This is a genomic window from Falcatimonas sp. MSJ-15 (assembly GCF_018918265.1).
Lineage (GTDB): Bacteria > Bacillota > Clostridia > Lachnospirales > Lachnospiraceae > Falcatimonas.
The window spans coordinates 1-57,671 of sequence record NZ_JAHLQC010000006.1 but is presented as its reverse complement, the minus strand read 5'-3'; the positions used below and the strand labels follow the sequence as shown (position 1 = coordinate 57,671).

Here is a 57,671-nt window from a genome sequence, read left to right as displayed (position 1 = left end):
CATATATGTATATACTTTCTTTTCTTTTCCAACTGTTGCTATCTCTACTCCTGTACCACCTTGTGTCATATCAACCATCATCTGTTTAAGATTATCAGAGAATGAATCAACCATCGCTTTATCTTCTTCATTCTCCGGATTAACCCAGTTTTGTGCAAGTATAACACTTTCATCAGGATATGCTGATACTGTACCATCCTTATTTAGCATGAATGTATAACTATTATCTGTCATCTTGTGATCTCCAAGTATCTCTGATATATACTCAAGCTTAACATAACCTGCAAGAACTCCTACTTTCTTTTCACCATCATATACAGGTGTTGAAATACCAACTATTTTGTTACCTGTACTTTTTGAGAAACTTGGCTGTCTTATTGTTGTCTCTCCTGTTGACCATGGTTCTGTAAAAGTTGGCGAATCAGCTATTGATGTTCCATAATACTGTGAACCACCTGTATGTGCAATCTCTATTCCTTTGTCATCTGCAATCAGAAAATGTGACCATACACCTTCATCTTCTGCCATTAGTTCTTTTAATAATGTTTCTGCTTCTTCTACATTAAGTGTTGTTACTCTAGTATCTTTTGCTGCTGTTATTACTACTGCCTTATATTTTTCGATTTTTTCTTCTATATTGTCACTTAACATAGATACTGCCATTGCACTGTCTTTTTCACTGTTTTCTTTAACTCTTTTACTAACTACGGTTCTTATATTTAACAACACTATTATTGTCGGTAAAACAATACATATAAGTACGCTTACAATAATTACCACAGACAGTTCTTTTTTCTTTTTCTCCATATTAACCTCCTATATCTTTGCACAATATGATTATCGTATCATATCTTGTTATAACAGCTATATCACATAGTATAACTAGTTCATGTCATACTATAGTTTTGCTATTTTTCTATACCAACTTTATAAGAAGTTAATCGGATAAATCTTTGTTTTTTTTTACGGTCTTATTATAGCTATATACATCCTTTGTTTTATATATGATAACATTTTTTAATTCAATATAATTCCTGTCTTTAAGGCGAATGCATATATCACTTTTTCTTTCACTTTATTCTCGCTTGTCTTATTAACTGCTTTTTCATAAAAATCAAGCTGTACTTGGTATCTGTCTATAAGCTCTTTTGCATCCTTTGCTCTGTCTGTCTTATAATCAACAATAACTATCCTGCCATCTTCTACAAAATATGCATCAATAATTCCCTGCACAAGTATCTCTTCATCACCATTATATTCTTTTTCTATCTCACTATATGGCACGCTCATTACAAATTGCTGTTCTCTTACAAGTGTTCCTCTCTCGTATGCAGCTTTCATTCTCTGCCCTATATCGCTCTTTACAAAATAGAGAATGTCAAATGGATTAATCATCTCTACATATTCCTGTGGCATCTTGCCACTCGTTGCAAACTCTATTGCCATCTCTTTTATCATATCAGTATTTTTGCATCTTTCATAATCAAGAAGTTCAAGGAATTTATGATATGCTGTACCTCTTGTCGTTGCTTTTATCTCTTCCTTAGGTGCTAAGAATTCCGGCATCATAAGTTCTTCTTCTCCTAAGAACATGAATTCACTCTCTTCTTCGTCTACATTCTGTCCTATCTTCTTAATCTCTGATACAGACATCTTCGAGTGTATCTTAGTTGCAATAATATCATGATATACATAATTAAGCCTGTCATTAATCTTATCATATAGCATACTCTTATCATTACCATATTCTTCTATTACATCTCTTATCGCCATATCAGATACTTCCTTATCAACAGTATTCTTGATAAGATCCTGTATTGTATAATATTCTATTGCGAATTCTGCATCTGAATTAGCTTCTTCATCACCATATCTTACTTCAAGTTCTTCTTCTATTCCAAATGCTCTTACAGTCGGCTTAATATTCTTATCTGTAAGCACTGCCGGCATAATAAAATCAAGATAATTTTTCGCTTTAATAAGTGTAGTATAACTAAGTCTGTCCGGATTCTCCTGTGCACTTTCGCACCAGCCTTTTAATGCTTTTGCCATTCCTTTTACACAACCTGTTATATATAGCTTTTCTCTTGCTCTTGTAAGTGCAACATATAGAACTCTTAATTCTTCTCCAAGAACTTCCTCTTTAAGTCTTGATGCAATAGCTTTCTTATAAAGTGTTGCTGTCTTAACTCTTTCTTCATAATCTATATAGTCTGTTCCTATTCCAAGATCCGGATGTATTACAAGTGAACCTCTTGTATCGCTTGAGTTAAACTGCTTGCCACATCCACTTAAGAATACTACTGGGAATTCGAGTCCTTTACTCTTATGTATTGTCATAAGTCTTACTATATTATCACTCTCACCTGATTCTGAAGCTTCTCCATAATCTACATTATATTTTTTTAACTGCTCTATATATCTTACAAAGTTAAAAAGTCCTCTAAAGCTTGTACTCTCATACGCTTTTGCTTTTTCTACAAGCATATCAAGATTGCCTTTTCTCTTTATACCTGATGGCATAGCTGTAACGTAATTATAGTATCCTGTTTCAACCATAATCTCTTTAATAAGTATATGAATATCTGTATATACTGCTCTTTTTGAATATTCATTAATATAGTTGACTAGTTTACCTAGTTTTCTCTTTATATCTTTGTTCTTACCATTATCCTTATACCACATCATACAGTTATACATATTACCGTCTTTGCACTCTGTACGCATTATTGCAAGTTCATTAACTGTAATTCCTATAATCTGTGATTTCATAACTGCTGTAAGTGGTATATCCTGAACCGGATTGTCTATGACCCTTATAAAATTAAGTATTGTTGCTACTTCAATCGCATCAAAATATCCACTTTTTTGCTCACTGAATGCTGGTATACCTGCATCTGTAAGTACCTTAACAAATGTCTCTGCATATCCTCTTTGTGAACGAAGCAAGATTACTATATCTGAATATCTGACATCTCTTAATTGTCCTGTCGCTTTATCAGTTACCTGTGCTTTTATTTTGCCTGACATCATAGCTATAATCTCATTAGCTACAAGTCTTGCTTCTTTTTCAGCCTTTGTAAGTTCTTCATCTTCGTTATCACTGCCACTTTCTGTAATATCTGCATCTTCTTTTTTATTTAATTTTACTTTTATTTCTCTGTTATCATCATTATTAAGTATCTCTTCATCTGTATCAAGAAGAAGTATCTTAGTCTTTGCCCACTCTTTATCTTCAAATTCCGGATATGATGCACCTGTATATAATGCTACAGATTCTGTATAGTCAACACTTCCTACTTCATTTTTCATTATTTTATAAAAAATATAATTAATTGAACTTAATACATTGCTTCGACTTCTGAAATTCTTCCTAAGTTCTATCTTCTGGTTGTCACTCTCTGTATCTGTATATGTGTCATATTTCTCCATAAAAAGTTCTGGTCTTGCAAGTCTGAACTTATAGATACTCTGCTTAACATCTCCTACCATGAATATATTATTAGGCATATCAAATCTTTCTCTTGAGATACTTTTCATTATATAATCCTGAACAAGATTACTGTCCTGATATTCATCAATTAGTATCTCACTGAAGTTCTTACTCATCTCATCTGCTACTGCAGTATATGTAAACTCTTCAGTATTTTTATTATCATTCTTATGTTGTATAAGTACATTAAGTGCCATATGCTCAATATCTGCAAAATCTGCGATATTCTTCTCTTTTTTCTTCTTCTCAAATCTGTCTGTAAAATCAAGTACAAGATCTATAAGCATATTTACCGCAGATGCTGAATTCTTAATATCTTCAATTGATGTACTTAATGGCTGTGCAAAATAATCACTTCTTATAGATTCTACAAGTGCTTTTGCACTATCTCTAAGAGTCTTTGCCCTGTCTTTTAGATATTCATCATATACATTACTATTCTTAGTCACAACTCTCTTTAGTTTACCAAAGCTAAGTTGTGAGAATATATCTGAAAGTTCTGCGACTGTTTTTGCTTTTTCAAGAATATCTATATTATCAATATCTGATAGCAGTGTCTCTTCATACGGAAGTGGACCCATAGCTTCTTTTGATATTCTAAGTGCTGTATTAAGCATTCTTCTTGCATCTTTGAGTATACTTTTTACAGATGTCTTAATATCTTTTGCAAATGCTGTATTTTCAAATTCTTCATCATTCTTAATCTCATAGAGTTCTCTGCATTTATTAAGCCATATCTTAGGCCATGGATGACTTGTTGAGAATGTATACAGGTTGTCAATTATATCTTCAAGTCCACTTACTTTATTACCGCTTGAATATGTCTCAACGAAATCTATGAATTCCGGTTTTCCTTCTTCATAATAGTCTTCTAGCATATTTTCCATGACATCTGCTTTTACAAGCCCGGCTTCATCCGGATCTGCTATTCGAAATGATGGATCTATGTCTATTGAATTAAAATTATTACGTACTATATCAAGACAAAAACTATCTATTGTAGTTATCTTAGCTGTATGTACAAGTGATATCTGTTTTTTTAGATGTTCATTATCACTGTCTTCATCAAGTGCATTGTTAAGTGCTAAAAGTATTCTCTCTTTCATCTCTGCTGCTGCTGCATTAGTGAATGTAACAACACATAGTTTGTCTATATCTACCGGATTCTTAGTATCTGTGACCATCTTAATTATTCTCTCAACAAGTACTGCTGTCTTACCTGAACCTGCTGCTGCCGATATAAGAAGATTACGATTTCTAAGGTCTATTACTGACTGCTGCTCCTTAGTCCATGATGTTGCCATATCTATTTATCCTCACTTTCCTGTATATTTGTATTGTCTATTTTGCCTATATTATCTGTATTCTGTGTCTGACTTACATTATCCTGCTTTTCTGTATCCTGCTCTGTGTCTGTACTATTTTGTTCTTCATTTGCTATGATGCATTTGAAGAATTCATCATCTTTAAAACTTCTAAGTTCTCTATATTTAAAGCCCGGTATATTACGGTCAAATCCACATATTCCTTTGTAATCGCAGTAATCACAAGCTGTTTTACTGTCTTTTCTATATGGATTAACATCTGCTTTTCCATCAAGAATATCTTTTCCGAATTCTTTTATCTTATCTTTTGCGAACTTACACATCATATCAAACTTAGCTTCATCAGTAGCTTTAGAGTAACTGCTTAATCTGCCATCTTTATTAATCGCAACTGGAACTACATCCGACTTGACGCCTGCTGTAAGATTCTTATCAAACATCTTTAATACTTCAATATCTGAATTAATAAGTCCTTCTGGTTTTAGTTCTTTTAGAATAGCTGTATCTATATCACCATCCGATACTTTGTCACGCTCAATAAGTGGATTCTTGATATTGTAATATAACATTCCTCCTGTTTTTACTTCTTTGCCTTTTTTTGCTTCCTCAAGTTCCTTCGCCGCATCAAGATATAATATTAACTGAAGCTGAAGTCCATAATATATCTGTGCAAAATCAAGTGTTGTCTTACCTGTCTTGTAATCTATTATCTTGATATATATCTTATCTTCTCTCTCGCACAGATCCAGTCTGTCAATTCTTCCTATTAACTTCATCTTTGCCTGTTTTTCTTCTATATCCATAATCATTGCTTTTGAATCTGCACGTCCAAAGTCAATCTCATATTCTCCCGGCTTAAATTCTCCGGCTTCTATCTGCTTAGTAAGTGCCCATACAGTTCTCCTTACAACTTTCTCAATTCTGCTTATAAGATATTCATTCTGATGTGAGCTTCTAAGTATCGTATTACCATAATCGTCTGTTACTTCTTTAACACTATCTGCTATAAGTTCGTTTCTCTTTTCTTCACTAATCTGTGTCCAATCTGCCCCAAGTGATTTTACTTTAATACTATACCTTAAAAGCGACTCATGATACAAAGTTCCCATGTCTGCTGCCACAAGTTCATATATCTTTCTTTTTTCAAGAAAGAGTCCGTATGACATAAAATGTGCAAATGCACAGGCTGCATACTTTTCAATTCTTGTTACAGAGCTTGTTATCTGCTTACCATATAATACAGCTGCAATAGCTTCTGATATCATATCATTACTATTATGTATAAATCTACAGTCACGTATCTTCCTAATCTCTTCACCATATTCTTCATTATCTCTATACCACTTATAAAGTTCACGAAACATCGAATTATTAATTATCACATCATTATCATTAAGTCCTTCTATCACATATTTAAGTGTCGCTTCTTTTGTTGTGACTATGTTCATATTCCATTCTTTTATATCTGTATCTGTACATATAATATCAGGAAACATTCTTCGTACCATATTAATAAGATATGATGGTCTTATTGCTTTACCGTCACTTGATGCTCTCGCATAACTAAGATATAGCATAGCATCTGCCTTAGTAAGATTAAGATACAGATAAAATTTGTCTATAAAAGAACTTTCTCTCTGTGTTGGTGCAAGCTCTACTCCTAATGTCTCAAGAACTCGTCTGTCATATTCTGTAAGGATTCCACCACCTGATGAATTCTTTGGAACAATGCCTTCGTTAACACCAATGAAGAATAGTACTTTTATATGATTAAGTCTTGTTCTCTCGATATCACCTGCAACAACAGAATCAATTGATGGTGGAATTACACCGACTCTTATCTCTTCAAAGCCAGCATCAAGAATTGCCGCATATTCTGTAAGCTCCATCTTCTCATCACCGAGCAGACTTACTATCTTATCATATAATGATATAACTTCCTTAAAACATAATTTGTATTCTTTTGCTCTCGCCATGTCTTTGTTATCTGTAAAATAGTTAATATACTCCTGCATCTTTGTCTGTATATTCGCTTTAGTCATAATATTAAAAAGTGCTGTTGTTATATCTCTCACATTACTATTTTTGTTACATATTATTGATACAAAATCGTCTGTGAATTCTATAACCTGTGCTCTTATTCCATTTATCTTATCAAGATCTACAGCTTTTTCTTTTCTGGTCTTATAATTACGCTTCCATACTCTTTTCCAGCTCTTTCTTCCTCTTATTCCTGTTGCAAGTATATAATTCTCAAGCATATATATATCATCATAACTAACTGGTGTAAGTCCTGTCTTTAAGAATCTGAATACACTCTCATAACTGTAATCCTGACTTGCCATAAGTATCGCACTTCTTATGAATTCTACAAGTGGATTGCTCATTATTCCTCTTTTATTATCTATAAAACATGGTATATCATATTCCTTAAAAGTGTCTTCAATATAATCTGCATATCTCTCCATATCGCCTGTTACCACTGCAATATCTTTGTATCTTACTCCACTGTCTGCAATCATCTTCTTAATCTCGCCGGCAACATATCTTACTTCTTCTGAAGGATTTATACTTGTAAGTAACTTAATTGATTGAGGTTTTTCCTTAGTCTTACCATTATATACACGCTTGCCATATCTGAATATATTCTTCTCAAGGAAATCAAGTTCTTCATTATCTGCAAATCTGCCTGTTTTTCCATTACATATTATTGGTTTACAGACTGTAACATCACTTTCTTTTGCAAGTTCTGTAAGCTTATTTATCGTCTTCATACTCATATAGAAAAGATCATGTTCCCTAAGGCTCTTAAATCCGGTTGAATCGGTTGTTACAGTTATCCACACATCTTTTGCATATATCATAAGCTTTTGCACAATCTTATTCTGCACCGGTGTAAAACCTGTGAATCCATCAAATACAATTACACTTTTCTTAATAACCTCTGATCTATCAAGAAGCTCTAATAATATCTCAAGAATCTCTTCTGCTGTAATATATTTTTCATTAATATATTCTTTAAATTTATTATATATAAGTCTGATATCTTTTAATTTTGAACTTAAAAGCTCCCTACCGGTCTGTTTGTCCATAATCATATCAAGTTCTGATACTGATATACCATATTGAAGAAGTTCTGATATCATTGACTTCATCTCACTTGTAAATCCCGGTTTTTTAACGTTTTTCTTATATATAATAAGCGCATCCTTGTTCTCTTCTATCACTTTGCGAAGTACAAGATTCTTACCTGTATCTTCAAGCACAAGTTTCTCACCATATCCGACTTCATCCATTATTCTATATGCAAGTCTTTGGAAACTTAGAATATCTATATTCATTACACCATGATTTTCACTCATACTTACAATATCTCTCTGTGTCTCCATTGTAAACTGTTCCGGAACTACTACTATATAGTTAGTGTCCTTATCTGTTTTGGCACTCTCATTAATCGTCTTATACATATAATGTGATTTACCTGCACCTGAACTACCTGTTATCATTCTTAAAGCCATATTCATTCGCCACTGAAAATTCCTAATATTATATTACAGTGACTTACCCCTTTCTATTTTTTATCATACATCATTACACTACATATACTATCAGGCATATATCCTAGTTATGCAGTATTATGTCCTAGTTCTTTAGTTATTTCACCAAATAATTAGTTTTCCAAAAAACTGCTTATTTTTATGCATAATTTAAGAAATCACAATGATTTCGTTATGTTAAATTTTTCAATTAAATTTCTGCATATTTTTACTCCTTATATAATACAATATATTAAGTCCAATAAAAAGGAGTAATGAAAAATGAGTTCAAAAACACGACTTTATGTAATCAAATCAAAAGAATTAATATATACTACTCTATTTGTTGTAGTAGCCCTTGTTCTTGTCATTCTAATGGTCTGTATGTTCCTGCCTGATAAAAATAACAAAAAAAGCAGTAACAAAAATACCAATCCTATTATTTCTAACCTGCAATCTGAGACTACATCTGATATAACAAGCCCTACTATTCCTAATCTGCAATCCGAGACTACATCTGATATAACAAGTCCTACTATTCCTAATCTGCAATCTGAGACTGTAACTGACGTTACAAGTCCCCCTGTTTCTAATCTGCAATCTAATACTACATCCGAAGTATTCTCATATACTCCCGGTATATATTCGTCCGACATTATTCTTGGTGGATATTATGTAAACCTCTCTCTTACAATAGACAATGATCGGATTAAATCTGTGGAACTTAAGAATCTTACAGAAGCAGTTTCAACAATGTATCCGCTTATTGAACCTGCTATGTCTGACATAGAAAAAGAGCTTCTTAGCTCTGGAAGTATTAAGAAGCTCTCCTACTCTGGTGATAACCAGTATACATATTCCGTTCTCGCTGACACTGTAAATAGCCTGTTAGATCAGGCTGTCAACCTCGTTAAGCCATAATGTTGCACACGCATCACTTGGCATTCTTAGATCACCTCTTGGTGATACTGCAACACTTCCGACTTTAGGTCCGTCAGGAAGACATGAACGTTTAAACTGCTGTGCAAAAAATCTTCGATAAAATGTTTTCAGCCATTTTAATATAGTCTCTTTGTTATATGCTCCTTCAAAAGTCATACATGCAAGTCTGTATATTTTTGAAGGACGCATTCCAAGTCTTAATACATTATACATGAAGAAATCATGAAGTTCATAAGGTCCTACAAGATCCTCTGTCTTTTGTGCAATCTCTCCATCTTTTGGTGGAAGAAGTTCAGGACTTACAGGTGTATCAAGTATGTCATATAATACTGCACTTAATTCTTCACTGCCACATGTATCTGCATAATAATTAACAAGATGTCTTACTAATGTCTTAGGAACTGACGCATTGACACCATACATTGACATATGATCTCCATTATAAGTTGCCCATCCAAGTGCAAGTTCTGACATATCACCTGTACCAATTACCATTCCACCTGTCTGATTAGCTATATTCATAAGAATCTGGGTTCTCTCTCTTGCCTGTGAATTCTCATAAGTTACATCATGAACCTCTGGATCATGTCCAATATCCCTAAAATGAATATTTACAGCTTCTTTTATATTAACTTCTCTTATTGTTGCATTAAGCTTCTTAGTAAGAAGTATTGCATTGTTATAAGTCCTATCTGTTGTTCCAAAACATGGCATTGTAACGCATGTTATATTACTTCTGTCAATATTAAGCATGTCAAATGCTCTTACTGTAACAAGAAGTGCAAGTGTTGAATCAAGACCTCCTGATATACCTATAACTGCAGACTTGCAATGAGTATGTGCAAGTCTTTTCTTAAGTCCCATTGACTGAATATTAAGAATCTCTTCACATCTTCTGTCTCTATCTGTTTTTGATCCCGGAACAAAAGGTGTTCTCGAATATGTTCTTGTAATGTTAGTATCTCTTAATTCCATTGCAAAATGTATTCTCACATAAGATTCATCTTCTTCCATCTCATAAGTTGTCATTCTTCTTCTCTCGCTCTTAATTCTTACAAGATCCACATCCCCATATATTATTCCATTAACAAATCTCTTTGATTCTGCAAGTATACTTCCATTCTCTGCTATTATATTATGTCCGCCAAATACAAGATCCTGTGTCGATTCTCCTTCGCCTGCATTAGCATACGCATACGCACATACAAGTCTTGCTGACTGGCCTGATATAAGCTCTCTTCTATATATATCCTTACCTGTTGTCTCATCGCTTGCTGATGTATTAACAATAAGTGTTGCACCATTAAGTGCATGTGATATGCTAGGAGGACATGGCACCCATACATCTTCGCATATCTCTGCTGCTACAACCAGTTCAGGCATATTGTCACATTGCAACAATATATTCATTCCCATAGGAACTTGTTCGCCATCAAATGTTATATTTTTAACAATCTTATTACCTCTTGCAAAATGTCTCTGTTCATAGAACTCGCCATAGTTAGGAATATTATATTTTGGTATAAAAGCAAGCACTTTTCCTTTATATAGAGCTGCTGCCACATTATACAGTTTCCCATCATTTTCCAAAGGCAGACCCACAAAAATAAGTGAATCATACTTAGAACTCTCTCTTTTTAATTCCTTTAGTGCATCTAATGCACCTCTTAGAAGAGTTTCCTGTAAAAATAAGTCATTACATGTATATCCGGTAATAGCAAGTTCCGGAAATACTATAACTCTCGCCCCATTATTATACGCTTCTTCCATTCTTAACTTTATCTGCCCTGCATTGTATAAACAGTCTGCTACCTTAAGATCTGGTGATACACATGCAACTTTTAAAAAACCATCTTTCATCTTATTACTCTCCTCTTTTTTATGCCTATGCCTATTTTTTGACACTCATATTTAATATAGTCCACAATGTATTATAAGACAAGAAAAAAGTGTTAGAAATTGCTAAAAAATATATGTATTTTGACTTGATTTTTTATGTATTTGATGATAGCATTAAATGTTGTTAGAGGTAAGGAGTATTCGGTATGAAACAAAATTTTAAAAAGCACATTTTTATTGGTGCAGGCGCTGTCTTATGTGTTGTTTTACTGTTTGTTATAGTTTTAACAACCGGAGTATTTGGACAGACATCTCCTATCGAGATGAACAGCACCAACAGTTCCACTAATGAAAGTGGAACAACTACAGGAACTAAAGAGACAAAAGAACACAGTGAAAAAGTTAAAACTGAAACAGAGAATGGCAAAACCCCAGTTAATAGTGAGTTACCATACTATATCAGTGTTAACAGGGCAGCTAATTGTGTTACAATTTATAAGGCTGGCAGTGATGGATATTATTCACTCCCTTATAAAGCAATGATATGTTCTACAGGTAGAGATACACCTGCTGGCGTATTTTCAATTTCCGACAAGTATGTATGGCGACTTCTTGTTGGCGATGTATTTGGTCAGTATGCATCACGTATCTGTAGTGATATATTATTCCACTCAGTTCCTTATTATACACAGGATAAAGGCGATTTAGAAACAGCAGAATACAATAAGCTTGGTACAAAAGCCTCTCTTGGTTGTATCAGACTTAAAGTTGAAGACTGCAAGTGGATATATGATAACTGTCCACCGGGAACAATCGTAGAGATTTATGATGATGAGGCTAATCCGGGACCACTTGGTAAACCAACAATCTCAGAGATCCCACTAACTGCAAAATGGGACCCTACTGATCCGGACTCTCGCAATCCATGGTCATTCCGTGTTAAATCACTTACTATTTCAGAAGAAAATGTTACTATCGAAAGAGGTTCATATTTTGATGAAATAAAAGGTATAGTTGCCACTAACAGCGACAACTATTCCATTAATGATAGTATTCAGATTAGCGGAACGGTCAATGTTAACAAAGTTGGTACATATAAACTTACTTATACAGTTGAAGACTACTATGGGGGCTCAATTTCTAAGACAAAGACTGTTAAAGTTGTAGATACTGTAGGACCTCAATTTGTTAACGTTCCATCAACATTATACTGGTCTAATCCAGCAACACTCACTAAAGATGTTTTACTCAATGGCGTATATGCTGTTGATGGTAAAGATGTTATAAAATCCGGAATTACAGTTACTCATAGTGATTTTGTAATAGGAGACAATATTGTTACATATAGTGTATCTGACAGTGCAGGTAACAAGACAACTTATCAGGCTCATGTATATATTGATAATACTGCTCCGGTATTAACCCTTAGCAGTAATAAGAATATAAGTGATCATTCAGAACTTTCAAGCGAATCTTTAGCTACAAGAATCTCTGTAAGCGATGATATGTCAGGTGTTAATATGAGTTCACTCTCTATAACTGCCACACAGACAGGTGGTAACCTCTATACTATTGTTTATCAGATATCAGATTACTGTGGTAATGTCGCAACAGCATCTGAGACACTTACACTTATAGTTCCAGAGACAGAACCTGCTACACAGACTCCGGAACCAGCTACACAGACTCCAGAACCAGCTCCTACACAAGCTGCTGCTGAACCTGCAACACAGGCTCCTAGCGAACCAGTAACAGAAGCTCCTACTGAAGAATCATCATCTCAGAATTCTTCACCAGAAGAAAGTGAGAGTAGTAACAACTAATTTCTAACCGAATATTAATATACAGTGCTTTGAATTCTATTCGTTGCCTGTAGATGCAGGAAGTGCAGATACATATAGCTATCTGCACTTCCTTTTTTATTACTATTCACTAGTGTTATCCCTTGTATTATTATTATTATTATTGTTATTATTGTTATTATCAGTGGCAGGCTGTGATACAGTTGCATTATTATCAATGCCATCTCCTATATCTTTTATTCCATTACCTATGCCATCTCCTATATCTTTCACACCATCACCAATACCGTCTCCTATATCTTTTATTCCGTCACCAATACCATCACTTATATCCTTGCTATCAGTTCCGATATCATCAATAAGTCCATTTTCTGTATTGCCATTATCTGTTGTTCCATTATTAATTTCTGTCGTATTCTGTGTTGATGTGTTAGTATCTGCTCCGGTTGTTCCTTTATCAGTTCCATTCCCGTTACTCCCATCATCAGTACAACCACCTAATAGTGCAAGACACATTATCATTGTTATACCTGTTAGAATTTTTCTGATTTTTCTCATATTCAGCTCTCCTTTATATGTTGGTTATTTTAATAATTTCAAATATACTGATTTTAATTAAGTACCAGTTATAAGTTATTATGATCTATTTTTTATAATCTATTCATAATTTTATGGAGAATACTTGCCGATATAATTTAATGGACTATTTTCAGATAATTCTTCTCAATATTGTATTATTGTTCTAAGTTAATTTTAATTTTTGAAATTTTATATATTTTATATCGAATGTTAACAATTCGTTCAAAAAACGGACACAATGATGACACATAGTACTTTTATACTATAAGAGAAGTGAAATAAGTAGTACTTTTTCATCCTCATATAGCCTTGATGCAAATCAAGGCTCCTCCCCGATAATAACAAATTTTTGATAAACTTTTTCATTATACTTTGGCCGGTGCCATTGGCACCGGCTTCCCTCCCCTAATTCGGGGCTTTTTTTATTTTTGCTCTTTGTCAGATCAGATATGATAAACCATACTTTTAATCTTTTTTCTTAGTATACTATTTTATTATTTATAATTTTCCTGTATAATTTTTCGTGTAAGATTTTTTAATATATGTTCTTAGACGATTAACCAATTACATCACTCATATTGTAAAGGCCCGGCTGTTTACCACTTAAGAACTTAGCAGCCTGTACAGCACCTTTTGCAAATATTGCTTTTGAATATGCTGTATGCTTAAATTCTATAACTTCATCCATTCCGGCAAATATAACTTCATGTTCACCAACAATAGAACCACCTCTTACAGCACTGATTCCAATCTCATTTTTAGCTCTTTTTACTCTTTCTTTGCTTCTGTCATATTTATATTCATATACATTATCAAGTGATTCATTAATTGAATCTGCAAGTGCAAGTGCTGTTCCACTTGGTGCATCAACTTTCTGATTATGATGTTTTTCAACTATCTCAATATCAAATCCTGCTTCTGCAAATACTGGTGCTACTGATTTTAATACTTTCATTAATGTATTAATTCCAACTGACATATTAGCTGATTTTAACACTGCTACTTTTTTGCTTGTCTCATTAACTCTGTTAAGCTGCTCTTGTGAAAGACCTGTTGTACATAACACTACCGGAATATTCTTAGCTTCACTATAATCAAGAAGTGCATCAACTGCTTTTGCACTTGCAAAATCAATAATTACATCTGCTTCTACATCACATTTTTCAATTGATGAGAATACAGGATAATTGTTATGTCCGTCATCGTATGGATCTACTCCTGCTACTATTACAGTATCAGCATCTTCATTAACTATTCCGGTAATTACCTGTCCCATCTTACCATTGCATCCATGCATTATCACTCTTACCATGTTCTTATTTTGCCACAGACTATTCTCTTAAGTCTGCAACGCTCCTTTCTTTTTCATTATTAGTTTTTTGATATTTTTTCAATCGTAGTTATATAATTTACTCGTAGTTATATAATTTACCTATCGTTATTACAACTAATCCCGCATCATCATAATATTCTATTCTCATATACTATATTAATCTTCATACCATAAAAGTTAAACGATTAATACACTCTATGCTTCATAATATACTATAACAATGCGGGGTTCATATCTTTATCTATATTTTATTATTTTATATTAATTCCGTAATTTACCATTGCATTTTTAAGTTTCTCAAGATTCTTAGGTTCCATCTCACAAAGTGGTCTTCTAAAAGGTCCTGCTTCCATTCCCATAAGATTAAGAGCTGTCTTAACAGGAATTGGATTAACTTCACAGAAAAGTGCATCGATAAGTTCAATCGCTTCAAGCTGTAATCTTGCACTCTCTTTTGTATTGCCTTTTAAATATTCAGCTACTATATCATGTGCTTTCTTAGGTGCTACATTAGATAATACTGAGATAACACCTATACCACCAAGTGAAAGAATTGGTACTATCTGATCATCATTACCTGAATATAAGTCAATATCTCCATTAGTAAGTGACATAAGCTTTGCAACCTGTGATATATTGCCTGTAGCTTCTTTAATACCTACAATATTGTCAACGTTCTTAACAAGTGTTGCTGCTGTCTCTGGAAGTATATTACATCCTGTTCTTCCAGGAACGTTATACATAATAATAGGTGTACTGTCTACACTATCTGCTACAGCTTTGTAATGTTCAATAAGACCTTTTTGTGTTGCCTTATTATAATATGGTGTTACTACAAGAAGTCCGTCAGCGCCATATCCTGCTGCTTCTTTTGATAAATAAATGGCTGTTTCTGTACAATTTGAACCTGTTCCTGCTATTACAGGAATTCTCTTATTCACTTTATCTATTGTATATTTTATACATTCTAAGTGTTCCTCATGAGTAAGAGTTGATGCCTCACCTGTTGTTCCACAGATAATTACGGCATCTGTACCATTCTCAATCTGATAATCAAGCATCTTACCAAGTCTGTCATAATCTACCTCTGTGTTCTCCTTAAATGGTGTTACAATTGCAACGCCTGCTCCTTTAAAAATTGCCATTTTTCTTTTCCTCCTAAACTTTGATATGTAGGAAACTAACCGAAAAAAAGAGCCAGCCCGGGGCTGACTCTTTAAGATAAAGTACGTAACTAAAATCCTAATTCGTTAAGTAGCTCCCCATCTGTTGATGACAGTCATATAACTATTAATCATATGCCCAGCTGGCCGCACATCAGGTTACAGCCTGCTTCGGCGTCTTTCCCTTTTCTCTGCAATCATCTATCCTGAATATATCATGCAGGCTACTAATGAAAAACGCAACCTCTACTTCTGAAAGTTATTATTGCTTTCTTATCTACAATATAACATTAACACTCTTCATTGTCAACGAATTCTATTTTACTTACGGACACTTCGTATGCCACTTTTTGAATGCTTTCACCATTATCTGTCTTCTTGGTATACTCACGACTCTGAATACGTCCCCATACTCTGATATGACATCCCACTTCAAATCTTGAGCAGTATCTTGCATTTCTGCCCCATGTTATACATGGAATATAATCAGATTTACCATATGGTCGATTTACAGCAATTAATAGATCTGCAATCTCTCTTCCAAGAGGAGTCTTTCTGTAAACCGGTGGCTTGCACACATATCCATCTAAATAGATCTGGTTAGTCTTAGCATATTCGCCTGCATTATCTGTAAATTCGATTTCTCTGGCAAAAATAGAAAGAAGTAATCTGTTTTTGTTATTCTCATGTCTGTTAAAAGATCTGAACTGACCAGATGCTTCAACTGTACATCCTCTGTAATCCTTTTTTACATCAACAAGACGTTCTGATACCATAATTGGTATTATATCAGCTGAATCGCTTAGTCTGTTGACTGAGACATTGACAATGTAGAAACCTTCTCCAAATACCTCATGACTGAATTCAAATTTGGATACTATCTCTCCTATAATGCTTACTCTGTTGTTTTCAATGACTTTATCCACCATCTCTGTGTTTCTCCCTTCTCAAGCAAATTATTGTGCTTCTTGTATTTGTCTGTAATTAATTGTATTCAGCAAATCCAACTTTTAGAACTAGTATTTCTCTTGCCTAAGAGTTTTTTACACTGTTTTGCCATACTATTACTGACTTTAATAGTATTCTGGAATAGTGAGTTTTTATTCCATTGCACACATTATATCAGCAAATCCTTTATTTTGCTAGAAGAAATCGACTTTTTTTAATTTTCTATATGATTATAACACTATACAACAATCTATTAATTGCTATTATGTGCGAAAAATGTTGCAAAAAGTGTTGTCTGATTGTATTATTTAGCTACTTACGGATAGATATTGACTGATTAGATTATTATATATTTTAAAAAGTGCTATCCTATTGGCATATTAATATTTTATAAAAAAAGTACTATCTGATTAACTTATTATGTTTTATAAAAAAAAGGGTTGTAATTAGCCTAAAATATGATAAACTAATACAGTTGCAATGTTCGTTGAAATTTGCGTCTTTTAATAAGAAGACGTTATCTGGAGGTTTTATTATTATGAAAAAGAAACGTGAAGATATTAGAAATATTGCCATTATCGCTCATGTTGACCATGGTAAGACAACATTAGTTGATCAGCTTTTAAAGCAGAGTGGTGTATTTCGTCAGAATCAGGAAGTTGCTGAACGAGTAATGGATTCTAATGATATCGAGAGAGAACGTGGTATCACAATTCTTTCAAAAAATACAGCAGTTTATTATAAGGATACTAAGATTAACATTATCGATACACCAGGCCATGCTGACTTTGGTGGTGAAGTTGAACGAGTTCTTAAGATGGTTAATGGTGTTGTTCTTGTTGTTGACGCTTATGAAGGTTCAATGCCTCAGACTAAGTTCGTTCTAAGAAAAGCTCTCGAACTTGACCTTCCTGTTATTGTATGTATTAACAAGATTGACAGACCTGAAGCAAGACCTGATGAAGTTATAGATGAAGTTCTTGAATTATTCATGGATCTCGATGCATCAGACGAGCAGCTTGACTGTCCATTCGTATACGCATCTGCTAAGAACGGTTATGCTATGTTAAATCTTGATGACGAACCAAAAGACATGACTCCTTTATTCGAGACAATCGTTAACTATATTCCTGCTCCTGAAGGAGATCCTGATGCTGATACTCAGGTATTAATCAGTACAATTGATTACAACGAATATGTTGGACGTATTGGTGTTGGTAAAGTTGACAATGGTACAATTAAAGTTAATCAGGATCTTTTACTTGTTAATCATCATGATGAGTCAAAACATCAGAGAGTTAAGATTTCAAAATTATATGAATTTGATGGTCTTAATAAAGTAGAAGTTTCAGAAGCTACAATCGGTTCAATCGTTGCTATATCAGGTATTGCAGATATTCATATCGGAGATACTCTTACTTCTCCTGAGAATCCTGTTGCTATACCTTTCCAGAAGATCTCAGAGCCTACAATCTCTATGAACTTCATGGTTAACGACAGCCCACTTGCAGGTCAGGAAGGTAAATATGTAACATCAAGACACCTTCGTGACAGACTTTTCAAAGAATTAAATACTGACGTATCATTAAGAGTTGAAGAAACAGAGACAACAGAATGTTATAAAGTATCAGGACGTGGTGAACTTCATCTTTCAGTTCTTATTGAGAACATGAGACGTGAAGGATTTGAATTTGCAGTAAGTAAAGCTGAAGTTTTATATCATACAGATGAAAGAGGTAAACTCCTTGAGCCAATGGAACTTGCTTATGTTGATGTACCAGAAGAATTCTCAGGTACAGTTATTCAGAAGTTAAGTTCTAGAAAAGGTGAACTTCAGGGTATGTCAGCAACTAACAACGGCGGATATACAAGACTTGAATTCTCTATTCCAGCAAGAGGTCTTATCGGATACAGAGGCGAATTCATGACAGATACTAAAGGTAATGGTATCTTAAATACTACTTTTGATGGATATGCTCCTTACAAAGGTGATATTCAGTATAGAAAACAGGGTTCACTTATCGCTTATGAAGCAGGTGAGACTATCACTTATGGTCTTTACAATGCACAGGAACGTGGTACATTATTCGTTGGCCCTGGTGAAAAAGTATATGGTGGTATGATTATTGGACAAACAGGAAAGGCTGAAGACATTGAAGTTAACGTATGTAAGAAGAAACAGCTTACTAATACACGTTCATCAAGTGCTGATGATGCTTTAAGACTTGTTCCACCTAAGATTCTTAGTCTTGAACAGGCTCTTGAATTCATCGACACAGACGAACTTCTTGAGATTACACCTAAGAATCTCCGTATTCGTAAGAGAATTCTTGATCCAACATTACGTTATCGTTCAAAAAAGAATGGTAAATAATTATGGATTTTTTGTATCTTCTTCAAAATTTAAGGACTACTCCGCTTAATATATTAGTACAGTTCATAACATATTTTGGTCAGGATCTTATTCTTGTATCACTTATATGTATAACTTACTGGTGTTTTAATAAAGAATATGGATATAAAGCATGTTTTTCATACTTCTTATCTGGTATTCTTATCCAGTCACTTAAGGTTACTTTTAGAATAAAAAGGCCTTTTTTGACAGACAAAAGACTTCATCCGGTTGACAGTGCAGTGAAAGCTGCAACCGGATACTCTTTTCCAAGCGGACATACGCAAGGTGCTACATCTATATATAGTTCTCTTGCTTTCTCACTTAAGAAAAGAATATACATTATTATATCTGGCATCATCATAATACTTGTAGGTATGTCAAGAATGTATCTTGGAGTTCATTCTCCAAAGGATGTTCTTACAGCTTTTGCAATAGCATTAGTATTAAGTATCCTTGTTGATAGATTCTATAATACAATATCTGCTAATATAAGACGTGAACGTATATTTATTATATCAGCCATTATTATATGTCTGTGCCTTATCATATATACTTTCGTCCTTGTCAAGACAGGCAATACTACTCCTTTTCTTGCAAAAGACAGTTTTGTAACACTTGGTGGTGCTATTGGATATTTTGCCGGATTCTATCTTGAAAAGAATTATGTTAGATTTAATACATCTTGTAAATCTATACCATTACACATTATCAAGGTTATTCTTGGCATGGCAGGCATCGTTGTAATAAAAACATTACTTCCACTTGTTACAGGCAAAGGAATGATTGCCAACACAGTGCGTTACTTTTTTAATGATAATTGGCTTGCATATGTATATCCAATTATCATTAAAAAAGTTTTCAATAAAAATCTATAACTAACAAAAGCAAGGATTATCGTTCCTTGCTTTTGTTTTGCCAAAATATACATTTTGAGCGAAACTCCAATACAACATACCAAAGATTGTCAGAATATAAATAGCATCAACAAAAACACGCTCTCGCTAAGTGTTCGCCGTAGCGGTACTAAGTTTGTTGAAAGTCTTTGCCTTTCAACGCACTAAGTGCCGACGGCTTCCACATTGTTTTCTTTTGATGCTATTTATATTCTGACAATCCAATCTACGTTTCGATGAGTTTCGCATTTATGTTTTCGTAAAATATATACCTTTATATATTTTTTTACGTGAAAGACTTAAAAAATCTACAAATCTATGAAAGTAAAAACCAACAAGTTATAATACTAAAACTTAGCATAATTGTATATCGTAAGCCAATAAGCCATTTAAAAATCTCTAAAAAACCTATATTCACTACGTCAGGATTAATATATATCAAAAGAAAACAATATGGTAATCGTCGGCACTTAGTGCGTTATACACCGTAGGTGTAGAACAAACTTAGTACCGTTACGATGGACATTTAGCGAGAGCGTGTTTTTGTTGATATATATTAATCCTGACGTAGTGTAGATAACTTCCCTTATGAGATTTTTAAATGTATACTCTTTAGAATACGATGACATCTCCGTCTGATATGGCGAACTCCATATCTTCTTCTTTTTCTATGGTTACTTTGCCATTAGTGGCTTCTGTCATCTTCTTCTCAAATGCGTTAAGTTCTTCATTTTTTAATAGGCAGTGTGCAACTACCTTGTCAGAATACTCTGTATCCATTATTGTTATGTTATTCTGTGCTGCTATATATTGAAGCTTACCTATACCATTATAATCAGTTGTAACTTTATAACTTGCACCTTTTTGTTTTACAACTATTCGTGCATTATCAAGTGCCTCTTTAGCTGCCTGCTGGTAAGCTCTTACAAGACCTCCTGTTCCAAGTAAGATTCCGCCAAAATATCTTGTTACTATTACAAGACAGTCATGTATCCCTTCATTTAACAGAACAGACAGCATAGGTTTACCGGCTGTTCCCTGTGGTTCTCCATCGTCAGAATATCTCTGTATATCATTATTTTCGCCTATTACAAAAGCACTACAGTTATGCCTTGCATCCCAATACTTTTTCTTAGTTGCTTCTATTATTCTTATTGCATCTTCTTCCGTCTCGATTGGCCATACTTCACCTATGAAGCGTGATTTTTTCTCAATTATCTCACCTTTTCCGCCATCATATACTATCTTTATATTATCAGCCATACATTAAACCTCACTGTATAAATTATTTTTTAGTGTCAAAACTATATATGTTACAAAGTAATTTCATTTCTTAATTTATTTTAACAAAAACATATTTTAATGTACAGACTATTTTATTTTTGGTATAATAAGTCAATGGACATAAGTCAAAAAAATTAGGAGGCTTTTAAATATGAATTATGGAAAGAAAGGTGCAAGAGACAGACAAAAAAAACTTTCCAAAACTTCCAGGAAAGTAAAAAGCAAGTGTACTGTCACTGCTTTTAATATTGTAATCATCTGCCTGCTTGTTTCTCTTGTTGCTATTGCTTGCACAGGAATTGGTATTATAAAAGGTATTATTGATACAGCACCAGACATATCATCTATTAATGTTATGCCAAGTGGTTACTCCACAAGCGTATATGATAATAATGGAACAGAGATAGAAACTCTTGTTGCCAGTGGTGCTAACAGAGTATATGCAACCATTGATGAGATTCCTGTCAATCTTCAGAAGGCTTTTGTTGATATTGAAGATACCCGTTTTTATGAACATAATGGTGTAGATATAAAAGGTATTGCCAGAGCCTTTGTATTAGGTGTTAAGAATGGTGGTCACTTCTCACAGGGTGCAAGTACCATTACCCAGCAGCTGCTCAAAAATGCCGTGTTCAATGTTGGTGCTGACGAAAGCACTTTCGCAGAATCATTAAAACGTAAGATTCAGGAACAGTATCTCGCATTACAGCTCGAAAAACAAATGGACAAATCTGAGATTCTTGAATATTACCTTAATATAATTAACCTTGGTAATAATACTCTTGGTGTTCAAGCCGCATCTAATAGCTATTTTGGTAAATCAGTCAGCGAACTTTCACTGTCTGAATGTGCTGTTATTGCAGCAATAACACAGAACCCATCTAAATATAATCCTATCAGACATCCTGACAATAACAAAGAGAGACGTCTTGAAGTTCTTAATAAGATGAAGAAAAAAGGAGATATTACACAAGCAGAATACGATGAAGCTATTGCTGACAGTGATGCTGTATATGAACGAATCGGTGCTGTAAGTGTTGATAACGAAGAGACATCTTATTATACATACTTTGTTGATGAACTTACACAACAGGTTGTTGATGATCTTGTTACTCTCAAAGGCTATACTGAAAACGAAGCTTATAATCTTGTATACAGAGGTGGTTTAAGCATCTATACAACACAGGATTCAACTATACAGGCTATTGCTGACGAAGAATTCAATAATCCTGAGAACTTTAATAATGTAGAATATTACTCAATAAGTTACAGATTATCAACCAAAGATTCCTCAGGTAACATTAATAACTATTCTGAACAGAATCTTAAAGTATATTTTCAAAATGAACTTGGTCAAGCTGCATACAAACTTATATATGATAGTGAAGAAGAAGCTCTTGCTGATGTAGAGACATTCAAAGCAGCAATGCTTGCTAATGGAGAAGAGAATCTTGGTGAAGCTTTATCTTATACACTACAGCCACAAGCTTCTATGACTATTATGGATCCTTATACCGGTGAAGTTAAGGCTATTGTCGGTGGACGTGGTGAAAAACTTGGAAGTCTTACACTTAACAGAGCTACTGATACTACAAGACAGCCCGGTTCTACATTTAAACCACTGTCAGTATACTCTGCAGCTCTTGATTCAGCCGGAATGTCTTTAGCATCTGTTATAGATGAAGCTCCATTCTACTACAAAGACGGCAAGCCTGTTGCCAGTTGGGATGGTGCATACAAAGGTCTTATGGATATAAGATATGCAATTGCATGGTCTAGAAATATACCTGCAGTTAAATTAATGACAGAACTTACACCAAAACTTGGTTTTGATTATCTCTTAAAATACGGATTTACTACTCTTGTAAGTGCCGATGAACCAATCGGAACAAGCCACGATGTTGTTCAGGCTCTTCCTCTTGGTGGTATTACAAAAGGTGTAACTAACTTAGAACTTACTGCAGCTTATGCAGCTATTGCTAATAATGGAACATATACCAAACCAAAATTCTATACTAAGATTCTTGATCACGATGGCAATGTTCTTATTGATAATACTGAACCTGAGACTCATACCGTTATCAAAGAATCAACTGCATGGCTTCTTACAAGTGCATTAGAAAGTGTTGTAACTAATGGTACTGGTGGTCGTGCTGCTGTAAGTGGTCAGCATGTTGCCGGTAAAACAGGTACAACATCAAGTTCTTACGATCTATGGTTCTCCGGCTATACACCTTATTATGCAGGTTCTGTATGGCTTGGATATGATGATACATCCACACTTCCTAATTCATGGGTAAGTGTAGCAGCATCAACATGGAGCAAAGTTATGACACGAATTCATGAAGGACTTCCTACTAAAGAGTTTGAAAAACCTGATGATATCGTATCAGTTCAGATCTGTAGTCAGTCAGGACTTCTTCCGGTTGAAGGGTTATGTGATTGTGATCCTCGTGGAAGCTGCATAAAAACAGAATATTTTACCAAGGATACTGTACCTACAGAATACTGTAACACACATGTAAAAGTTACTGTCTGTGAAGAATCCGGTCTTCCTGCTACTGATACATGTCCTAGCAAAGTTGAACGTATCTTTATTCAAAAAGAAGGCGGCAAAAATGATTCTACAACCGATGCCGAATATGTTCTTCCAGACGATTATCTGTCACAGACATGTAATCTTCATGGTGGCACAGCTGCACCTGGTACTACAACACCAGAAGCTACTACTGATGCAGGTGAGACAAAACCTGGTACTGAGAATACTACTAAACCTAACGATACAACCAAACCTAGTACTGATGCCACTAAGCCTAACAATTCTACAGAAGAGACTCCTACTAAACCTTCTGAAGAAACCTCTGCTTCCGATAATGATAATAATAATGGCAGCAATAATACTAATGGTGGTGTTAATTCAGGTGGAGATACTAATAAATCAGATGATAAAGTAAACGAATAGACTAACAAACCCGACAGAAATTTTTGTTTTCTGTCGGGTTTATTTTTATTATTTTTCACTTTTCTATTCCCTGATTTTATCTTTTTACTTATTATTTTCTGCTCTTCACTTTCTGATTTTATCTTTTTATTTTTCACTCATTTATTTTTTCATCTTGGAATCGAATATAAGTGATGCCACAAAGCCAATAATAAGTGCTCCTGATATTCCTACGGAACATTTTGAAAATCCACCTTTAAACAATCCAATAAATCCTTCTGCCAAAACTGCTTCTTTTACACCTTTGAACAAACTATTACCAAAACCTATAAGTGGAACACTTGCTCCTGCTTTAGCAAATTCAAGAAATGGTTCATATATACCCAAAGCTCCAAGAAGACATCCTAGACATACAAGTATAACCATAATTCTTCCAGGCAAAAGTTTCGTCTTGTCCATAAGAAGCTGACTTAATGCACATATTATCCCACCAGTTACAAATACTGTTATATATGTCATACTCATGCTTTTTTCTCCTTATAATTCTTTTTATCTAATCATTTACGAAACTTATATTTACAAACATATAATAGAATTTCTCTTCACTCTTTGCAAAGTCAAAGTTTCACTATTATACATTTTTTCGTTATATATATTATTATATCTAATTCTCTGCTTCGATAATTATGCCATGTGCAATTCCCGGAACACTTCTACCTTCATTAAAACTAATCGGTGACAAAAGTGCTCCGGTTGGAACAAACAAAACTCTATTTAACTTGCCATCCATTATCTTCTTATATATCTGAGCACAGAATGTAACAGCACTACATCCACAGCCACTTCCTCCACTGTGCGTATCCTGAATTACTTCATCATATATTCTAATTCCACAATCTGAATATACTCTTGATATGTCATATCCTTCTTTTTTTACAAGATCAATAACTATCTCTTTACCGACTTCACCAAGATCACCTGTTATTATAAGATCATAGTAACTCTCATCAATTGACAGATCCTTAAAATTCTGGCTGATAACATTACAGGCGGCAGGTGCCATTGCTGCTCCCATATTCATCGAATCTTTAACACCATAATCCACTATCTTACCTGTTGTAATGCCTTTTATGTGAACTTTACGCTTTGCAATATCTCTTTTTTCTATTATCGATGGCTCGGCACTGATAACTGCTGCCCCACAACCTGTTACCGTCCATGTTGCTGACAGTGGACGCTGATTGCCATATTCAAGTGGAAAACGAAACTGTTTCTCTGCACTGCAAAAATGACTTGATGCCATTGCAACAATATGATTGGCATATCCGGCTGCAACAGCCATAGAACCTAATGCCATCGCTTCTCCAAATGTCGAGCATGCTCCATACAGACCAAATAATGGAATATTATAATCCATTACACCATAAGATGTCGCTATAAGTTGTCCAAGAAGATCCCCTGCATATATATATCTAATCTGTGCCGGTGTCATTGCCGCTTTATTAAGTAATACTTCAAGTGTCTGACGCTGCATCTCACTCTCTGCTTCATCCCAATTATCCTTACCAAACTTGTCATCATCACTAATCTTATCAAAGAGATGTCCTATAGGACCGTCCCCTTCTTTCTTACCAACAACAGAAGCCACCTCAGTAATATAAGGTGGCTTATCATACACTATACTCTGCATACCCACATACTGACTCATATTTTTCACTCCTTATTCTTTGTATTAAGATCCAGGTAATTACGCACTCTCATAATCAAATTACTGTAAATTACATAACCATTATTATTTTTATTAGGACTTAGATGATTACGCACTACCTTTATCCAGCTTATAAAAAAGCCTGACTAATCTACCTTTTCTTAGATATATAGGATTATTATTTGCAGTATGTAGATTTTTATTTATTTTATCTGTAAAAAATTCGTTACACCGGACTTTTACTTAAGCTATATCTATCTTAATAATATTCTCCGATTCATATATAAAATTCTCGTTTGTCACAGGCTCCTCCCACTACCTTTAGGTGGTTGGCAGTTGACTAATTAACTTTATTGAGATTATCTGATGATTCTGCAATCTGATTATACAGATTAACAAGATACTCTCTAGAGAATGACTGATCCTGTGTAATTATTGCATTCTGTGAAGCTAACTCATCTGTATAATCACTAAGTCTGTATACCGTAACATTACCAAATCCTTCGTTAACATGTGATACTACCGGTTCAGCTTCATAATCAGATATTGTTACACTTCCATCTTCATTCTTTACAATATTAACTTTTGCCATCATTCCTTCCATACGATTAGATATTCCATCGCCATAATCTGATGTCCAGTTAACATAATTACCAAGTGAGTAATACACAAGAGTCTTATTATTCTCCCCTTCAATCCACTTAACAGGTTCCATAACATGTGGATGAGTTCCTATTACAAGATCTACTCCACATTCATTAAAAAGATTAGCATAATACTCTTGTTCATCAGTCTCATTAAGAACATATTCTGTACCCCAATGTGGACAAACAATCACAAAATCTGCCATTGTATGTGCTCTCTCAATATCACTTCTTATCTGTTCTTCATCAAGAAGATTAACAGCATAAGGCATGCCTTCAGGCATTGGAATTCCGTTAGTTCCGTAAGTATAATTAAGAATTGCAATCTTTATACCATTTTTTTCAGTAACATATATGTTATTCTTAGTCTCTTCACTATCATTTATTCCAAGGAAAGCTATATCCGGATGATTCTCTCTCCAATAATTAATACAATTATTAATTCCGGCACTACCTTTATCAAGTGCATGATTAGTTGCATGAAGAATAATATCAAATCCTGCATTAACAAGTGCATCACCAAGCTCATAAGGTGCATTGAATGCAGGATAACCTGATATTCCAAGCTCACTTCCACCTATAATAACTTCCTGATTGGCAATTGCTATATCTGCACTCTCTATATCATCTTTTACATTCATAAATAATGCATCAAAATTATATGTACCATCATCCCTCACTCCACTCTCAGCAACTCGTGTATGTAATAATACATCACCGACCATCACAATTGACACTTCATTGTCTGGCTGCGATTCGTCTTGTATATCTGTGCTTCCGCTATTACCTGATATACCTCCATATCCACCATTATATTCACTGCTTTCATTAGTATAATTGCTATTCGTACTTCCATTTATGATTTCATCTTCACTTTTTACAGCTTGTGTCGTATATGTATCAGACATATCAACACTCTTATTCGCACAGCCGGCACATACAAGAGATACCATTATAATAGCAGCGACATATTTTTTAATTTTAAACATACTACACATATTACTTTTTGCACCTTTAGTTTCTTTGTTTATCCAATTCATATATAAAATCCTTTCGTTTGTCATAGACTCCTCCCACTATCTTTAGGTGGTTGGTAGTTGACTAATATATTTGATTAGTAATTATTGAACTTATATTGCAAACACTAATCATTAATGAGTGTCAATACAAAACTTATACATCTTAGAGTTCTGGCATAATCAGTATTGACACGTTAATTTATAACATAATTTTAATCCTACATCAAATATTTTTCAGTTTATTTTTTGCTATATTTTTCAGTTTATTTTTTTGCTCTTTGCACTTATAATAAAATATAAAGAGATTATAATATTATGGAGGATCTATATTTTGAAATTAATATCATGGAATGTTAATGGGCTTCGTGCCTGTGTACAAAAAGGATTTACAGATTTTTTTAATGAATGCGATGCTGATATCTTCTGTATCCAGGAATCCAAATTACAAGCCGGACAGATAGATTTTAACCCTGAAGGATATTATCAGTATTGGAACTATGCTGAGAAAAAAGGATATTCCGGCACTGCTATTTTTACCAAAAAAGAACCACTTAATGTAACATACGGAATAGGAATAGAGGAACATGACCACGAAGGACGTGTTATAACACTTGAATATGATAATTATTATATGGTTACATGTTATACTCCTAATTCTAAAAATGAACTATTGCGTCTTGATTACCGAATGGTATGGGAGGATGATTTTCTTAATTATCTTAAAGTTCTTGACGCTAAGAAGCCTGTTATCCTGTGTGGTGATCTTAATGTTGCCCACAATGAGATTGACCTTAAGAATCCTAAGACTAACAGACGTAATGCAGGATTCACTGATGAAGAAAGAAATAAGATGACTAATCTTCTTAATGCAGGATTTACTGATACTTTCAGACATTTTTATCCTGATATGGAGAATATATACTCATGGTGGTCATATCGTTTCAAAGCAAGAGAGAAAAATGCAGGATGGCGTATTGACTATTTTATAACATCAAAAAGTCTTGATGAGAAACTTATAGATGCTAAGATTCATACTGATATATCAGGTTCTGATCACTGTCCTGTTGAGCTTGATATCAATCTGTAAGCCACAGGCTAAAGGTCTTTCTATATTAAACATTTTATGAAAGACTTCTTATCTATACAGTACAAGCTATGATGCCAACCCGATTTAGCAATGTTTCCTTTTTGCTAAAAATCTTTATATAAAAAATATATGTGGCGAAATCCCGTAGGCAAGCCTATCATTTTCGCCACGAATATATAGCAACACGCAGATTATAATAAAAGTTATCAATAAAGCAAGATTGCCTGAGATTAGACATATCGTCAGCCATGCTTAATATAAATGACTATAAACATTATATATGGCTCAACTGATACACCCAATCTCAGGCAATCTCTTTTTGCGAACACATCTTACTCTGTAATACAATACTATACAATAATCAGAGCTTTTCAAAAGGAGAGCGCAGCTAATCTCTCTCACTCCTACTGCGCTTGTGTGTCCGACTTTGCTGACTACATCCGTACTTCCAAGGAGATGGATCATTTCATTTCGGGAATCTGATAACAATATGAAAAGATTTATAAAAAAAACCTTCTGTTAGACGCTTACTCTAACATACATAGTATATTACTTTTTCTCTACGATAGCAATACTTTAATTCGTTAAATATGCAAAATTTTGTATATTAATGCTTTTACCTATTACTTGATTGAATTATATCAGTCCAAACGTAAAGTATATAAGCCCCAAAACAAAACTACTGAGTATCCCATACAATATTACCGGACCTGCTATTGTGAATATTTTACAACCAACTCCAAATATCCATCCTTCCTTCTTGAATTCTATTGCTGGAGCTGCAACTGAATTGGCAAATCCGGTTATAGGTACTAATGCACCTGCACCTGCCCATTTAACAATTGATGGATATACATTAAGACCTGTAAGTATAACACTCACTGCAATAAGACTTAATGTAGTATATAATCCTGCTGTCTCTTTATCTACTCCAAAGTTCATATATACATCTGTAAATATCTGACCTATCACACATATTATCCCACCTGCGATAAATGCATGAATACAGTTCATTAAAGTATTATGAGTAGGTGTTACTTCTTTTACATACTCATTATATTCCTTGTTACGCATATCATCGTTAATCTTTTTTACATTATCATCCATATCTATTCCTCGCTTTCTTAATATAATATTAGATAGTCATACAACAAGTAATATTCATAATTATCATTTCTTAATCTCAACTTTCTCAATATAGTATCAGATAATTATATATCAACATTGTTCATATCTGCTATGAACTTGATAATCAACAAATATTTAAAAAATAACATTTTTTTCAATATCCTATTTCAGATCTGTCATCTTATATAATAGACATAACATATAATTCCACCTACAGCTTTACCAAGTGCAAATCCTGTAACCATAGCAGTTATTCCTATCTTAAGTTTTAATCGTCTAATCATTATCGGAAATACTTTTATCGTCTCTGAAAGTGCCATCGCCATTGCACCGACAAACATCCCATATGTCAGACCTGTTATAAAACACATTACTTCACCAAGTCTTAATGATATATGATATACCCATACTATATTAGATAATGCTGCACCAAATATAATACAGCTCTCATATACGCCTATATACTGTTCAGTTCCCGTCTTAATTGCAAATCTTACTATAACGCCAAGAACTGTTATAAGTGCAAAGAGTCCACCTGCAACACCTGCACCTGAAGCAAACGCAAATATAAATAGAATACACTCTTTTAATATCCCCATACTGAGTACATCTGTAATACTGCTAATTGGCATCCTTAATCTCCCCTTTTGCATCAGCATCATTAATTACAGCTTTATTAATATCTTCTTTGTAGTTCTTAAGCTCTACTTCAAGTGGTGTTGGATCAGATGAAAATCTATGTTTAAAAATATGATTATAAAATCCCATTATTCCTACAAACAAACCGATACAATAACCAAGTTCAAGTGTAGTTGTCCCATCACTCTTTCTGCCTGTAAAAAGTTCATACAGAGTCGCAAATATCTCATTAACACCAACATCATTATTATATGCTATTATAGAATATGATGCTCCCATGAATACAAAAAAACCTGTAAGAATCACCTTTATTATATCTCCCTTTGTACTCTCATTCGGATTATAATCTACTATAAATTCATTCTCACCTATATTACTAATCTGATACTCCGGGAAACTCTCATTAATCATCTCTATTATCTTCATCACTGAGAATACTATTTTCTGTGGCTTCTTATCCTTAAAAGTTATTACTCGCAGGACTTTTATCTTAGGTTCAACATTACTGTCAGAACATATAACAGTTCCAAGCATACCAATATTAATCTTACTCTCGCTTACCTTTATCTCCTGGTCGAATTTGATATATATAATATTATTCATAAGAATTCACCTCCTATATTGCATAATTATATTATTACGTATTTTTATTATTATGTTTTTATATTATTGTACTTTTTTATTTTTACGTTTTTATATTACTGTATTTTTATATTTTTGCGTTTTTATATTACTGTGTTTTTTTATTATTACGTTTTTATATTATTGTGCTTTTATATTTTTACGTTTTTATATTACTGTGCTTTTATATTATTGCGTTTTTATATTACTGTGCTTTTATATTATTGCGTTTTTATATTATTACGTTTTTTTATTATTGTGTTTTTTATTATTACACTTTTTCATTATTACGTTTTTTTATTATTACATTTTATATTATTACACTTTTTTATCACTGTACTTTTATATTTTTACGCCTTTATATTATTTTGTATCATTATATAATTGCGCAGTCATATAATTTTATAACAAAATATAATAAATATAAATATTATTTTTATGCTGCACAAAATAATATTTTAGCAAATGATTTTTATTAAAATGTATGTTTACATATAATATTCTATCCTTATTAGATTTTTTTATGCACATATTATGTTATTATATTTTCATATAGGGAATGTATATATTTATGTAGAATGTGCGAAGATATATACTTTCATATATAAAATCCTTTCGTAAGCCGATAATCCATTTTAAAATCTCTGAAAAAAATATATTAGCTACGCAAAGATTAATATGTGTTTTTGTTGACACATATCAATCTTTGCGTAGCCTTACAGTCTGCCTTGTGCGATTTTTAAATATTCAATTATTATGAATTGACAAAATTCTCTATTATCTTCTTTCCATGCTCTGTATATATAGATTCCGGATGGAACTGTAATCCTGTAATATCATAATCTCTGTGTCTTATCGCCATAATCTCTCCATCATCAGTTGTAGCTGTCACTATAAGACAATCCGGTACTGTTTCTTTTACAATGGCAAGCGAATGATATCTCGCAATCTTAATAGGCGAATCAATCCCTTTAAACAGACCTGTTCCATCATGATTAATAAGTGACTGTTTGCCATGACATATCTTCTTAGCATAACTTACAGTTGCACCAAATGCTTCGCCTATACACTGATGTCCAAGACATATTCCAAGCATCGGTATCTTTCCGGCAAAGTATCTTATTACTTCAAGACATATTCCGGCATCTTTTGGAGCTTTTGGACCAGGAGATATAACTATCTTCTCCGGATTCATCTGCTCAATCTCTTTAATTGTTATCTTGTCATTTCTCACAACTTTGATATCCGGATTAAATGTCCCGATATACTGATACAGATTATAAGTGAATGAATCATAATTATCTATTAATAAAATCATAAGTTCTCCTCCTTAACAAGTGTAGTGGCAAGTGCCATTACTTTATTACAACATTCCTGATATTCTGACTCTGGAACTGAATCTGCAACAATACCTGCTCCTGCCTGAAGATATACTTTATTACCTTTTTTTATCATAGTTCGTATCGTTATACAAAAATCCATATTGCCATTAAAATCAATATATCCTGTAGCTCCGCCATAAAGTCCTCGCTTTACTTCTTCAAGCTCATCAATTATCTCCATCGCTCTTATCTTAGGTGCACCACTTAGTGTTCCTGCCGGTAAAAATGAACCTATAAGATCAAAAGGATGATATTCACCTGATTTTCTGCCTTCAACAAGTGACACAATATGCATAACATGTGAATAATTCTGAATCTCCATGAATTTAGTTACTTTTACAGTACCAAATTCTGCAATCCTTCCCATATCATTTCTCGCAAGATCTACAAGCATTACATGTTCTGCTCTCTCTTTCTCATCTTCAAGAAGCTCCTTACTAAGTGCTTCATCTTCTTCTTGTGTCTTTCCTCTTTTTCTTGTTCCTGCTATTGGGCATGTATATACTTTATTATCAGACTGTTTTACAATCATCTCCGGAGAACTTCCAATTATCTCAAAATCACCAAAATTAAAATAATATAGATATGGTGACGGATTAAGTTCTCTAAGCCTCTTGTATAGTGCAAAACCATCATCCTTAGTCTCTATTGTCCATCTCTGTGATAGAACAGTCTGAAATATATGACCTTCCTTAATATAATTCTTAATCGTATTAACTTTTCTGCCATAAGATTCAACAGTATCTGTCTTATTAATAATCTTGCCATCAAGAGATACTTTATCTTCTCTCACTGTCTTAGTTCTTACAGCTCTCTCTAGCAATTCTCTTGCACTATCCATAGCTCTTAATTTTCCTTCCTGCGAATCTTCATCAAGAACAACTGCACTCATAGTCTCAGCTACATGATCAATTACAAGAAATCTCTTTGCAAACATAAACTGTATAGTCTCTATTCCTATCTCATCCGGATTCTCGTCTGGAAGTTCTTCTACATATTTTACAAAATCATATCCCATGCTTCCAACGAATCCACCACCAAATGCCAATTCGCCTTCATCTCTTAATATCTCAAATCTGCTGTAATACTCTTTTATCTTCTCATAAGGATTACCTTCTAATACTTCTGTCTCTCCATTCTTTCTTGTAATCACAAGTGAATTACCTCTAGACTGAATAAGTTCATCAGGTTCTATTCCTATAAAAGTATATCTTCCATTATTCTTATCATAACTTTCAAGGAGATATCCTATATTCTCTCTTCCAAGGCTTTCATATATCCCTATCGGTGTCTCAGATGTGATACTCACTGTTTTTTTATAAACTCGCAAAACATATTTCATTATATTTCCTCCTAGTATTTATAATCTTAAGCAATCAAAAAGCACTGCTTGTAAAAAACAATATTGTTTAAAAGTAACTTCGCATTTATAATCTTAAGCAATCAAAAACTCTGCTTATCCTTATACAATATGCTGTCACCTACATAAATCAAAAAATCCCCGGCATATATTTAACTTAACATATATGCCGGGGACGATTATACCGCGGTGCCACCCCTCTTACAGATAGCTGATATACATAATATAAAAATATACAAAAAGGCAGGTACTTTCAAATACTGAAATATACCTGCCACCAGTTATCTGTCAACTTACGGAATACTATCATATTCCTCCCCCTGTAACGCGAGGACGCGTTCACAGCTACTAAGATTAAGACTTAAGTAATACTTAATCTGTTCACCAGACATCTCCCAAATCCATTCTCATGAATCTTTCATACCGTTTCTCACCATACCGGCTCTCTGTGATGTGATCCTCCATGATACTACTTTTGTTCATAGATTTTCTCTTCATATTTGTTTAGAATTCTATCACTATACTTTAATGAAGTCAACTGTTTTTTTATCACCATAAGTGTTTTTATATATATGAAAATGTATTTTTATATACCACTATATATTTCTATGCTCTAAATGTATTCTCTCTTTTCTATTCTAATCTCACTATTTTCATTCGTAGCCAATTCTCATTATTTTCTTTTCGTATTCTAATTCTCATTTTTTCTTTTTCGCAGCCAATTCTCATTATTTTCTCCATATTCCAATCACATTACTCTCTTCTTAAGTTTTAGTAATATCTTCTTCTCCATACGGCTAATCTGAACCTGGCTTGTCTTATATCTTCTTGCTATATCAGACTGTGTAAGTTCTTCATAGTATCTAAGCCTTATTATCTCCTGTTCCTCTCTTGTCAGACTCTTAAGAAGCTCTGATAGTAACATACTGTCTATAAGCCTGTTCTTCTCTGTATCTTCTGACTGAATATTATCATTATCACTCATCACTTTTTCAATAAGACTCATCTCACTTCCATCATTACCATATACCGGCTTATATATAGACTCTACCTGACTCGCAGCTTCTATCGCCATTACTATATCATCAGTATCTATCCCAAGCATATATGATAACTGAGCAACTGTCGGTTCTTCTCCTGTCCTCTTAATATACTCATCTGTTGCTCTCTTAACTTTTATACCATTATCCTTAATCTGCCTTGATATCTTAATTATTCCGTCATCTCTTAAATGTCTCTTAATCTCACCCATTATAAGTGGAACTGCGTATGTAGATAATCTGACTTCCATATCTGTATTAAAGTTATCAATCGCTTTTATAAGACCAATCGTACCTATCTGAAACAGATCTTCATTCTCTGTTCCTCTTCCGGTAAATCTCTTCACTATACTCCATATCAGCGGTGTATTATCAATGACAAGTCTGTCTCTTGCCTCTTTATTCCCATCGTGCGCCAACTTAATAAGCTCATTGGTAGAAATACCGCTTATATCCACACACTCACCCTTTACTATCCTATTATCTTCTTCATATATACACGAGTTCCCATCATAGGCACTGATACAACTCTAAGTTCATCCATGAATGCTTCCATGAATGCAAATCCCATTCCGGAACGTTCTTCATCAGGCTTAGTCGTATACATAGGTTCCATCGCCATACTCACATTCTCAATTCCAATTCCATCGTCACTAATCTCAAGTTCAAGTATACCACTCGAATTCTGACTGTATAATAACTTCATCTTCATCCTGATTATTCCATTCTCATCACCTTCATAACCATGAATTATACAGTTAGTCACAGCTTCCGATACTGCTGTCTTGACATCTGATACTTCCTCAAGAGTAGGATTAAGCACAGACATAAAACCAATCACTGCTATCCTTGCAAAAGATTCATTCTCAGATCTGCTCTTAAATCTTACTTCACATTCATTATCACACCCGGTTAATAACTTTTCCTCTAGCTGCATACAATATCCCCCTTATATTCTCTGCATACATATAAGTTCATCCAAATTGTCGAATACTTCAACTATTTTAAACAAACCACTCATTCTAAATATTCTCTTTACACTTTCATTAACTTCAACAGCGTATACTCTTCCTCCGGTTTCACTAAGGACTTTATATCGTCCCATAATAAGTCCTATCCCTGAGCTATCCATAAAAGTTGTATTGCAAAAATCAAAAATGATATTCTTAATCTGACAGTATTCTATATACTCTTTTGTATCATTTCGTATTATCTCAGCCTGATGATGATCAAGCTCTTTATCAAGATGCACAACAAGACTATCTCTATATACGCTATACCTAGAATTCATAATACTCCTTTCTTTATAACAAGCCATAGGGAGCATAGAAACTTATATTATTCAAACATACAGCCAAAATATTACTATATTGCACTATATCATAATGAATCGAAAGATCTTCTTATGATACTATAATGAAAATATTGGCATTCTCTTTGAAAAATAATATAAAAAAGGCGATCTCTTAAGAGACCGCCTATAAGTGTCTGTGACAATCCCTAACAACTAATAACCTAGATTCTGTGATGAATAAGTTGCCAACTGTGTATCAGGGAAATTATCTATAACGTATTGGTAATATGGAGCTGCGCTGGCTGCGTCTCCAGATTTCGAATATGATCTTGCCAGATAGTAATTAACTTCTGCACCTGTTCCATCTATCTTATAAGCTCTTAACAGATTATCAATCGCTACAGGGAAATCATTAGAATTATATGCATCATAACCTGTCTGATAAAGAGAACTAAATGCCTGTGTTCTTGCTGTCTGGTATATTGTATTGTAAAGTGTCTTTGCTGTCTCTGAAGGCATTGAATCAACTGACAGATTAGCAATCTGTTCACCTGCTTCAACTACATTGCCAGATATATAGAGATTGGCAACGCTTAATATTCCTTCATATTGTGCAAGTACACCTGTCTCGCCAGTATATTGTGTCGCTGTTGCTACAGCATTATCTCTTTCGGTTGTAAGCTGTTCAACCTGTGTCTTTAAAGAATCAAGTTCTGAAGTCTTATTAGCAAGGTCATTACTTAATTCATTAATCTCCTGCTGCTGCTGTTGTCTAAGTGCTGTTGTTCTCGCCGGTAATATAAGTGCACCAAGAAGTACTGCACCAATTACAAGACCAATGAGTATACATACAACATTCATAAGTCCATTAGCCGGTTCCTTATACGAATTACGAGGAACAATCATATCACTTCCTGTAATTGTAGTCTCAGGCTTAAATACTTTCTTCTCTCCAGGTGATCTCTTCGGTCTGTCATACGATACCGAATCTTCAGGATCTGCACCGAGTCTTGTATCAACAGCTGCAATATACTTAAGAGTAAGCGTATTATTGCGATCAATTGCTATTGCTTTTTTCAATGCTTTTCGTGCTTTATCAAATTCTTCTGTTTTTATATATAAAAGTGCTAAAAGCTGATGACCTTTTACAAGGTTTGGATTAAGATTAAGCACTTTTTTTAACTGAATCACTGCAAGATCATCACTTCCCTGCTTAGCATATAGAAGTGCCTGATTATACTTCTTGATAGTCTGATTAATAACATCTAACTTATTAGGATTAGACTGTACTGCCTTAATATAACTATCAGCTATATTCTTCTCTGGCTGAAGATTCTTACTTATAACCCACTCACTAAGTGCTGATACAGCTTCACCCATCTCAAAATATACAAGTCCAAGAAGATTTCTTGCTTTTGTATTAAGTTTATTAATTCTTACGCTCGTTCTAAGAGCCACAACTGCACCGGAAAGATCTCTTACCTGTGCTTTTGCAAGTCCAAGATTATAATATTCATTGGACTTCTTAACAATAGTCTTATAGACAGTTACATCGGCACCGCATTTTACACAGTAATCGGCATCGGTTAACTGACTATTACAATTATAACATTTCATATTATTCACCTTACCAATCTAAGTTATTATGCCTGTTCTTTGTCTTTAATCTCTTTGAGTAAAATATTAATTATCTCTGTAACATCAGTAATGTCATTATTGTATATCGCATCCTCTGCCTGATCTACTTCAAGACTTGGTTTAAACTTTTTTATCTCTTCATCAAAATTAATCATCATAATATCATTCCTCCACAAACTCACTGTACCACTGATATATCTTTCAATATCCGAATAATACAGCTATCTACAATTTCTTTATTACTCTATCTATTATTTAAATCACTTAAATGTTCTTTTATCATTCCAACCAGATATAAAGATCCTGCACACATAAGGATATCATTACTGTCTTTTATCTTAAGTGCAGTGTCAAAAGCTTCATAAGGATCATCAACTGTCACAACACAGCTATCCTTAGAATACTTCATAAAAGTATCTGCTATTATCTGTGCATCAAGATTGCGTTTACCATATATATTAGTAACTACTATATGGTTAAAATGCACTCCTTCGCATATCTCCTTTATCATCTGAGAATAATCTTTATCTTTAACTGCTGAAAATAACAATGAAAGACTCTGAGTCTTAACAAGGCTCTGACAAGTCTTAATAAATGCTGCTATTCCATCTTCATTGTGAGCACCATCAAGAATCACATCCGGAAGAACTCTCTCCATTCTTCCTTCCCATCTGGTATTCATAATACCATTCCTAACCTGTTCACAAGATATATTACAGCCTGTTACTTCACCTATTACCCCTGCAACAGTTATAGCCATCATACTGTTTGCTATCTGGTAAAGGGCTATTGAAGGTACAGAAAACGTACCTTCTTTATAATACATATTTTCAAAATAAAAATCAATATTTTCAATTGATTTTTTAAGAATTTTTGCATTTTTTGATAAAACTGCAAATGTTTTAGCATTATTCTCTTTAGCCTTCTTCTCTATAACTTTAGCAACTCTTACATCATCAGCAAGATATACAACCGGTACAGATGGCTTAATAATACCTGCTTTTTCACTTGCAATCTTCTCAATAGTATCTCCAAGTATCTCCATATGATCCATACTTATTGAAGTAATAACTGACACAAGAACTCTCTCAAACACATTAGTTGCATCAAGTCTTCCGCCAAGTCCCACTTCAAGCACCGCATATTCAACCTTTTTCTTTTTAAATATATACATTCCCATAAGAAAAAGATATTCAAAATATGAAGGATGAACCATACTCTCTTCATTATCAAGTTCATCAATAATTCGCTTAGTCTCTTCAAATGCTTCTATGAACTCATCTTCACTTATCACATTCTTATTAATAAGAAAGCGCTCTCTTGTAGTAACAAGATGAGGTGATATAAATGTTCCGACATTATAACCACATTCTCTTAAAATTCCTGTTATATATGCACATACAGAACCTTTTCCATTAGTTCCTGCTACATGTATTATCTTAAATGTATCTTCATTAACACCAATTCTGTCAAGAATTCTTCGTATATTATCATGCGTTGTCTTCTTCGAGAACTTTGGTATCTCTTCTATATAATCTACTGCATCGTTGTACGAATACATATCATCATTCCTTTTAATAATCTATCATTATTCAAATATCTGCTATATTCAAATAATTACTATATTCAAATAACCAATATATACTTAGATTAGTTATTAACAAAATAAAGTACTAGAATACATAATATACGCACAATCTTAATATTGCAATAGTAACGCACAATGTTTTTCTTAATAATTTCTTATTTTTTGTCTAAGACGCTTCATAACATACAAATATGCCGGTATAAGGAATATATCTGCGAATATCCATGCGAGAGGATTAGCAAATACTACTGCATTATAGCCAAATACAGGTACAAGTACAAATCCCGCAATACTTCTTGCAAACATCTCACATATTCCTGCAATTACTGCAAATGCTGAAAAACCAAGTCCCTGTATCATAAATCTTACAATATTAACAAGTGCAAGCGGAAAATAAAATGCTGCATTTGCGACATTGAATTTGTATATATAATCTATAAGCTGCATGTTATCTTTTTTTACAAAAAGAAGTGCAAACTGTTTACCAAATAATAATATTGCAACAAGTGCTATGACTGAATATATAAGACCAAGTTTTATACAATCTTTAATGCCTCTGTCAACTCTGTCAAGCTTACCTGCACCAACATTCTGACCACCGTAAGTCGCCATAGTCGAACCCATAGCATCAAATGGACAACACATAAACATACTTACTTTACTTCCTGCTGTTACTGCTGCCATATAAGTCTCCCCAAGAATATTAACCGCAGACTGCAATATAACACTTCCGATTGCAGTAATTGAATACTGTAATCCCATAGGAATTCCCATTGAACATAATCTTATCGCATGAATACGGCTAAGTTTTAGATCCTTCTTAGTTATTCCAAGATAATTATATTTTTTAATCATATATATAAGACTTATAATTCCTGATACAGCCTGTGCACTTACTGTTGCAACAGCTGCTCCGGCAACGCCCATAGGTCTTACAAGTAAAATATCAAGTACTATGTTGATAAGCGATGAGAATATAAGGAATACAAGCGGTGTAATACTGTCACCAAGCGATCTTAATATAGCCGACACAGTATTATAAAGTATAGTCGCAGGAATCCCCATAAATACAATAAAAATATATATAAACGCATCATCAAGAGTACTCTTTGGTGTCTTCATCCATATAAGTATATCTCTCGTAAGAATACCTATAACAACTGTTATTATTATAGAGAATATAAATGCAAGTGTAGCACTGTTACCTATATATTTTCTAAGATTAACATTATCTTTAGCACCATAAGTCTGTGCTACAGGTATCGCAAAACCATTACATATTCCCATACAAAAACCAAGTATCATAAAGTTAATAGAACCTGTTGATCCTACCGCCGCAAGTGCATTAACACCTAGGAACTGTCCAACAATTATCGTATCAACCATATTATAAAACTGCTGAAATAAAAAGCCAAACAATAATGGAAGCCCAAATGACAATATAAGTTTCATCGGTATTCCACTTGTAAGATCCTTTGATCCTTCCATCTTCTTTAATATATCCTTTATCACTGGCATTACATCCTTTCATCATTTATATTTAAAATGGTCCTACCTATTTTAGGCTTTATAATTATATCAAAAAGTTTTCTCTTTTCAATATCAAAATCGTCTATTTCTATAAAATTTTATAGAGTTACATAATGTTGTTTTGATTTTGCTATTAATATGCTATAATGTGGGCTGTTGACATACCAAAGATAAATAAGCTGATTACAAACACTATAACAGCTCGAAAGAGGGTTTTTTATGCTAAATAACACAACCGGGCGGGAAACGCTCGTACTAAACATTGCTATATGCGATGACAATATTGATTTTTTAACAATTATGCATCACAATGTAAAAGATGTATGTAATACACTTAATGTTGCTCCTGATATAAAGTTATACGACAATCCGCTTAAACTCATGGATGATCTTGCACAGCCTGACAATCTAACAGAACTTCTGCTGCTTGATGTCGATATGCCACAGATGTCAGGACTTGAACTTGCTTCAAAGATCAGAGAGACAGATAATGACATAATAATCATATTCGTAAGTTCATATGATCAATATGTCAGACAATCAATTGAATATCTTCCATTTAGATATATCAAAAAAGAAAAGCTGCAGCCCGAACTATTTGCAGCAATTCAGGCTGCCTCGCTTAAGATAAGCAATTCGCCTCGTAATAGCTGCATAATAGTCAAAGCAAGTGCCTCAGAACAGTTCAAAGTGCGAAAAAAAGAGATTATGTATATCGAACTTATAGACAGAAAGCTGATTATACATACTAAAAAACTAGGTGATATAGTTACAAGAGCATCAATGAAAGAAGTTATATCACAATTAAACAACAAATACTTCTTCCAGCTTCATCCAGGATGTATTGTGAACATAAAATATATCGCTATAATTGAATCTGAACACTCAATTATGCTTGATAACGGTACAAGGCTTATAATAAGTCGTGCCAAAGTTACAAGCCTAAAAGATGCTTTGCTTGAATACTGGAGGGAAGATGTATGAATACTTTTTACTGGATCGTGGAATATATGGCAAGTCTCATAGAGATAACAATGTCATGTATATTCTGTGGAACTTTTTTAAATCGTGAACATCTTATGGAGAAAAAATATCCAATACTATTATATTCTTTTACAGGATCTCTGATAATAATGATACTTAATCACTTTAAGATGTTCTCATTCATTAACTCTTACCTGGCAATAATATTATTCTTAATAATACAGATAAGATTATACAAGCCCTTCAAATGGACTCATATTCTTCTCGTATTTATATATACAATAATATTGTCAGCAATCGACTTTTCAACAGCATATTTTGCAGCACTTGCACTTAACAGCAACGTTCCATATCTGTTAAATACACAGGGAAGTGAAAGACTTATATGTATACTCTTGTCAAAGACACTTCTTCTGTTAACAATAACAACATTCAGCAAAATATTCAAAAGGACATTCCGTTTTATAAGCAAATATGTCCTTATGACATGTGTATATTCAATGTTCTTACTCGGAATGATATTTATAATGCTAGAGCTTAATATGCATACAATGAGCAAGCGAACTGAACTTCTGATGATGGCATTCTTCCTTGCATCTGTTATAATAGAACTCGCTATGTTCTATTTTGTAATAACAACAACAGAAGCACACGAACTAGAACAACAGATGCAGCTTATAGAACTAAAAAACAGTATGCTTCAAAAATCGCTTGATGAGACAGAGAAGACTTTCAGACTATGGAGACGCAGCGTGCATGATTATAAGAACGATATCATTACACTTACAAGCTTTGCTAATAAAGGAGACATAGACAAGATTAAGGCATATCTTACTGATAAAAATGATATCATAAGCAATCAGACATTCTATATAAAAACAGGCAATTCCAGTGTTGATGCTGTATTATATACCAAACAAAGTTATGCAATCGATAACCATATCAACTTCATCATCAATGCTTCAATACCATCTGACTGCTTCGTATCTGATATAGATATGACTAACATACTTGGCAATCTTATTGATAATGCTATCGAAGCAAGTATGAAAGAGAACGAACCTTATATTGATATAACAATCAAGCAGGAAAAAAGTTTCTTCATAATTAAGATTATTAATAAATACAGTGAAAAACTTCCACCAAATCTTGCTACCAGTAAAAAAGACAGTAAATTTCATGGAATCGGCTTAAATAGTGTAAGACATACTGTTCACAAATATAATGGAAGCTTTGACATTGTAAAACGTGATAATACAGTTGTTGCAACTGCAATGATGCTTACCGGATATGATAAGGATGTTCTAACTTCCGATAGTGAATATTATTAATTACAATTAATATGACTGATTGCATTATAAATCAGTCATTCAAAAAAGGCTATGAACCCATAGCCTTTTTTCTTAAAAAATCATCTTATAAACTCTTGTAAACATTATCTTATCATAAAAGAATCATTATATGTTCCTTTTGCAAGATCCTCAGCTCTTAACACTCTTCCTGATGAAAAGAATATATATGTATCATCTGCAAATACAACATCTTCATCTTCAGGAATATCTATATACTGAACTAGATCAGGTTCACTTGCACATTCATGAGTTACATATATCTGCTTAGCATTATCCTTGTATATTACAGCACATAGATTATTAGCATTACTGAATACATAAGACTCCACACCACAATCATATTCTAACCCTATAGGTGATATATCTGATTCATCAGCATTATTAGTAACAGCTTTCATATCAAGACTTGCTATCTCATCATTAATTACATAATATCCAAATAACATATTTCTCTTCTGATGAATAGTAAAATATCCAAATGGATAAGCTATCACTCTCATAGTCGTTCCTGTATCACAATCATAACGATATACATTAGCTATCTTCATTCCTCTTGTATCTTCGGTTGCATCTCCAACTACAGAATAGAATACATCTGCGCCATATCCTTTCATATCAGCAAAATATCCACCATCAGATTCAAATTTGGCTATACATTCTTTACCCGAACCATCTGTCTTGTATCTGTATATGCTAAGCTTTTGCTCTGGTCTGCTATTGCATACATAGATATAATCGCCCTGCCTTACTAACTTCCACTTATCAAAATACTCAGCTTCATAATATCCTGCTTCAAATAATACTCTGATTCCATCTTTACTAAGCGATACTACATCTACTTTTCTGTCAGACTTTTGAAAAGCATATATATTATCTTCATAACCATATATATATTCTCCAAGAACACCTTCTGCATCAGTCATAATCTCTGTCTTATCAGTCAGTTCACTATTATAATGATACAAAACATTATTCTCTTTAATATAATATCCACCATCACTAGCTTTACATATATTAGCACCATCTCTTGTCCAATATGGCTGACTTATATAATCATCACTCTCCATCACAGTAGGCTGTCTGTCTATAATCTCAAAATCAGATGTTGACCCCTGAGCAGGCTTAGGAATACGTGGAATTATAACAGCAGCTATAGCTACTATAAGAATTGTATTGATAATTATTGTCTTAGATATCTTTTTCTTCTTCATACTCATTCCCCCATTAAAATATTTATTATTTAATAATATATTATACTATATATCGGTACAAATGTATTTAGAAAAATCTTTCTATTGACAAATCAAGAGATATGTGATAGCAGATTTCATCACTTTAAACCGATATTCCTTTTATGTTAAAAACCAACAAAATTCTACGCTTTTTTTGTTAAATTTTGTCGAGCGTAATACTGGTGATGACAGTTATGTTATGGCAATCTCTGATTATATATTAGCTGTAATTCATGTTGATGATTCCAAAAAAATATATGTTGGAAGAATTACCGGTGGTTATCCTATTCTTTTACAATATATAGATATTCCTGAAGATGAAGATATTCTCTTTGCTGATGATAATTATATATTCTTTAGTTCCGGCAAAGTTATTAAATCATCTGAACTCTCTAAAGCTACTTATAATGACGCTTATCTTTTTTGATAAAAAATATTCCAAGAAACTTTAAAATGTTTCTTGGAATATTATAATTGAAAGCCCTAATAGTTCTATAACTTTAAAATATTTTTACTACTTCTCTAGTACACTTTCCACAAAAATCACCCTCCCAATCTTCAGCAAACTCTTCGACTGGTGTAAACCTACTTAATAACTGCTCGCCCTTATCAACAGTAATCATTTCAGAAAACCAAATATTTTTCTCTAGAGATAGTTCTGTGCTATCTTCAAATTTAAAAACAATGCCTCTTGTCAGCCAAATATCATAAGCTTGATTACCATGTTCAAAAACCTTCTGATGTTCGTTGATAATATCAACTTCTTTGATAATCTTATTCACCGGAACTTCTATCATAGTATTACCAGTAATAAATGACTTAATTTCTAAAGCTGAACACTTATCTACTCTAAAAACAGCTACGTCTTCGTTTGCACCATAATAATCCATGGTTTGAATTAAATTTGTAAATGTATAAGATGCCTTATCGGTATAAATACCAACAATCCCATAGACTGCTGTAGAATACTCAAAAGGATCACATTTGTATTTAATTAATATAGTACCAATCATATCTCGAATACAACTAATCTCTTTTTCATTGAAACGTATATCAACATACTTCATTTATAAATCCTCCTGTATGAAATGTATTTTTTGTTTCTTAACACCACCTGTATGTGGGCTACGTTCAAAAAAAATGGTTCTAAATTTTACTTTGGGGTAGAGTTTAGAACCTTTCATTTTTGAAAAAAGATAGGCATAAACAATCCCGTAAGTTATAATTAAATCACCACAATCCAATAAACAAAGGAAAATGCTTATGCCTAATACTAATTTTATATTAAATCTTCTATTATTAAAGATGCTCCTATTCAATGCAACAGGCTTTTCTTTTACTCAACACTATTAATAGCATTAACAAATTCTTCAAGTGATACTTCTGCACAAGCAGTACTCATTGTTCTTATAACTGAATCTGTTGTAAATCTTGTGTCAATATCACTAGCAAGTGGTTCACTAGCATTCAAAGCCTCATTGTCAACATAATCACCGTCAACTTTAAAAGTTCCCTGATATGCATACAACGAATAGAACTTGTTATCATCTTCTCTTTGTTGTGCAAAAAATACATATTCATCACCTTTATGGAATATATATTGGTTATCTACTGTCTGTTTTACATATTTACCAGACAGTGACTCTTTGTCAGCATCAGGATCTTCATGTCCGAAAAGCTGTTCCCTAATGATGTCATTTTGAATAAAATCATCATATAGCATCTCGCCGCCATTAACATATAGCTTCTCACCATTATATTTGCCTTTATACACTTCTTCAACGACTGGTACTATCTCACTTTGAATCATTCCATTCTCATTAATATAAGGTGTGACCGATTCAACTTTTATCTTAAGTATCATATCTGCGTCATTAACAAGCTCATTAAAATCCATCGCAAGTTTATTATAGTCACCCATTGATGTAAGTTCATAAGCAAACTCTCTTTGTATTGAGCTATCTGTGTCTACAGCTAATGTCTCTTCATTAACTGTTTTCTGAGTAAGTGAAGTCTGTTTATTATTATCTTCTGTTTTGTCTACAGTTGCAGACTGACTTGTAGAACACGCACTCATCATAAGTGATGCCACTGCTATCGCAAGTATGACTTTTTTCTTCATATAAAACAACCTCCTTTATATAAATATAATCGCATGTTTTACACGAAAAGTAAACGGAATTATAATTCTATTTACTTTTCATATAAAGTGTGTTATAATATAGTATTTTAAAGTTTTTTCATATTATTAATCTGTATGTGGTAAAATTCTTAATATTATCAATATCATTTATTTTCTGTTTAACACTCTTCTATATTCCTGCGCTTCATTCATCCTTTTCTTTAAGACATCATTATAAGTCAATTATATTGTGAACTGCACTTTCTCCCATTCTTTCAAACAGCTTCTTTACAATGTATGTACTCGGATCACATCTATCATTTTCTATATTACTAAGATGTTTCTTAGTACAGATATTTTTACACAGTTCCTCCTGTGTCATTCCAAGTCCAATACGTTTATCCTTAATAACTTTTCCAATCGTTCGTTTTTCTTCTTTATTCATCAGATAATCATCCTCCCTTGTAAATTGTGATTAATTTTATTATTTTATTACGCCCTATGAATTACTATTACGGGATTCATCTTATGTGTATCTGATAGTAAATTGTGCTATCTTAATCTATATAATGTACCAGACAAACACTTTACTCAATAAAAGTTGATACATCGTCTCTTTATTGTTGAGATAGTCACTATATATATATATATATATATACCACCAAAAAAGACTATTTGCAACACTTTTTAGCCAAAATGCAATACAGCAAAGTTATACACTAACCTTAATTATCTTTGTATAACTTTGCCATATTAATTTTTCTTATAACTATCATGGTTCTATTATTTTTTTCCACCAAAAGAAATTTTATCGTAAAAATCTTTTGCTGTTGCAAGATTGTCAGAAGATACATCTGAGTATTTAAAAGTTAAACTTTACTTATTCTATATATAAAATCGGTGCAACCCTGCTTCGAGTTGCACCGTCTATTATTACATTATAACATCCATATATAATATGTTTTTTGTCTGTTGCTTCATTATATTTCTATAATATTATTTTTCAAGCTGTGCAAGTCTTTCTTTTACCTGCTCCATCATCTGAGTATATTTCTCAAGTTTTGCTTTTTCTTCGTTAATCTTAGCTTCTGGTGCTTTACTTATGAATCTCTCGTTGCTTAACATTCCGTTAACACGTTTTAATTCACCATTAAGACGTTCTTCTTCTTTTTTAAGTCTTTCAATCTCTTTTTCGATATCTACAAGTTCTGCAAATGGCATATAGATTACTGCATTATGAATTACTGTTGATACTGCATCATCATCAATTCCTGCTTTATCTGCCTGAATTACTACTTCGCTTGCATATCCAAGAGTTGCAAAGAATACTTTACCATTCTCGAAGATATTCTTAACTTCTTCATTGTCTGTTACTACGAATACTTTTGCTTTTTTACTTGGTGCAACATTCATCTCTGCTCTTACGTTACGGATATTTCTTACTGCTTCCTTAATAGCTTCGATTGCTGCTTCTTCTTTGGCAAAATTATATTCTTCTCTGTATACAGGCCATGATGATATCATAATTGATTCTTCTTCATCCTGAAGATTACAGAATATCTCTTCTGTTATGAATGGCATATATGGATGTAAGAGCTTTAATGAGTTAATAAGGACTGTCTTAAGTGTGTAAAGAGCCGCTTCCTTAGTTGTATCATCATCATTATAAAGTCTTGGTTTTACCATCTCTATATACCAATCGCAGAATTCTTCCCATATAAAATCATACAGTTTCTGTACTGCAACACCAAGTTCATATTTCTCCATATTGTCAGTTACTTCTTTGATAAGTGTATTCATCTTAGATATAATCCACTTATCTGCATCTGTAAGTTCTTCTATACTTACTTCTCTGCCTTCTGCTTTTTCTATATTCATCATAATGAATCTTGATGCGTTCCATACTTTATTAGCAAAGTTTCTGCTTGATTCAATTCTCTCCCAGTAGAAACGCATATCATTACCAGGTGCATTACCTGTTACAAGTGAGAATCTTAATGCATCTGCACCGTATTTATCGATTACTTCAAGTGGATCGATACCATTACCAAGTGATTTACTCATCTTACGTCCCTGTGAATCTCTTACAAGTCCATGTATTAATACTGTGTTAAATGGTACTTCTCCTGTATGTTCTATTCCTGAGAACATCATTCTCATAACCCAGAATGGAATGATATCATATCCTGTTACAAGTACATTAGTAGGATAGAAGTAATCCATCTCTTCTGTCTTGTCAGGCCAGCCAAGTGTTGAGAATGGCCATAATGCTGATGAGAACCATGTATCAAGTGTATCAGGATCCTGACGCATTGGCTTACCACATTTTGGACATACTGCTGTATTCTCTTTAGTTACTACTGTTTCACCACAATCATCACAATAGAATGCTGGTATCTGATGTCCCCACCATAACTGTCTTGAGATACACCAGTCACGAATATTCTCTAACCAGTGGAAATATGTCTTTTCAAAATGTGGTGGTACAAATCTTGTATCACTGTTCTTTACTGCATCTATTGCCGGCTGTGCAAGTGGTTTCATCTTAACGAACCACTGTTTTGATACTCTTGGTTCTACTGTTGTTCCACAACGGTAACATGTTCCTACATTATGGTTATAATCTTCAACTTTTACAAGTGCGCCTTCTGCTTCTAAGTCTGCAACAATTGCTTTTCTTGCTTCATATCTGTCCATTCCGGCATATTTTGGATAATCGTCTATAATCTTAGCATCGTCTGTCATTACGTTGATTATTGGAAGATTATGTCTTGCACCTACTTCAAAATCGTTAGGGTCATGTGCTGGTGTGATCTTAACAACACCTGTTCCAAAGTCCATCTCTACATAATCATCTGCTACTACAGGTATCTCTCTGTGTACGATTGGAAGAATAACTGTCTTGCCTACGATATCTTTGTATCTGTCATCGTTAGGATTAACTGCGATTGCTGTATCACCAAGTAATGTCTCAGGTCTTGTTGTTGCAAGATTAACATATCCACTTCCATCTGTAAGTTTATATCTGAGATGCCAGAAATGTCCTGCCTGATCTTCATATTCTACTTCTGCATCTGAGATTGATGTAAGACATTTTGGACACCAGTTGATTATTCTCTCACCTCTGTATATAAGTCCTTTATTATAGAGGTTAACGAATACTTCTTTTACTGCTTTGTTACAGCCTTCATCCATTGTGAATCTCTCTCTGTCCCAGTCACATGATGAACCAATCTTCTTAAGCTGTGATACAATTCTTCCTCCATACTGTTTCTTCCAATCCCATACTCTGTCTAAGAAAGCTTCTCGACCAAGGTCTTCCTTAGTAAGCCCTTCTTTTTTGATTGCTTCTACAACTTTAGCTTCTGTTGCTATTGATGCATGGTCTGTTCCTGGAAGCCACAGTGCTTCATATCCCTGCATTCTCTTCTGTCTGATTATAATATCCTGCATTGTATTATCAAGAGCATGTCCCATATGAAGCTGTCCAGTAATGTTTGGTGGTGGCATTACTATTGTGAATGGCTTCTTATCTCTGTTTACATTAGCATGAAAATATTTTTTATTCATCCATTTTGTATATAATCTTTCCTCTATCTCGGAAGGATTATAGTTTTTTTCTAATTCTTTCTTCATAATATCCTCCTTATTTTTTGACAAACTATGAGAAACTCTTGAAGCGTGTTTCTCAAGTTATCGTGGCAGTCGCCAAGGTCTCGTGCAAGCACTGACTTTGGTTCGTTGCTCACATAAATTAAAAAGCCCTCTGCATATTGCTATGCAAAGGGCGAATTATCGCGGTACCACCTTTTGTTGACTTACACTTATATGTGTGTCATCTCATAGTTCTGTAACGTGAACTACTCCGTTATGTCTTACTTATATTGCTATTAACAATATCTTTTCAGACATACTGCTCGGAAGCTACCTTCTACATATACTTTTCCAAACCACCTTACAGCCGATGAATGGTTCTCTCTGGGGATGTTGTATGTATACTCCTCTTCGTCAGCACATTTATCTTTTCTCATTTTAAAAAGATATTAGTAATTTGTCAAGGATTTTTACTAAATATGTTAGAGGGAAAAATATTCTGCTTGCATTGATGGAGTAAAGCTAACAATTTTATTATCTCTTATACAGTACATCTTATCACACAATTTATTAAGATACTGATGCTGATGACTTGTCAATAATATTGTTTTCCCATCCTTTTTTAAGCGTTCCAATATGCTTACAACTTCAGAATTTGTCTTATAATCAAGTGCATTAAATGGCTCATCAAGTATTATTATCTCCTGATTTTCCATAATAGCTTGTGCAATTCCAAGTTTTTGTTTCATACCCATTGAATATTTTCTGACTAGTGTTTTATCATTCCATTTCAATCCAACCATATTCATTGTTTTCTTTATATCTTCATTATTAATTTTATTATTTATCTGAGCAAGCATCTGTAAGTTTTTATAACCAGTACAATATCCTATATATCCTGGTTCATTAATAAGAATTCCAACATTCTGTGGAAAATCCATATTTTCACCAACAGTTTTACCTGCAACCTTTATAACTCCTGTATCAGCACTCATAAGACCTGCTATCATCTGAAACAATACCGATTTTCCACTTCCATTTTCGCCTACAATTCCAATACATTCTCCACTTTCAACCACAAGTGTCATATTATCATACACATTATGTCCTTTGAAAGTTTTTGTAACATTCTCAATTTCTATTATTTTTGACATACCAACTCACTCCATTTTTTCATAACTATTCTCATTTTATCAAAGTTCTTTAAAGCAATTGTTTCTATAAATACTGCAAACAATACATTAACCAATACTATCCATATTAGAAAATCTTCTTGTTGCTTTGCAAACATTTCCATAATCTGATATACTGAGCCTTTACCCAATATAAAAAGATTCATTTCAGAAGACCAAATACCTACCATCCATAAAACAATAATTGCAATATATGCACATATTGAATTATGCGTTATTCTGTATATAGTATAATTACATATATACAATATATTCATCTCAACAACTCTTAACAAAACTGCTATGAATATTGATGTTATTACGGTTCTATTATTCTGTCCATAGTACTCACCAGCAATTGCATACCACTCTGTATTACCATTGTATATAAGCTGAATTATATTTCCAATTATACTCGTTGTTACTATATATTCTATCATCATTCTATTAACTAACAATTTCCCATTTCTGTACATTTTTTTATTCCATAAATTTTTATTATTAAATCTGAACATCCATATTGTATTCTTGTTATTAATCTCATCACTCCATTTTGCATTTACAGCATATAATGCAAGCATAGCGCATGATACATATGACAAAAATTCAACAAATTGAAAGTTTTCATATGAAAATCCTTTAAATGCATTCCATATATACATCATACCACTTTGTTCACTATTAATTAATAATATTACATTTATTCCAACCAAATATATACATTCTATATAAGGATTTATTTGCATTATTGCCACTTTATTGTCATTTAAGATTCTTAACCTTTTTGATCCTGTATTAATCATAACTGCTTTTTTGTATAATACCCTTATTATTACAAACATCAAAGTTAAATTTAACACTACAAGTTCTTTATCCCCCTCAAATGTATGATGGAAAATGTAATAATTATTAATGAAAAATATTTTTAGTATTCCACTATCAATTTCTGTCATAAATCCCATCATTACATTTGCTATTATACCTAGTATTAATATAACTTCCCCAATACCATTGAGAATTTCACTGCCAAAGTATATAATCAGAACAATAAAAAGACTACCAACATACCACACTATTGTTGCTTCTAGCATAGCTATTATCGGGTTATATATCTTTAATGCATATATTTGTAATACTTCTATCTCACTAATACAAATATTTTTCATCACTACATCTGAATATCTTACACTGCCTGCTAATCTAGTGCTTCCAACAATATATGCAATCATTATATGGCTTACAATTACAATGAATAATTGTATCATACTAACTATTATTTCTTCTTTATAAAATAATGAGATTTTTCCAAAACGTACACGTTCTAATGGTCTCTTTTCTCTGATATTATATATTGAAAATATTATCACAAAAAACAGCCATACATACACCATATAATAATGATTTGTAATCATATATAGAACATATTCATGCACATTCAATTCTAAATCTGTTGCCATCTTTAGTTCTTGTCCACACATGAATGTATATATTAATAAAATAGCTGTCATTAACTTTATTATCTTAGGATTTTTTATCTTCTTACCAATTCTCTCACAGCACATCTATTCTTCACATCCTTCTACCTGTTTTATATTAAATATCCTGCATGCAATAATAACTATTCCACATACAAGTATAAATACCAACATTCCAACACAGTAATTCCAGATATGCATACACGTTGGCGAGAGTCTATTAAGAACATATGATGTCATTATACTATACTTAGGAATTTGCAATGTTGCTGTAATAAAATTTTCACTCATACAGTACATAAACGAAAACATTGTCGCAACAAACATATTATCTATTAATAACATTATAATGCAACCTGCCATAGTAAATATTGCTGCAATAATTCCCTTCCATACACACCATATAATCCCAAAGATATACGGATGATGTATCTGCCAATTACCAAACACATATTCCGAAAGATTTGACTGTTCTTCTACTATTTGCACAGTTATAATCTTTAGTGATACTATTAATGGTATATAATAAGCTATAAATACTATTATAAAAACTGATAATATTATTGCCACATACTCATAAATAACAAATTTTCTATTTCTTATAGTTGCATATTTTATAAATCCATCTTTCTTCTGTATATATACTAATGGCACAAACAACACACTAACTAACAATGGTAAAAAAAAGTCAACTGTCTGACATGCTTCAATCCAAATCTCTATTTTGTATGTTATCACAGTATTTCCTGCAACTATATACTCCAATACAATAATTCCAGCCGCAATCACAATACATAATATCATGCCTAATAATATCATTCTTTTAATCATTTTAATCAAACACGATGCATTACTCATATTATCAATCTCCCTATACTATAAATCATATATTTGTAAATTGTACGATTTAATAATACACTTTATTCATTATGAGTAGTTAATTCTAATCTTAATTTCAGCTTAAGCAAGTGGTAATTTTATAACAATTTCTGTTCCCTCTTGTAATTGAGATTCAACTTCAATTTCACCATTATGTGCAATTACAGCTTCTTTAGCTATTGCCAAACCAAGTCCGGTACCTTTTACATTATCTGAATCAGTTCCACGATAATAACGTTCAAATATGTGTTGTATATCTCTTTCTCCCATTCCTTTTCCATTATCTTTTATACTTACAATAACTTTTTCATCACACTTTTTAACATGAATTGTAACTTTAACATCAATTTTATTATGTACATACGCATTACTTATTATATTTACTAAACATCTTTTTAAGAGTTTACTATCTGCCAAGATCATATAATCTCCATCACATATACATTGTATTGATGTATTCTTTGTATAAAAACTAACCTCATCAATACATTGCTTCATTAAGTTATCAACAAATATTTTCTCACATTCTAACTTATATTTTCCTTCTGCAAGAGTCTGACTAATTTTTAACTCTTCAACCAGCTCTTTTATCTTCTCTTCTGCATTTATTATCTGTTTAGCATATACAATGATTTCATCTTTAGTATACTCATATTCTTTCAAAGTAAGCATCTCTGCATATCCTTTTATCGTAGATAATGGTGTCTTTATATCATGAGAAATATTACTAATCCATTCTGCTCTAAATCTTTTGTTTTGATCTAATGCATTTTCTAATTTTATTACACTATCTTCAATTTCTTTTAAAACATTGTTTTTTTTAGACTTCTTTTTATTCATTCTCTTACCATTTTGAATATTCTCTATATTTTCAAGCACATCTATAATCGGTCTAGATATCTTTGTTGAAAAAATATATGATGCAACAATCACCGATATTATCATCACGCCAGCAAATACTCCTATACATTTCACAATTAATTCTGTTTTACTTCCAGAATATACATACGTGTGCTTAGTTACAATATTTGAACTACCTCCCATTATTATACCATAGTCATCTTTCACAGGACATATAAACACTGTATCGCCATTTGTTTTTTCTGAATTCATTATATACTCTGAAATTTCAAATATATTATATTTTTGATAAATACCCTCTGGTGTATAATAGGAAACTATTACATTACCATTAGCATCGACAATCTGCATCCATAGATTATGAACTCTCAACCGCTCCAATCCTGATTCAGAAACTTCTATATCGCCATTATTATATACAATATACTGTTCCATCTGTCTTATAAGATACTGTGGCATATTATTATCTACAGAACGTCCATTAAAAAAGCATATTACGCATATAATTCCACTTATAAATACCGACATAATTGCTGATATTACAATTGCTTTTAACTGTTGTATTGCAATTCTATGTTTCATATTTTATACTCCCTCTGTATGTCATCATTAAACATATATCCTCTCCCCTTAACAGTTTTTATATATATGGGGTTAGATGGCTCTTCTTCTATTTTTTCACGAAGATGTCTAATATGTACCATTATTGTATTATCATATCCATCATAATCAACATCCCATATTTTCTCTAATATCCGTTCTTTACTAATTGTTATTCCTCTATTAACTACAAGATATTCTAACAACAAATATTCTTTTGCTGTTAGCAGCACCTCTTTATTTTCACATAATAGCATTCTTTTATTCATATCTAAAATGTATTTTCCAAACATATATGTATTATCCTTATTCATTTTATTTTCATAATACTGCTGTCTTATCAAAACTGCTTTTATTTTTGCAAGTAACTCTCTAGGACTAAATGGTTTTTCTATATATTCATCCCCTCCCATTGCATATGAAAGTAATTTATCTATTTCGTCTGATTTTGCTGATAAAAATATTATCGGAACCATTGATTCTAAACGTATATTTCTACACACTTCATATCCATCAATATCAGGTAACATTATATCAAGTATTATAAGATCTAATTTTATTCTCTTTGCCACTTCTATCGCTTCATAACCTGATGATACTGTATACACATTATAATATCCCTCTTTATTAGCAATAACTTTTATCATATTCAGTAAACTTTTGTCATCATCAACTATCAATATCTTTTTATGATATGGTGTCTTTATTATCTTACTATCTGTCATCAGCATTATCCCCCATTTTTTGTAGTATATTTAATATTCTATCACAATAATAGAAAATGGGCGTGTGAAAAAACGAGAGTTTTTTCATGCGTCCTTTTGCTTATGGATGTAATAGTAGTTATATTACATAAAAAAGGGTATAGTTCCCCTTACCCCATAAGAATGCTATTATGAAATCCTATGTGGCAGTTGCTGCTTTTTCTTTTTGTTGTGATATTTATAAAGATTGTGTCCGATAGAAACGAGAAATACTTCAAGCAATACAGATTTTATTCCTCTTCGGACAATTCTTTTGTACCACCGATCGTTTTTCATAATACCAAAGGTACCTTCTGCCTGAATGGATCTGTTCATCCTTAGAAGCGCTCCCTGGATACTTTCGAGATTTTCTATCACTTCCTGATGCATCGCTGTAAGTTCGCGGTTAATCCGTACAGTACGGTTTTTGTCTGTCTTTTTACATTGTTCTGCGTATGGACAGCCGGAGCAATCTTCACACTGATACACTTCTTCCTGACGCCCATACTTGTTCCCTTTTACGTTTTTTCGATACTGAAGATAAAAGTTTTTCCCATTTGGGCAACGCATGATTCCGTCTTCCCCTATTGGAAAATTTACTGCACGAAATGGATCTTCATGATACTTCTTGTCAATAGTCTCTTTCTTGAACATGGGAAATTTCATATATTTTTCCATTCCATGCTGCTCACAGAAGATGTAATTGTTGTAAGAACCATATCCGGCATCTGCTACTGGGTACTTCGGATAGAAGCCATATTTAGTATAAAACTTGTTCATTAATGGAATAAAACAATCCATATCTGAGCGATACTGATTTACATCAACAACAGCAATATATTCATCTGCAACACCGACCTGTACATTATAAGCTGGAAGCAACTGGTCATTTCCCATGTAGTCTGTCTTGATTCGCATAAAAGTGGCTGAATGATCTGTTTTTGAGTAGCTGTTGCGATCTTCTCCACAGATTTTGATTTTTTCCACGTATTCTTCCAACTTAGTAGCATACTCTTTGAGTTTCTCATAATGACGTTGTTGTGTAGTTTTGCGATGTCCCCTGCCATGAACAAACATTGCTTCATTAATCTGCCAGACTTCTGCATACTGTTCAGCAGCTTCCTTCAGATACTCTGGTGCATACTCACTATTGATACAAAGTTTCATACCTGTACATGAAAGTTCCTCATTGATTTCCTCAAAGAGTGTAGTGATCTTACCAAAGAGACGGTATCTGGATTTTTCGGTTGCTTTTTTCCATACCCAGGAGTATTTATTCGCATTTGCTTCAAACTTGGATCCATCAATGTATAGATGTTGAAGATCCACATGCTCTGTCTCGAAGATTTTTTTGTTTATATCTTGAAATATTTCTTCAATGGAATCAGCAAGCACTTCGTTGATGAAGTAGCCGAAAGTACGGTAAGAAGGTGCTTGATGATCCATAAGATACATGAAGCGGAGATTGACTTTACACTGATCCTCCAGTTCACGCAATAATATATA

At 33.1% G+C, this 57,671-nt stretch carries 44 protein-coding genes, 1 riboswitch and 2 other annotated features (1 of these 47 running past the window's edge); of the genes, 9 read left to right on the top strand and 35 right to left on the bottom strand.

Annotation, left to right across the window (positions count from 1 at the left end):
- The 3 genes from KQI85_RS05940 to addB form a co-directional block, all read right to left on the bottom strand.
- Positions 1-807, bottom strand: partial view of a methyl-accepting chemotaxis protein gene (locus tag KQI85_RS05940; RefSeq protein ID WP_216575171.1) — the beginning only. Its footprint begins 1,239 nt before the window's first position; the window shows 807 of its 2,046 coding nt (coding positions 1-807); it begins with the start codon at positions 805-807; the stop codon falls past the left edge of the window.
- Positions 808-1,017: 210 nt separating this feature from the next.
- Complete coding sequence (addA, locus tag KQI85_RS05935; RefSeq protein WP_216575170.1) at positions 1,018-4,797, bottom strand: helicase-exonuclease AddAB subunit AddA; 3,780 nt, start codon at positions 4,795-4,797, stop codon at positions 1,018-1,020.
- Between the two features lie 2 nt (positions 4,798-4,799).
- Positions 4,800-8,336, bottom strand: a complete 3,537-nt coding sequence (addB, locus tag KQI85_RS05930) for a helicase-exonuclease AddAB subunit AddB (protein ID WP_216575169.1) — start codon at positions 8,334-8,336, stop codon at positions 4,800-4,802.
- Positions 8,337-8,636: 300 nt separating this feature from the next.
- On the opposite strand from addB, the gene KQI85_RS05925 reads away from it, so the two are divergent.
- Entirely contained in the window at positions 8,637-9,275 is a 639-nt protein-coding gene (locus KQI85_RS05925; protein WP_216575168.1) for a hypothetical protein, read from the top strand.
- Here KQI85_RS05925 and KQI85_RS05920 read toward each other — a convergent pair.
- Positions 9,243-11,156 carry an NAD(+) synthase gene (locus tag KQI85_RS05920; RefSeq protein WP_216575167.1) on the bottom strand — a complete coding sequence of 638 codons (1,914 nt, stop codon included), beginning with the start codon at positions 11,154-11,156 and terminating at the stop codon, positions 9,243-9,245. The genes KQI85_RS05925 and KQI85_RS05920 overlap by 33 nt on opposite strands.
- Before the next feature lie 185 nt (positions 11,157-11,341).
- Between KQI85_RS05920 and KQI85_RS05915 the strand changes: the two genes are divergently transcribed.
- Positions 11,342-12,958, top strand: coding sequence for an immunoglobulin-like domain-containing protein (locus KQI85_RS05915; RefSeq protein ID WP_216575166.1), 1,617 nt, complete (start codon positions 11,342-11,344; stop codon positions 12,956-12,958).
- 102 nt (positions 12,959-13,060) lie between these two features.
- On the opposite strand, the gene KQI85_RS05910 is transcribed toward KQI85_RS05915, so the two are convergent.
- The 4 genes from KQI85_RS05910 to KQI85_RS05895 form a co-directional block, all read right to left on the bottom strand.
- A complete protein-coding gene (locus tag KQI85_RS05910; RefSeq protein WP_216575165.1) occupies positions 13,061-13,495 on the bottom strand; it encodes a hypothetical protein in 435 nt (144 codons plus the stop codon).
- Positions 13,496-14,072: 577 nt separating this feature from the next.
- Positions 14,073-14,828: a 4-hydroxy-tetrahydrodipicolinate reductase gene (gene dapB, locus KQI85_RS05905; RefSeq protein WP_216575164.1), complete on the bottom strand. Its 756-nt coding sequence runs from the start codon at positions 14,826-14,828 to the stop codon at positions 14,073-14,075.
- 272 nt (positions 14,829-15,100) lie between these two features.
- Positions 15,101-15,994: a 4-hydroxy-tetrahydrodipicolinate synthase gene (dapA, locus tag KQI85_RS05900; RefSeq protein WP_216575163.1), complete on the bottom strand. Its 894-nt coding sequence runs from the start codon at positions 15,992-15,994 to the stop codon at positions 15,101-15,103.
- 102 nt (positions 15,995-16,096) lie between these two features.
- A riboswitch (Lysine riboswitch) is annotated at positions 16,097-16,269 on the bottom strand.
- 33 nt (positions 16,270-16,302) lie between these two features.
- Positions 16,303-16,941 (bottom strand): single-stranded DNA-binding protein, encoded by a 639-nt coding sequence (locus KQI85_RS05895; RefSeq protein WP_216575162.1) that lies wholly within the window; start codon positions 16,939-16,941, stop codon positions 16,303-16,305.
- Between the two features lie 557 nt (positions 16,942-17,498).
- Here KQI85_RS05895 and typA point away from each other — a divergent pair.
- Positions 17,499-19,334: a translational GTPase TypA gene (gene typA, locus KQI85_RS05890; RefSeq protein WP_216575161.1), complete on the top strand. Its 1,836-nt coding sequence runs from the start codon at positions 17,499-17,501 to the stop codon at positions 19,332-19,334.
- Between the two features lie 2 nt (positions 19,335-19,336).
- Positions 19,337-20,230: a phosphatase PAP2 family protein gene (locus tag KQI85_RS05885; protein WP_216575160.1), complete on the top strand. Its 894-nt coding sequence runs from the start codon at positions 19,337-19,339 to the stop codon at positions 20,228-20,230.
- A gap of 630 nt (positions 20,231-20,860) precedes the next feature.
- On the opposite strand, the gene KQI85_RS05880 is transcribed toward KQI85_RS05885, so the two are convergent.
- Positions 20,861-21,511, bottom strand: coding sequence for a YigZ family protein (locus tag KQI85_RS05880; protein ID WP_216575159.1), 651 nt, complete (start codon positions 21,509-21,511; stop codon positions 20,861-20,863).
- Positions 21,512-21,683: 172 nt separating this feature from the next.
- Between KQI85_RS05880 and KQI85_RS05875 the strand changes: the two genes are divergently transcribed.
- Entirely contained in the window at positions 21,684-24,494 is a 2,811-nt protein-coding gene (locus tag KQI85_RS05875) for a transglycosylase domain-containing protein (RefSeq protein WP_216575158.1), read from the top strand.
- A gap of 141 nt (positions 24,495-24,635) precedes the next feature.
- Here KQI85_RS05875 and KQI85_RS05870 read toward each other — a convergent pair whose 3' ends face one another.
- From KQI85_RS05870 to KQI85_RS05860, 3 genes are all read right to left on the bottom strand, one after another.
- Complete coding sequence (locus KQI85_RS05870; RefSeq protein ID WP_216575285.1) at positions 24,636-24,992, bottom strand: SpoVA/SpoVAEb family sporulation membrane protein; 357 nt, start codon at positions 24,990-24,992, stop codon at positions 24,636-24,638.
- Positions 24,993-25,137: 145 nt separating this feature from the next.
- The gene (locus tag KQI85_RS05865; protein ID WP_216575157.1) at positions 25,138-26,181 is read right to left on the bottom strand and encodes a stage V sporulation protein AD; all 1,044 of its coding nucleotides are present in this window, start codon (positions 26,179-26,181) and stop codon (positions 25,138-25,140) included.
- 340 nt (positions 26,182-26,521) lie between these two features.
- Positions 26,522-27,889 (bottom strand): CapA family protein, encoded by a 1,368-nt coding sequence (locus tag KQI85_RS05860; protein WP_253293766.1) that lies wholly within the window; start codon positions 27,887-27,889, stop codon positions 26,522-26,524.
- Between the two features lie 283 nt (positions 27,890-28,172).
- Here KQI85_RS05860 and KQI85_RS05855 point away from each other — a divergent pair, with 283 nt between their 5' ends.
- Positions 28,173-28,931: an exodeoxyribonuclease III gene (locus tag KQI85_RS05855; RefSeq protein ID WP_371820559.1), complete on the top strand. Its 759-nt coding sequence runs from the start codon at positions 28,173-28,175 to the stop codon at positions 28,929-28,931.
- A 636-nt stretch (positions 28,932-29,567) separates the two neighbouring features.
- Here the strand turns inward: KQI85_RS05855 and spoVAC are convergent.
- The 12 genes from spoVAC to KQI85_RS05795 all read right to left on the bottom strand — a co-directional run bounded on the left by spoVAC (position 29,568) and on the right by KQI85_RS05795 (position 41,139).
- The gene (gene spoVAC / locus KQI85_RS05850; RefSeq protein ID WP_216575155.1) at positions 29,568-30,038 is read right to left on the bottom strand and encodes a stage V sporulation protein AC; all 471 of its coding nucleotides are present in this window, start codon (positions 30,036-30,038) and stop codon (positions 29,568-29,570) included.
- A 197-nt stretch (positions 30,039-30,235) separates the two neighbouring features.
- The gene (locus KQI85_RS05845; protein ID WP_216575154.1) at positions 30,236-30,691 is read right to left on the bottom strand and encodes a stage V sporulation protein AB; all 456 of its coding nucleotides are present in this window, start codon (positions 30,689-30,691) and stop codon (positions 30,236-30,238) included.
- Complete coding sequence (locus KQI85_RS05840) at positions 30,681-31,301, bottom strand: stage V sporulation protein AA (RefSeq protein ID WP_216575153.1); 621 nt, start codon at positions 31,299-31,301, stop codon at positions 30,681-30,683. The genes KQI85_RS05845 and KQI85_RS05840 overlap by 11 nt, the downstream gene beginning before the upstream one ends.
- A gap of 772 nt (positions 31,302-32,073) precedes the next feature.
- On the bottom strand, positions 32,074-32,637 hold the full coding sequence (locus tag KQI85_RS05835) for an aminodeoxychorismate/anthranilate synthase component II (RefSeq protein ID WP_216575152.1): 564 nt from the start codon (positions 32,635-32,637) through the stop codon (positions 32,074-32,076).
- On the bottom strand, positions 32,634-34,043 hold the full coding sequence (gene trpE / locus KQI85_RS05830) for an anthranilate synthase component I (protein ID WP_216575151.1): 1,410 nt from the start codon (positions 34,041-34,043) through the stop codon (positions 32,634-32,636). Before trpE ends, KQI85_RS05835 begins: the two co-directional genes overlap by 4 nt.
- 186 nt (positions 34,044-34,229) lie before the next feature.
- Positions 34,230-34,553 (bottom strand) — a binding site (T-box leader).
- 256 nt (positions 34,554-34,809) lie between these two features.
- Entirely contained in the window at positions 34,810-35,559 is a 750-nt protein-coding gene (locus KQI85_RS05825; protein ID WP_371820556.1) for a sigma-70 family RNA polymerase sigma factor, read from the bottom strand.
- A gap of 14 nt (positions 35,560-35,573) precedes the next feature.
- Positions 35,574-36,038: an anti-sigma F factor gene (spoIIAB, locus tag KQI85_RS05820; RefSeq protein WP_216575150.1), complete on the bottom strand. Its 465-nt coding sequence runs from the start codon at positions 36,036-36,038 to the stop codon at positions 35,574-35,576.
- 12 nt (positions 36,039-36,050) lie between these two features.
- Positions 36,051-36,392, bottom strand: a complete 342-nt coding sequence (spoIIAA, locus tag KQI85_RS05815) for an anti-sigma F factor antagonist (protein WP_216575149.1) — start codon at positions 36,390-36,392, stop codon at positions 36,051-36,053.
- Between the two features lie 216 nt (positions 36,393-36,608).
- A complete protein-coding gene (locus KQI85_RS05810; protein WP_216575148.1) occupies positions 36,609-38,012 on the bottom strand; it encodes a tetratricopeptide repeat protein in 1,404 nt (467 codons plus the stop codon).
- Positions 38,013-38,038: 26 nt separating this feature from the next.
- Positions 38,039-38,191 (bottom strand): hypothetical protein, encoded by a 153-nt coding sequence (locus KQI85_RS05805; RefSeq protein WP_216575292.1) that lies wholly within the window; start codon positions 38,189-38,191, stop codon positions 38,039-38,041.
- An 86-nt stretch (positions 38,192-38,277) separates the two neighbouring features.
- Complete coding sequence (locus KQI85_RS05800) at positions 38,278-39,594, bottom strand: folylpolyglutamate synthase/dihydrofolate synthase family protein (RefSeq protein ID WP_216575147.1); 1,317 nt, start codon at positions 39,592-39,594, stop codon at positions 38,278-38,280.
- Between the two features lie 171 nt (positions 39,595-39,765).
- The gene (locus tag KQI85_RS05795) at positions 39,766-41,139 is read right to left on the bottom strand and encodes an MATE family efflux transporter (RefSeq protein WP_216575146.1); all 1,374 of its coding nucleotides are present in this window, start codon (positions 41,137-41,139) and stop codon (positions 39,766-39,768) included.
- A 231-nt stretch (positions 41,140-41,370) separates the two neighbouring features.
- Here KQI85_RS05795 and KQI85_RS05790 point away from each other — a divergent pair, with 231 nt between their 5' ends.
- Positions 41,371-42,135, top strand: coding sequence for a LytTR family DNA-binding domain-containing protein (locus tag KQI85_RS05790; RefSeq protein WP_216575145.1), 765 nt, complete (start codon positions 41,371-41,373; stop codon positions 42,133-42,135).
- A complete protein-coding gene (locus KQI85_RS05785; protein ID WP_216575144.1) occupies positions 42,132-43,466 on the top strand; it encodes a sensor histidine kinase in 1,335 nt (444 codons plus the stop codon). The genes KQI85_RS05790 and KQI85_RS05785 overlap by 4 nt, the downstream gene beginning before the upstream one ends.
- A gap of 104 nt (positions 43,467-43,570) precedes the next feature.
- On the opposite strand, the gene KQI85_RS05780 is transcribed toward KQI85_RS05785, so the two are convergent.
- The gene (locus tag KQI85_RS05780; protein ID WP_216575143.1) at positions 43,571-44,698 is read right to left on the bottom strand and encodes a hypothetical protein; all 1,128 of its coding nucleotides are present in this window, start codon (positions 44,696-44,698) and stop codon (positions 43,571-43,573) included.
- A 175-nt stretch (positions 44,699-44,873) separates the two neighbouring features.
- On the opposite strand from KQI85_RS05780, the gene KQI85_RS05775 reads away from it, so the two are divergent.
- Positions 44,874-45,146: a hypothetical protein gene (locus KQI85_RS05775; RefSeq protein WP_216575142.1), complete on the top strand. Its 273-nt coding sequence runs from the start codon at positions 44,874-44,876 to the stop codon at positions 45,144-45,146.
- Positions 45,147-45,219: 73 nt separating this feature from the next.
- Here the strand turns inward: KQI85_RS05775 and KQI85_RS05770 are convergent, their stop codons facing one another.
- The 10 genes from KQI85_RS05770 to KQI85_RS05725 form a co-directional block, all read right to left on the bottom strand.
- Positions 45,220-45,786, bottom strand: a complete 567-nt coding sequence (locus KQI85_RS05770; RefSeq protein WP_216575141.1) for a hypothetical protein — start codon at positions 45,784-45,786, stop codon at positions 45,220-45,222.
- Positions 45,787-46,055: 269 nt separating this feature from the next.
- Positions 46,056-46,841, bottom strand: a complete 786-nt coding sequence (locus KQI85_RS05765; RefSeq protein ID WP_216575140.1) for a hypothetical protein — start codon at positions 46,839-46,841, stop codon at positions 46,056-46,058.
- A gap of 232 nt (positions 46,842-47,073) precedes the next feature.
- Positions 47,074-47,286 carry a helix-turn-helix transcriptional regulator gene (locus tag KQI85_RS05760; protein WP_216575139.1) on the bottom strand — a complete coding sequence of 71 codons (213 nt, stop codon included), beginning with the start codon at positions 47,284-47,286 and terminating at the stop codon, positions 47,074-47,076.
- A gap of 551 nt (positions 47,287-47,837) precedes the next feature.
- Positions 47,838-50,477 carry a valine--tRNA ligase gene (locus tag KQI85_RS05755; RefSeq protein ID WP_216575138.1) on the bottom strand — a complete coding sequence of 880 codons (2,640 nt, stop codon included), beginning with the start codon at positions 50,475-50,477 and terminating at the stop codon, positions 47,838-47,840.
- 144 nt (positions 50,478-50,621) lie between these two features.
- Positions 50,622-50,862 (bottom strand) — a binding site (T-box leader).
- 55 nt (positions 50,863-50,917) lie between these two features.
- Entirely contained in the window at positions 50,918-51,589 is a 672-nt protein-coding gene (locus KQI85_RS05750) for an ATP-binding cassette domain-containing protein (protein ID WP_216575137.1), read from the bottom strand.
- Positions 51,577-53,064 carry a hypothetical protein gene (locus KQI85_RS05745; RefSeq protein ID WP_216575136.1) on the bottom strand — a complete coding sequence of 496 codons (1,488 nt, stop codon included), beginning with the start codon at positions 53,062-53,064 and terminating at the stop codon, positions 51,577-51,579. The genes KQI85_RS05750 and KQI85_RS05745 overlap by 13 nt, the downstream gene beginning before the upstream one ends.
- Positions 53,065-53,169: 105 nt before the next feature.
- Positions 53,170-53,940 (bottom strand): hypothetical protein, encoded by a 771-nt coding sequence (locus KQI85_RS05740; RefSeq protein ID WP_216575135.1) that lies wholly within the window; start codon positions 53,938-53,940, stop codon positions 53,170-53,172.
- Positions 53,941-54,042: 102 nt separating this feature from the next.
- A complete protein-coding gene (locus KQI85_RS05735; protein WP_216575134.1) occupies positions 54,043-55,404 on the bottom strand; it encodes a sensor histidine kinase KdpD in 1,362 nt (453 codons plus the stop codon).
- Positions 55,401-56,147 carry a response regulator transcription factor gene (locus KQI85_RS05730; RefSeq protein ID WP_216575133.1) on the bottom strand — a complete coding sequence of 249 codons (747 nt, stop codon included), beginning with the start codon at positions 56,145-56,147 and terminating at the stop codon, positions 55,401-55,403. Before KQI85_RS05730 ends, KQI85_RS05735 begins: the two co-directional genes overlap by 4 nt.
- Positions 56,148-56,315: 168 nt before the next feature.
- Positions 56,316-57,671, bottom strand: a 1,356-nt coding sequence (locus tag KQI85_RS05725) for a transposase (RefSeq protein WP_216575132.1), incomplete at its 5' end; no start/stop codon positions are given.

Bases quoted from the DNA above. Each gene is read 5' to 3' on its own strand.
- addA (WP_216575170.1), bottom strand. From the start codon at position 4,797: ATGGCAACATCATGGACTAAGGAGCAGCAGTCAGTAATAGACCTTAGA.
- addB (WP_216575169.1), bottom strand. From the start codon at position 8,336: ATGGCTTTAAGAATGATAACAGGTAGTTCAGGTGCAGGTAAATCACAT.
- KQI85_RS05925 (WP_216575168.1), top strand. From the start codon at position 8,637: ATGAGTTCAAAAACACGACTTTATGTAATCAAATCAAAAGAATTAATA.
- KQI85_RS05920 (WP_216575167.1), bottom strand. From the start codon at position 11,156: ATGAAAGATGGTTTTTTAAAAGTTGCATGTGTATCACCAGATCTTAAG.
- KQI85_RS05915 (WP_216575166.1), top strand. From the start codon at position 11,342: ATGAAACAAAATTTTAAAAAGCACATTTTTATTGGTGCAGGCGCTGTC.
- KQI85_RS05910 (WP_216575165.1), bottom strand. From the start codon at position 13,495: ATGAGAAAAATCAGAAAAATTCTAACAGGTATAACAATGATAATGTGT.
- dapB (WP_216575164.1), bottom strand. From the start codon at position 14,828: ATGGTAAGAGTGATAATGCATGGATGCAATGGTAAGATGGGACAGGTA.
- dapA (WP_216575163.1), bottom strand. From the start codon at position 15,994: ATGGCAATTTTTAAAGGAGCAGGCGTTGCAATTGTAACACCATTTAAG.
- KQI85_RS05895 (WP_216575162.1), bottom strand. From the start codon at position 16,941: ATGGTGGATAAAGTCATTGAAAACAACAGAGTAAGCATTATAGGAGAG.
- typA (WP_216575161.1), top strand. From the start codon at position 17,499: ATGAAAAAGAAACGTGAAGATATTAGAAATATTGCCATTATCGCTCAT.
- KQI85_RS05885 (WP_216575160.1), top strand. From the start codon at position 19,337: ATGGATTTTTTGTATCTTCTTCAAAATTTAAGGACTACTCCGCTTAAT.
- KQI85_RS05880 (WP_216575159.1), bottom strand. From the start codon at position 21,511: ATGGCTGATAATATAAAGATAGTATATGATGGCGGAAAAGGTGAGATA.
- KQI85_RS05875 (WP_216575158.1), top strand. From the start codon at position 21,684: ATGAATTATGGAAAGAAAGGTGCAAGAGACAGACAAAAAAAACTTTCC.
- KQI85_RS05870 (WP_216575285.1), bottom strand. From the start codon at position 24,992: ATGACATATATAACAGTATTTGTAACTGGTGGGATAATATGTGCATTA.
- KQI85_RS05865 (WP_216575157.1), bottom strand. From the start codon at position 26,181: ATGAGTCAGTATGTGGGTATGCAGAGTATAGTGTATGATAAGCCACCT.
- KQI85_RS05860 (WP_253293766.1), bottom strand. From the start codon at position 27,889: ATGACAAACGAAAGGATTTTATATATGAATTGGATAAACAAAGAAACT.
- spoVAC (WP_216575155.1), bottom strand. From the start codon at position 30,038: ATGGATGATAATGTAAAAAAGATTAACGATGATATGCGTAACAAGGAA.
- KQI85_RS05845 (WP_216575154.1), bottom strand. From the start codon at position 30,691: ATGCCAATTAGCAGTATTACAGATGTACTCAGTATGGGGATATTAAAA.
- KQI85_RS05840 (WP_216575153.1), bottom strand. From the start codon at position 31,301: ATGAATAATATTATATATATCAAATTCGACCAGGAGATAAAGGTAAGC.
- KQI85_RS05835 (WP_216575152.1), bottom strand. From the start codon at position 32,637: ATGATTTTATTAATAGATAATTATGATTCATTCACTTATAATCTGTAT.
- trpE (WP_216575151.1), bottom strand. From the start codon at position 34,043: ATGAAATATGTTTTGCGAGTTTATAAAAAAACAGTGAGTATCACATCT.
- spoIIAB (WP_216575150.1), bottom strand. From the start codon at position 36,038: ATGCAGCTAGAGGAAAAGTTATTAACCGGGTGTGATAATGAATGTGAA.
- spoIIAA (WP_216575149.1), bottom strand. From the start codon at position 36,392: ATGAATTCTAGGTATAGCGTATATAGAGATAGTCTTGTTGTGCATCTT.
- KQI85_RS05810 (WP_216575148.1), bottom strand. From the start codon at position 38,012: ATGAAATGTTATAATTGTAATAGTCAGTTAACCGATGCCGATTACTGT.
- KQI85_RS05805 (WP_216575292.1), bottom strand. From the start codon at position 38,191: ATGATGATTAATTTTGATGAAGAGATAAAAAAGTTTAAACCAAGTCTT.
- KQI85_RS05800 (WP_216575147.1), bottom strand. From the start codon at position 39,594: ATGTATTCGTACAACGATGCAGTAGATTATATAGAAGAGATACCAAAG.
- KQI85_RS05795 (WP_216575146.1), bottom strand. From the start codon at position 41,139: ATGCCAGTGATAAAGGATATATTAAAGAAGATGGAAGGATCAAAGGAT.
- KQI85_RS05790 (WP_216575145.1), top strand. From the start codon at position 41,371: ATGCTAAATAACACAACCGGGCGGGAAACGCTCGTACTAAACATTGCT.
- KQI85_RS05785 (WP_216575144.1), top strand. From the start codon at position 42,132: ATGAATACTTTTTACTGGATCGTGGAATATATGGCAAGTCTCATAGAG.
- KQI85_RS05780 (WP_216575143.1), bottom strand. From the start codon at position 44,698: ATGAAGAAGAAAAAGATATCTAAGACAATAATTATCAATACAATTCTT.
- KQI85_RS05770 (WP_216575141.1), bottom strand. From the start codon at position 45,786: ATGAAGTATGTTGATATACGTTTCAATGAAAAAGAGATTAGTTGTATT.
- KQI85_RS05765 (WP_216575140.1), bottom strand. From the start codon at position 46,841: ATGAAGAAAAAAGTCATACTTGCGATAGCAGTGGCATCACTTATGATG.
- KQI85_RS05760 (WP_216575139.1), bottom strand. From the start codon at position 47,286: ATGAATAAAGAAGAAAAACGAACGATTGGAAAAGTTATTAAGGATAAA.
- KQI85_RS05755 (WP_216575138.1), bottom strand. From the start codon at position 50,477: ATGAAGAAAGAATTAGAAAAAAACTATAATCCTTCCGAGATAGAGGAA.
- KQI85_RS05750 (WP_216575137.1), bottom strand. From the start codon at position 51,589: ATGTCAAAAATAATAGAAATTGAGAATGTTACAAAAACTTTCAAAGGA.
- KQI85_RS05745 (WP_216575136.1), bottom strand. From the start codon at position 53,064: ATGGCAACAGATTTAGAATTGAATGTGCATGAATATGTTCTATATATG.
- KQI85_RS05740 (WP_216575135.1), bottom strand. From the start codon at position 53,940: ATGAGTAATGCATCGTGTTTGATTAAAATGATTAAAAGAATGATATTA.
- KQI85_RS05735 (WP_216575134.1), bottom strand. From the start codon at position 55,404: ATGAAACATAGAATTGCAATACAACAGTTAAAAGCAATTGTAATATCA.
- KQI85_RS05730 (WP_216575133.1), bottom strand. From the start codon at position 56,147: ATGACAGATAGTAAGATAATAAAGACACCATATCATAAAAAGATATTG.